We start from the raw sequence: 55,018 nt of genomic DNA on the forward strand, positions 1-55,018 counted from the left end.
TTCAGGCCGCCGCGGGCCATGGTCCACATGATGCCGAAGCTGCCGGCGTCGTCCTTCCACGGATCGCGGCCGATCAGCCCCGGCAGGATATACAGCAGGCCGAGTGCGAACAAGGCCCAGCGCGGCAGGGCCAGCGTGGCGGCGGCGGGGAGGCGGACTGGTTTCATCGATAAGTCTGATGTCTGGAATTAATGTCGCGCTAGTATAGCGAGGAATAAAAAGATGAAAAAAAAGAAGCCGAACGGCTTCTTTTTTTGAGACCCTGGCGGGCTTCGGGAAGCCCGCGTGGGGCTTCCTGAAATTAACCTTCGTTGTTCGCGACTGCGGTCTTCGAACCGACGGCGCCGAACTTCTGGCGGAACTTCTCGACGCGACCAGCGGTGTCGACGATCTTGTGCTTGCCGGTGAAGAACGGGTGCGATTCAGCCGAGACTTCGATCTTGATCAGTGGGTAGTCCTTGCCTTCGTGGTTGATCGTCTCGCGGGTAGCGATGGTCGAACGGGTCACGAATTTGAAGTCGCACGACACGTCGTGGAAGACGACTTCGCGGTAATCTGGATGGGTTTCGGTTTTCATGTTTCTGCCTTGGGTTTATTTGGTAGCCAAACAGCACTTCGTCGGTCGTCTTGCTTCGTGACCCGATTGCCGCTCACTTGCCAGTTGAACTGCTGAACCGACGATTATAAATCGGTTGGGCGGCCGTGGCAACCGCACGCAGGGTGGTCGCGGCGTTTACGCGTGGGCACCTGCGCAAACAAAAAAGGGCAGCCGCAGCTGCCCTTGTCGATGCTTTAACGGTAATTAGCCGCCGCGGCGCATCATGTCGAAGAACTCGATATTCGTCTTCGTCGCACGCATCTTGTCGAGGATGAACTCCATCGCTTCGATCTCGTCCATCGAGTACAGCAGCTTGCGCAGGATCCAGATCTTTTGCAGCTGGTCCGGCTTGATCAGCAGTTCTTCGCGGCGGGTACCCGATTTGTTCAGGTTGATCGCCGGGTAGACGCGCTTCTCGGCCAGGCGGCGCTCGAGGTGCACTTCCATGTTGCCGGTGCCCTTGAATTCTTCGTAGATGACGTCGTCCATGCGCGAGCCCGTTTCGATCAGGGCGGTCGCGACGATGGTCAGCGAGCCGCCTTCTTCGACGTTACGGGCGGCGCCGAAGAAACGCTTCGGACGCTGCAGCGCGTTGGCGTCGACACCGCCGGTCAGCACCTTGCCCGAAGCCGGGATCACGGTGTTGTAGGCACGCGCCAGGCGGGTGATCGAGTCGAGCAGGATCACGACGTCCTTCTTCATTTCGACCAGGCGCTTGGCCTTTTCCAGCACCATCTCGGCAACCTGCACGTGGCGCGTCGCCGGTTCGTCGAAGGTCGAGGCCACGACTTCGCCGCGCACCGAACGCTGCATCTCGGTCACTTCCTCAGGACGCTCGTCGATCAGCAGGACGATCAGGGTCACGTCAGGATGATTCGCGGTGATCGCGTGGGCGATGTGCTGCAGCATGACCGATTTGCCGGACTTCGGCGACGCGACCAGCAGGCCGCGCTGGCCCTTGCCGATCGGGGAAATCAGGTCGACGATGCGGCCGGTGATGTTTTCGGCGCCGTTCATGTCGCGCTCGAGGCGCAGCGGCTCGTTCGGGTGCAGCGGCGTCAGGTTTTCAAACAGGATGCGGTGCTTCGAGGCTTCCGGCGATTCGCCGTTGACCTTGTCCACCTTTACCAAAGCGAAATAACGTTCGCCGTCTTTCGGCGTGCGTACTTCGCCTTCGATCGAGTCACCCGTATGCAGGTTGAAGCGGCGGATCTGCGACGGCGAGATATAGATGTCGTCGGTCGAGGCCATGTAACTGGCATCGGGCGAACGCAGGAAGCCGAAGCCGTCCGGCAGGACTTCGAGGGCGCCGTCGCCGAAGATCTGCTCGCCGGACTTGGCGCGCTTCTTCAGGATCGCGAACATCAGTTCCTGCTTGCGCAGGCGGGCTGCGTTGTCGATGTCGAGGCCGATGGCCATCTCCAGCAGCGCGGAGACGTGCATTGCCTTCAGTTCAGATAAGTGCATGTTGTGTGGGTGTCCCGTGACGGGAAGGTAAAGGTAGGGGAGGGAACGACGTGGAATAAATAAACTGCGTTAAACAACGTCAGGTTGGGAAGCGGCCGGAGCCGACCGGATCCCGTCCGGACAATGGCGGCAGTGCGGGCGCGCTGCCGCCGCTATGCGTTTAGATGTTGCTGTCGATGAAGGCGGTCAATTGGCCTTTGGCCAGTGCGCCGACTTTTTGCGCCGCCACGGCGCCGTTCTTGAACAGGATCAGGGTCGGGATGCCACGGATGCCGAACTGGGCTGGAATAGCCTGGTTGGCGTCGACGTCCATCTTCGCGATCGTGATCTTGCCGTTGTAGTCTTTAGCGACTTCTTCGAGGATCGGGGCGATCATCTTGCACGGACCGCACCACTCGGCCCAGAAATCGACCAGTACCGGAAGCTCGGACTTGAGCACGTCGGTTTCGAAAGAAGCATCGCTGATGTGTTTAATGTTTTCGCTCATGTTTTCCTCAAAGAGAGGTAAGGATCAATGTACGCCTGGAGACGACCGTGTTAAGGCGCGTCCGGCTTCCGCTTGTTGATAAAACAGCTGCAGCACAATGGTGGAGGCAAAGTGCGCGAACTCAATGGGAAGGGCGTCGGGAGGACGTCAGGCGGGGGATTTAGGCCGAATCATACCTTATTTTCCCAAAAAGTGTTCGGGCCTTTGTACAAAATCTTAACATACCCTCAGCACATCACCGCCGAGCGCAACTGGTCCAGGCCAATGGGCTTGCGGAAGATACCCGCCACGCGTAATCCGAGCACCCGCGCCAGTTCGCCGGCGGCATCGCGCACGCCGGAATCCATGCCCGACAGCAGGATCACGCCGCCGCGAAAGCCGCGTTCGGCTGCTGCCTGCAGGAATTCGATGCCGTCCATGTCGGGCAGGGCGAGATCGCAGATGAGGACGTCCGGGCCTTGCTCGGCGAGCGTGGACAAGGCGTGGCGGGTGCTGGCTTCGGTATAGACTGCACTAACCCCGATGGTATGCAGCATGTCTTTCAGCATCTCGAGCATGAAAGGATCGTCGTCGAGCACCAGCACGCGCGGCGGCTGGCTTGATGCGGCGAGGTCATTCATACAGTTGGTTCCGGCAAATTATTGACTGGCAGGGATTATGTGCGAGAACGGCTGTCCATGGCACATGTTGTACAAAATATTCTGTCCAGTATTAAGGCATTGCCTTCAGCCCACGCTGCCGTTGAACTGTATCAGGTGGCCCGGATGCCACATCGTGACGACCGAGGCCACGGCGCCGTGCGAGGTCGTCCTGCGTTTCAGCACGAGGCAGGGAGAACGGGCGTCGATGCCGAGCAGTTCCGCCACGTCGCGCGGCGGGGCCAGCGCCTCGAGGCTGTAGGTCGCGCCTTGCAGCGGGGCGACCGCCATCAGGTGTTCGTTCGGGGTGATGCTGGCAAAATCCTGTTCCAGGTAGGCCGGGGCGCAGGCCGGATTGACCCAGCGGTCCTCGAGCTGGATCGGGACTTCGTTTTCGAAGTGCACGATCAGCGAGTGAAACAGCGGAGCGCCCGGCGCCAGGCCGAACTGCAGCGCCAGGGCCTCGGTCGCAGGCGCTTCTTCAAGCAGGTGCAGGCGGCTGGCATGGCGGTGTCCGCGGGCGCGCACTTCGTCGGCGATGTTGCGGATCTCGACCAGGGTCGCCTGGTATTTGCGCGGCGCGACATAGGTGCCCGAACCCTGGCGGCGCGTGAGCACCTGTTCGGCGGTCAGCTCGCGCACGGCGCGGTTGACCGTCATGCGCGAGACGCCGAACTGCCGTACCAGCGCCTGTTCCGACGGCACCAGGTCGCCTTCCTTCCAGCGTCCGGTGGCGATTTCGCCGACCAGGTAGTCCTTGATGCGCTGGAAGATGGGGGTGCTCGCTTGCGCGCTGGATTCGTCCAAACTGCTCTCCGGAAGAGGATAATGATGAGGGTTGACTGCCCCCGATTCTAGCATCGCGAATTCGAAAGCAAGCGGCGGGGTGCCGATATGGCCTCCTGCTGGCAGGATGAAGCCATTCACCCATTCCGGACAAGTGCCATGAAGATCGAGACCATCGCCGAACCTTATGCCAGCCTTGACGCGCGCTGGGCCGCCGTGCAAAGCCGCGACCGCGCCGCCGACGGCGTTTTTGTTTATTCGGTGCGTACGACCGGCGTCTACTGCCGGCCCTCCTGCGGCGCCCGGCCCGCGCTGCGCGCGAATGTCGCTTTCCACGCCAGCTGCGCGGAAGCGGAAGCGGCCGGCTTTCGTCCCTGCCTGCGCTGCAAACCGGGGCAGCCGCCTTTGAGCGAACGCCAGGCCCAGCTGGTCGCCGAAGCCTGCCGCCTGATCGACGCGCAGGACGAGGCGCCCGATCTCGATGCGGTAGCGCGCGCAGTCGGCATGAGCCGCTTCCACTTTCAACGCGTCTTCAAAACGCATGCCGGCGTGACGCCCAAGGCCTATGCAGCGGCACGCCGGGCCGCGCGCGTGCGCGACGCGCTGGCGCAGGAGGGCAGCGTCACCGATGCCCTGTATGCGGCCGGTTTCAATTCCAGTTCGCGTTTCTATGCCGGGAGCGAAGCGATGCTGGGGATGGCGCCTTCACGCTTCAAGGCCGGCGGCGCGGGAGAAGCGATCCGCTTCGCGGTAGGTGCCTGTTCGCTCGGCGCGATCCTGGTCGCTGCCACCGAACGCGGCATCTGCGCGGTGCTGATGGGCAACGATCCGGAGCCGCTGGTGCGCGATTTACAAGACCGTTTCCCGAAGGCGCAGCTGATCGGCGCCGATGCCGGTTTCGAGGCGACGGTGGCGCAGGTCATCGGCTTGGTGGAGGCGCCGCGCATCGGCCTCGATTTGCCGCTCGACGTGCGCGGCACCGCCTTCCAGCAGAGAGTATGGGCGGCGCTGCGCGCGATTCCGGCCGGCGAGACGGTGAGTTATACCGAGCTGGCGCAGCGCATCGGTGCGCCGGCGGCAGTGCGCGCGGTGGCCGGGGCCTGTGCCGCCAATCCCGTAGCGGTAGCGATTCCCTGCCACCGCGTCGTGCGCAACGATGGGGGCTTGTCGGGCTACCGGTGGGGGATCGAGAGAAAGGCGGCGCTGATCGCGCGCGAGAAGGACGATACGGGCCGCGCCTGACCGCGGGGCCGCCGCGGCCCCCTACGAATTACTGCTTCGCCGCTTCCTGCGCCAGCGTCTTCGCCAGCCGCTTGCGGCCCGTGTCGGCGTAGGCGACGCAGGCCCCGGGATTGACGAAGGCGAGGTTACCGAGCTGCTTCTGCTTCGCCTGCCGCTCCAGCAAATCGCTGGCGTCCGGATGCGCCGTCACCAGGATGTCGCAGGGCAGCGCCGCCACGCGCGCAATCGAGCGCTCGATGTCTGCCCTGGCGGTCGGGTAGACCGTATTTCCGCTGTAACGGAAGCTGCCGGCGCTGATCGCATTCAGGCTGTCCGCATACACCATGCTCATCCCCTTGCCGTGTTCGACGGCCGTCCAGGTCCAGCTGATGCCGCCTTGCGTGTGGCCGGGCGTGTAATGCGCCTTGATCGACAGCGGCCCCAGCTCGACGGACTCGCCGTCGCGCACGCTGCGCACCGGAGAAACAGGGGTCATGTCCGGCATGTCGTTGGCGAATTGCGGGTCGCCCTTGTCGGCCTTGCCCGATTCCAGCACCGGTTTCGCGGCCGGGCTGGTGAGCACGGTGGCGCCGCTCAGCCGTTGCAGTTCCGCGATGCCGCCGGCATGGTCGAGATGCTCGTGCGAGACGAGGATGTAGCGGATGTCTTCCAGCTTGAAGCCGAGTTGGCGGATGTGCGCGGCAATCGCCGGGCCTGCCTTCGGGCTGGCACCATCGATCAGGATGTGGCCGGCGGGTGAGGTGATCAGCACCGAGCTCAGGCCCTCGGTGCCGACATAGTAGCTGTTGCCGTAGAGCTGGAACGGGTCTTGCGGCCCTTCCCACTCGGCCGCTGCGGCGAAGGAGGAGGCGGCAAGGGCGCACACGCAGGAGAGGACGGAGGCGATTCGTTTCACAAGGATTCCCATGTTCGTTGATTGGCTATTGCTCATCTGAAATCATAACGAAAAAACAGGTGCGCAGGGTGGCCGCCAGTGTCCAAGCCGGGTGGACTTCGCTACACTCATGTTTTGCATTTTATAAATGTCCAGGAGAGTCCATGCAGCCCACCCTCAAGCAGTGTTCCGCGTTCGTCCTTGCCGCTCTCGCTGCCGCCTGCGCGCAGGCGGACACGGCGATCGTCAACGCCAACGGCTACACGCTGAACGCCAAGGGTGACCTGGTGCAGTTCGCCGCGCTCGCATTCGACGACGGGGGCAAGATCCTGGCCGTCGGAACGAACGCCGAGGTGGCGGCCAAGGCGCCCGGTGCGCGCCAGGTGGACTTGCAAGGCAAGACCGTACTGCCGGGCCTGATCGACGCCCACGGCCACGTGTTCGGCCTGGGCCAGATGCTGACCCAGCTCGATCTGTCGGCCACGACCTCGCTGCAGGACGCCTTGAGGGCCATCGGCGACTACGCACGCGCCAATCCAGGCGACGGTTGGCTGCGTGGCCGCGGCTGGAACCAGGAAAACTGGAAACTGGGCCGCTTCCCGACCGCCGCTGACGTCGACGCCGTCGTCAGCGACCGTCCGGTCTGGTTCGAGCGGGTCGACGGCCACGCCGGCTGGGCCAACAGCCGCGCGCTGGCGGCGGCCGGCATCACCGACAAGACGCCGGATCCGGCCGGCGGCAAGATCATGCGCGATGCTGCCGGCCGCGCCACCGGCGTGCTGGTCGACGCGGCGAAGGAACTGGTCGTGAAAGTTCTGCCGGCCCAGACCGAGGCGGAAGGACGCAAGGTCCTCGACCGCGCGCTCGCCGAGATGGCGCGGGTCGGCCTGACCGGCGTCCATGACGCCGGCCTGGGCGTGGCGGAAGACCGCCTGTACCGCGCCTATGCGGACCAGGGGAAACTGAGCGCACGCATCTACGGGATGATCGGCGGCACCCAGGGCGACTTCGATGTGCTGGCGAAGAACGGTCCTGTTAAAACCTATGGCAAGGACATGTACGCGCTGCGTGCCGTGAAACTGTATTCGGATGGGGCGCTCGGCAGCCGCGGTGCGGCCCTGATCGCGCCCTACAGCGACGAGCCGCATTCGCACGGCCTGCTGTTCCACAAGACGGCCCAGATGGACGCGATGATGAAGAAGGCGATGGCGCGCGGCTACCAGGTCAACGTGCATGCAATCGGCGACGCCGGCAACCACCAGATCCTCGACATCTACCAGAAGGAAGTGGGCGCAACGAAAAGCGCAGCCCAGCGCCACCGCATCGAGCACGCCCAGGTCGTGACGCAGGCCGACATCGTGCGCTTCAAAACGCTTGGCATCATTCCGTCGATGCAGCCGACCCACGCCACTTCGGATAAAAACATGGCGGAAAGCCGCGTCGGCCCCGAGCGCATCAAGGGCGCCTACGCCTGGCGCAGCTTCCTGCACCAGGGGTCGCGCATCGCCTGCGGTTCCGACTTCCCGGTCGAATCGCCGAATCCCTTCTTCGGCATCCACGCGGCCGTCACGCGCCAGGACGCGTCGGGCCAGCCGATTGCCGGCTGGTATCCGAACCAGGCGATGTCGCTAAAGGAAGCCTTCCGCTGCTTCACGCTTGACGCAGCCTATGCGGGCCATGCCGAAAACAGCTTAGGCTCGCTGGAGCCGGGAAAATGGGCCGATTTTATCGTCGTCGACCAGGACTTGTTCAAGGTCTCGCCCTACGACATTTATAAAACCGGCGTGTTGCAGACCTGGGTGGGCGGCAAGGCGGTGTATCAACGGTAAGGCATGACAAAATGGATTGACTGGCTTGTATAGACAACTTAGACTCCGAGCATGTCAGGGTGGACGGAAGGCCGTTCGCCCGTCCTTCTCTCCCAGGAGCTGCCATGACCCAAGAATCGCCCCGAGTTGATGTCGATCCCCGTTTCGATCCGACGCGCAGCATCCGCGCCCCGCGCGGCACCGAGCTCAACTGCAAGAGCTGGCTGACCGAAGCCGCCTACCGCATGCTGCAAAACAACCTCGACGCCGAGGTGGCCGAGGACCCGCAGCGCCTGGTCGTGTATGGCGGCATCGGCCGCGCCGCGCGCAACTGGGAGTGCTACGACCAGATCCTGGCGAGCTTGCGCACCCTGGAAGACGACCAGACCTTGTTGATCCAGTCCGGCAAGCCGGTCGGCGTGTTCCAGACCCACGAAAACGCCCCACGCGTGCTGCTGGCGAATTCGAACCTGGTGCCGAAATGGGCGAACTGGGAGCATTTCAACGAGCTCGACCGCAAAGGCCTGTTCATGTACGGCCAGATGACGGCCGGCAGCTGGATCTATATCGGTACCCAGGGCATCGTGCAGGGCACCTATGAAACCTTCGCCGAAGCGGGCCGCCAGCATTTCGAGGGCGACTGGGGCGGGCGCTGGATCCTGACCGCGGGCCTGGGCGGCATGGGCGGCGCGCAGCCGCTGGCGGCCAGCTTTGCCGGCGCTGTTTCGCTGAACGTCGAATGCCAGCAGAGCAGCATCGATTTCCGCCTGCGCACGCGCTACCTCGACAAGCAGGCGCGCGATATCGACGACGCCCTGGCTCTGATCAAGGAGCACACGCATAAACGCGAAGCGATTTCCATCGGCCTGCTCGGCAACGCCGCCGACGTGCTGCCGGAACTGGTGCGCCGCGCCCGCGCGGGCGGCCTGGTGCCGGACCTGGTGACCGACCAGACCTCGGCCCATGACCTGATCCACGGCTACCTGCCGCAGGGCTGGACGGTCGAAGAGTGGAAGGCGGCGCAGGCCGACCCGGCGCAGCATGCGCGTTTAAAAGCTGCCGCGGCGGCGTCGTGCGCGGTGCACGTGCAGGCCATCCTCGACTTCAAGGCGCTGGGCGCCTACGCGGTCGACTACGGCAACAACATCCGGCAAGTGGCGCTGGACGAAGGCGTCGAGAACGCCTTTGATTTTCCCGGCTTCGTGCCGGCTTACATCCGCCCGCAGTTCTGCGAAGGGCGCGGACCCTTCCGCTGGGTGGCCCTCTCGGGCGACCCGGAAGACATTTATAAGACGGACGCCAAGATCAAGGAGCTGTTCCCGCAGCACGCGCAGGTGCACCGCTGGCTCGACATGGCGCGCGAACGCATTGCCTTCCAGGGCCTGCCGGCGCGCATCTGCTGGCTGGGATTGGGCGAACGCCACCTGGCCGGCCTCGCTTTCAACGAGATGGTCCGCACAGGCGAACTGAAAGCGCCGATCGTGATCGGGCGCGACCACCTCGACACCGGTTCCGTCGCCAGCCCGAACCGGGAGACCGAGAGCATGCGCGACGGTACCGATGCCGTCTCCGACTGGCCGCTGCTGAACGCCATGCTGAATACCGCAGGCGGCGCGACCTGGGTCTCGCTGCACCACGGCGGCGGCGTCGGCATGGGTTATTCCCAGCATTCCGGCGTCGTCATCGTTGCCGACGGTACCGACGCCGCCGCGAAACGCCTGGCGCGCGTGCTGGTCAACGACAGCGGCTCGGGCGTCATGCGCCATGCCGATGCCGGCTACGAATCCGCGATCGCCTGTGCCAAGCGCACCGGCCTGAATCTCCCGATGATCAAGTAAAAGTAAAGTAAAAGGCAGTCAACATGAAACACGAAGCACACCATGGCTGGTCCCTGCAACCCGGCGCCCTGACGCTGTCCGACCTGCGCGCGGCCTGGGCCAGCCATTTCCCGATCGCCCTCTCGCCCGAGGCCGCGGCGCCGATCGCGGCGTCGGCCGCATTGGTAAAAACCATCGTCGACAAGGGCGATCCTGCCTACGGCATCAACACCGGTTTCGGCATCCTGGCCAAGGCCCACATCCCGAACGACCAGCTGGAGCAATTGCAGCGCAACCTGATCCTGTCGCACGCGGTCGGCACCGGCGAACTGATCTCGGATGCGGTCGTGCGGCTGATCCTGCTCACTAAAATCGGCAGCCTGGCGCGCGGCTATTCGGGCGTGCGCCCGGTCATCATCGACACCCTGATCGCGCTGTATAACGCCGGCGTGATGCCGGCCATCCCAAGCCAGGGTTCGGTCGGTGCCTCGGGCGACCTGGCGCCGCTGGCGCACATGACCCTCGCCATGCTCGGCGTCGGTCCGGTGCGCTATCGTGGCCAGGTCATGGAAGCAAGCGCAGCCCTGGCGGCGGCCGGCATCGAACCGGTGACGCTGGCCGCGAAAGAGGGCCTGGCCCTGATCAACGGCACGCAGGTCTCGACCGCACTGGCTTTGCATGGCCTGTTCATGGCCGAGCGCCTGGTGGAAGCGGCGATGGTGACCGGTGCGCTGTCGGTGGACGCCGCGCGCGGCAGCGACGCGCCCTTCGATGCCCGCATCCACGCGGTGCGCGGCCAGCCGGGGCAGATCGCCGCGGCTGCCATCTACCGCGAGCTGGTCGCGGGCAGCGCGATCCGCGCCTCGCACCTGGTCGGCGACGAGCGCGTGCAGGACCCGTACAGCCTGCGCTGCCAGCCGCAGGTGATGGGCGCGGTGATGGACCTGGTGGCCAATGCCAGCCGCACCCTGCTGATCGAGGCGAACGCCGTCACCGACAATCCCTTGTTATTCCCCGAGGATGGCGACATCCTCTCCGGCGGTAACTTCCATGCCGAGCCGGTCGCCTTTGCCGCCGACACGCTGGCGTTGGCCATTGCCGAAATCGGCGCCCTGGCCGAACGCCGCATCGCGCTGCTGATCGACGCGAATCTGTCCGGCCTGCCGGCCTTCCTGGTGCGCGAGCCGGGCCTGAATTCGGGCTTCATGATCGCCCACGTAACGGCGGCCGCGCTGGCCTCGGAAAACAAATCGCTGGCCCATCCGGCCAGCGTCGACAGCCTGCCGACCTCGGCCAACCAGGAAGACCATGTCAGCATGGCGACCTTCGCGGCGCGCCGTCTGGACCAGATGGCGCACAATACGGCGGTTATTGTCGGGATCGAACTGCTGGCGGCGGGGCAGGGGATCGAGTTCCACCGGCCCCTGGCCAGCTCGGAACACCTGGAGCACGTGCACGCGCAGCTGCGCAAGCGCGTCGCGCCTTTCGATGCCGACCGTTTCTTCGCACCCGACATCGAAGCGGCGCGCCAGATGGTGGTCGATGGCGAGCTGTCGGCGTCGTGCAAGGAGTTGTTCGCAGTACTGCACCCATAGGAACCTCGATAAACCTACTGCGCGTCGTAGGTTCGGTCTGCGATGCTCGCTGTACATTCGTACAGCTGTGCTTCTCGACCAAACCTACTTCCGCTCGCTACGGTTTCTCGAGGTCCCTGTAAACTAATTTCAACAGGAGTCGTAATGGATTTCCGGTTCAAGACAGGCGACGCGCCGATGCTGCTCTCGATGCCCCACGTGGGCACCGACATTCCCGACGAGGTGGCCGCGCACATGGCGCCGTGCGCGCTGGCGAAAGCGGACACCGACTGGCACCTGGCCGAACTCTACGCATTTGCGGACCGCCTCGGCATCTCGACCTTGAGTGCCCGCTGGTCGCGCTATGTCATCGACCTGAACCGGCCGCCCGAGAATACGAACTTGTATCCGGGCCTGGACACGACCGGTCTCTGCCCGGTCGATACCTTCGGGCGCGAAAGCCTGTATCAGGAGGGGCGCGTGCCGGATCAGGCCGAGGTGGCGCGGCGCCTGGAACGCTACTGGCGCCCGTATCACACCCAGCTGCGAGCGGAGCTGGCCCGTTTGCTGGCGCTGCACGGACGGGTGGTGCTGTGGGATGCGCATTCGATCGCCTCGCACGTGCCGCGCTTCTTCGAGGGCCGGCTGCCAGACCTGAATTTTGGGACTGCCGAGGGTAAATCCTGCGATTCGGGTCTGGAAAATGCCGTCCTCAAGGTGGCACGTGCCCAGGACCGCTTCAGCATCGCGGTGAACGGCCGTTTCAAGGGCGGCCACATCACCCGCTTCTACGGCCAGCCGAAGGAGGGCGTCCACGCGATCCAGCTCGAGATGTGCCAGTGTTTATATATGGACGAGGCGCCGCCCTTCGCCTACCGGCCTGAAGTCGCGGCCGAGGTCCAGCCGCTCCTGAAGGACATGATTGGCGCAGCGTTGGCCTGGGTGCACACATGAACGCCCTGTTTGCGCGCCACGCGCTGCTGCCGGATGGCTGGCAGGGCGACGTGCTGATCGAATGGGATGCGCGCGGCGACCTGACACGGGTGCAGCCCGGTGCCCGTCCGCCGATCGGCGTGCCGCGCGCCGATTACGTGGTGCCGGGCATGGTCAACCTGCATTCGCACGCGTTTCAACGGGCGCTGGGCGGCCTGACCGAAAAGGCCGGAGATGGACCCGACAGTTTCTGGACCTGGCGCGAGCTGATGTACCGCTTCGCCGCCCACATCACGCCCGAGCAGGTGGAAGCCATCGCGGCCCAGCTGTTCTCCGAATGCCTGCGCCATGGCTACACGGCGCTGTGCGAATTTCACTATATCCAGCGCGATCCGGCAGGAGACATGTACGCGCGGCCCGCCGAGATGGCCGAACGCGTCGCGGCCGCCGGCCAGCAGGCCGGCATCGGGCTGACCATGCTGCCGGTCCTGTACAGCCACAGCGGCTTCGGCGAACAGCCCCTGAAACCGGAGCAGAAGCGCTTTCAAACGGATGTCGAGACCGTGCTGCGCATCGTCGAAGCCCTGGAGCCGCTGCGCGGCGGCCAACTGGAAGTCGGCGCGGCGCCGCATTCGCTGCGCGCGGCCGGCATCGAACAAATCCGGGCGCTGGCGGCTGCGCTGCCGCGCGAACGCCCGCTGCACATCCACATCGCCGAGCAGCAGGCGGAAGTCCGGCAAAGCCTGGACTTCTGCAGGCAGCGTCCGGTCGAATACTTGTTCAACCAGCTCGCCGTCGACGCGCGCTGGTGCCTGGTGCATGCGACCCACCTGAACGAGGGGGAGCTGGCGCAGCTGGCCGCCAGCGGCGCCGTTGCCGGCCTGTGCCCGACGACCGAAGCCAACCTGGGCGATGGCTTGTTCCCGCTCGGCGAATACCTGGCGGCGGGCGGGCGCTGGGGTATCGGCAGCGACAGCCACGTGTCGCAGAGCCCGGTCGAAGAACTGCGCTGGCTCGAGTACGGCCAGCGCCTGGTGCACCAGCGCCGCAATGTCGCCGCCACGCCAGCGCGGCGCGACGTGGCATTGAACCTGTGGCAGGATGCACTCGGTGGCGGCGCCCAGGCGGCCGGGCGGCCGGTCGGGGCGTTGGCGCAGGGGCGGCGCGCCGACCTGCTGGTGCTCGATTGCTCCCATCCGAACCTGGATGGCGTGTGCGAGTCCGATGTGCTCGGCCGTCTGGTATTCTGCGGTAACGACAACCTGGTGCGCGACGTGCTGGCCGGCGGCCGCTGGGTGGTGCAGGGCGGGCGCCACATGGCGCAGGAAGCGATCGGGCGCCGCTACCGGCAAGCCATCCAACGATTGCGCGAAGTATAAGCATGAGCGAGGCATGAGCATGAATATCCTGATTCCGTTTGCCGGCCTGTCGGCAGTCCCGTGGAAGAACGGCGGCGGCAGCACCACCACGATCGCGATCGGCCCGCCCGAGGCCGGCTTCGACGACTTCGACTGGCGGGTCAGCCTCGCCACGATCGCGGAAGACGGTCCCTTTTCTCGCTTCCCCGGCGTCGACCGCACGCTAGCGCTGGTCGACGGCCACGGCATGACGCTCGATATCGACGGCAGCGAACGCGTGATCATCTGCGAGAGCGGCCCGGTGCTCGCCTTCGACGGCGATTCGGAAGTCAACGCCAAGCTCAATCGCGGCCCGACCACCGACTTCAACGTCATGACCCGCAGCGAGCGCTGCTATCACCAGTTCGGCCGCCGCCGCCTGGCCGGCAAATCGCGTTTCGTCGCGCGCGCCGACCTGACCCTGCTGTTCCTGGCCGAGGGCGATACCCTGGAAATCGCCAGCGACGCCGAGCGCATCAACATGGTGCGCTACGACGCCGTGCTGTTCGACCCCGGAACCATCTGGTCGATCGAGGCGAACCAGGCGGTGATCTTCATTGTCGACATTTTCTATTACAACGAGGACGAGGAATACGAAGATGAGTGAGCGCCACGGGCCGCGCTATGACGCGGTGTTTGCGAACGTGAACCTGGCCACGATGGTCGAGGGCTTCGGCGAAGTCAGGGATGGCGCGATCGCCGTGCACCACGGCCGCATCGCCTGGCTGGGCCCGCGCCGCGAGGCGCCCCGTGCCGCCGTCATCCACGACTGCGACGGCGCCTGGCTCACGCCCGGCCTGGTCGACTGCCACACCCACATCGTCCACGCCGGCAACCGCAGCGACGAGTGGGAGGCGCGCCTGGAAGGTGCCAGCTACGAAGACATCGCGAGAAATGGCGGCGGCATCATGTCGACCGTGCGCGCCACCCGTGCCGCGAGCGTGGTCGACCTGCTGCGCGAAAGCGCGCCGCGCGTCTCGCAACTGCTGGCCGAAGGCGTCACCACACTCGAAATCAAATCCGGCTACGGGCTGAACCTGCAGGGCGAAGCGAATCTGCTGCGCGCCGCGCGCCGTATCGGCGAACTGCTGCCGGTGAAGGTGCGCACCACCTTCCTCGGTGCGCATGCGCTGCCGCCGGAGTTTATTGACCGTCCCGACGACTACATCGCCGAAGTCACCGAACGCATGCTGCCGCTGCTGGTGAAAGAAAACCTGGTCGACGCCGTCGACGCCTTCTGCGAGCGCATCGGTTTCAGTTATGACCAGACCGAACGCGTGTTCGCCGCCGCTCGCAAGCTCGGGCTGCCGGTGAAACTCCACGCCGAACAGTTATCGGACCAGCGCGGCGCCGAACTGGTGGCGCGCTACCGCGGCCTGTCGGCCGATCACCTGGAACACGTGACGCCGGCCGGCGTCGCCGCCATGGCCGCTGCCGGCACCGTTGCCGTGCTGCTGCCCGGCGCCTGGTACTTCCTGCGCGAGACGCAGGCGCCGCCGATTGCCGCCCTGCGCGAAGCCGGCGTGCCGCTGGCGGTCGCCTCCGACTGCAACCCCGGCACCTCACCCTTGAGCTCGCTGCTGCTGGCGATGAACATGGCCTGCACCTTGTGGCGCCTGACGCCGCGCGAGGCCCTGCAAGGCGCCACGGTGAACGCGGCGCGTGCGCTGGGCCTGCAGGACCAGATCGGGACGCTGGAAGTGGGCAAGCGGGCCGATTTTGCGCTGTGGGACATCAAGCGGCCGGCCGAGCTGGCGTACGCGATCGGGTTCAATCCCTGCCAGGCGGTCGTGAATGGCGGCGTGATGCGGGCGCGGGATGTGGAATTGCCGGCGGGGTTTTAAGGCAGTTGCGCGGTAGCGGGCGGAACGAGCGGCCGTCCAGCTTGATAAAACCGTTCGGCGCGGGCGGATGCCTGTCGCCTGCGCGACATCGTCACAGCGACTGCAGCTTCGACAGCGTCGCCGACACAGCCCGGTGCAGTATCCGCTCCGCATGGAAATCGTTCTCGCGCTGGGCGGCGATGTGTTCCAGGCTGCGCTTGTAATTATCCAGGCGCGAGCGCAGCCAGGCCTTGTAGAGCCGCGCGGCAATCGGTTTCAGACTTGGTTTCATGAGCTCCCCTTGTGTGAAGACCACATTGTCGCGGACGCCCATTTGTTGCATTTGTGATCACTCAATCGTGCCACACCCCTGCGAGCGTCCAGCACAGGCCTCACGGCGGCGTTGCATCGTCTCGCCCTGAGGCCTGTGTCAGCCGCTCGAATCATTGAGCAGGGTCAATTCGCCCAACTCCAGCTCGGTAATTATAGGTACCAGACAATCCGTAAGAGAGGTAAGCAATTGTAAGAACAACGGCTCCCGGCGATCTCACGCGGCTATAGTGAAATCGTTGATTTCCAGTCTCCCCTCCCCATTGACTCAATGGGTTCGCCCACGGCACCTCCCGGTCCCGTGGGCTTTTTATTGCCGGGCGATTTGGTTGATCAATCCGCGCGGCGCGCCAGGTGATCGAGCGCCTCGCCGGTGACGCGGCAGATGCGCCATTCCGGCAGGATCTCGGCGCCCATGGTCTGGTAAAAGCCGATGGCCGGCTCGTTCCAGTCCAGCACCGACCACTCGAAGCGGCCGCAGTTGCGCTCCACGGCGAGCTGGGCCAGCTTCGACAGCAGTGCGGTGCCGTAACCCTTGCCGCGGTGCGATTGGCGCACGTACAGGTCTTCGAGGTACAGGCCCTTCTTGGTGAGGAAGGTCGAGAAGTTGTGGAAGAACAGGGCAAAGGCGACAACTTCGCCGTTTTCCTCGCCGACGATCGCTTCGCAGGCCGGACGGGAGCCGAACAGGCCGTCGTGCAGCAGCTCTTCGGTGGCGACGACCATGTGCTCGAGTTTCTCGAACACGGCCAGCTCGACGATCATCGAGTGGATATGGGTGACGTCGGCAGGTTCGGCGGGACGGACGGAAAAATGGGTGGAAGCGGTCATTGGATTTCGGTTGCGTTGTTCAAAGTAACGGTGTGCACGGGTTTGGCTGCGGGTGCGAGCAGGGCCCAGGCCACGCTGCCCAGGCACAGCAGCATGCCCAGGAATTCGACGGGACCGGGACGGTAATGTTCGAGTTGGATGGACAGCAGCACCGACAGCACCGGCGTGATGACGCCGATGTAGACGGCTTTCTGCGGCCCGATGCGGTTGATCAGGGTGAAATAGGCGAGGAAGGCGATCACCGAGCCGAAGATCGACAGGTATAACAGGCCCAGGGTATACGAGAGGGTCGGCGGCAACACGAAGCGCTGGCCGGTCAGCAGGACGTAGACGGCCACCAGCGCCGTTCCCCAGAACATCGACCAGGCGGTGGTCAGCATCACGTTGCCCGACTGTTCGCGCACCTTGCCGACGACGATGCTGCCGGCCGAGCTGGCAATCGTTGCGACCAGGGCCAGGATGACGCCCAGCAGGAAATGCCCGCTGCCGCCCGCCTGCACGTCGCGCCAGGCGGCCCCGATCGAATGATAAAAAAGCAGGGCCACGCCGCCGGTGGCGACCGCGCCCGCGCCCCAGGTGCGCGCCGCGATCGGGGTGCCGTAGAACACGCGGCCCAGCACCGGCGTCCAGAACACCATCAGCGCGAACAGCACGGCCACCAGGCCCGAGACCACGACTTCCTCGGCCTGGTAGGTGCAGATGTACGACAGGCCGAAGGTCGCCATGCCTTGCAGCATCAGCCACTTCTGGGTGCGCCAGGGCAGCTGCAGTTTGACACCGCGGCCGATGCAGATGGCGAACAGTACGCTCGATGCCAGCGCGAAGCGGTAGACCACGGACACCGCCGGCGGGACCTCGCCCAGCTGCAAGGTAATGGCAAAGAAGGTCGAGCCCCAGATGAGCGAGGCAATGGTAAACAGGGCGGAAGAAGGCATCGCGGAAGTATACGTGCTTTCCCCGTTTCCTGCCGTCTACGAATTGGAAAAACACGGGCGCACGGCGGGGCTGGCGCCCCCGTGTGGCGAGGCCGCATCAACCGGGAGGCGCGCTCAGTGCGTCACACGCGTCATGTAGCCATTGCTCAGCAGGCGCACCCGCTCGCCGGGGCGGAACAATTCGTCGGCGGCCTGGGTGACGGCGCGCAGCTCGCCGCTGTCGAGTTTGACGGTGATTTCGAAACCGGGACGGTTGTTGGCGCCCGCCTCGACCCGCTGGCCGATCAGTCCGCCTGCAATGGCCCCGACGATGCCCATCGCCGCCGAGCCATTGCCACGGCCGGCCTGGGAGCCGGCCAGACCGCCCAGCGCCGCGCCGCCCATCGTACCGACGCCAGACTCCGGATTGACGATGACGACATTGCGCACCGACTCGACCGTGCCGGTGCGCACGACTTGCTCGTTCTGGGTCTGGTAGGCGCGGTAGACATTGCCCGACTGCGGCGTGCTGGCGCAGCTGGCCAGCAGGGCCGCGATGATGACGAGGGAATCAGCTTTCATGACGGCCTCCGGGAAACGCACTGCGTTTTCGAAAGCTTACTACTGGAAGGCGGGCCGCGCCGCACACGTCGTTGCGGCGAACCGACTCAGTAGGCCAGATTCAATAGGCGAGATTCAGGCGCCGGTACAGGAAGCCCAGCACGAACAGCGGCCCGACCAGCAGGAAGCGCAGGTCCTCGAGAAACGACGGTTTCTTGCCCTCGATCTTGTGGCCGATGAACTGGCCGATCCAGGCGACGACGAAGACGGCGATCGACAGCGGCAGTACCGTCATCGGCGGCATCGCGGCCAGGATCGCCAGCATCAGGATAGACATCGCCAGCATGCCGACCGCGAACGGCTTCGACAGCTGCAGGTAATACCACATCGCGCCGGCCACGGCGGCCAGGGCGACGACCGGGTGCAGCGCCCACAGGATGCCGAGCAGAGAGAAGACGATCACCGGCACGCAGACGAAGTGAATCAGTTCGTTGGTCGGATTGCGATGGCTCTCGCTGTACTGGGCGAGCAGGGCGTCGATGTTGCGCGTGTTGTGCGACTGTGCGGTCTGGTCCATGGGCGTCTCCGGCCGAATTGTTATGCGAAGATTCTACACCCGTTACGGCCGCGAAATCAGGCGGTAAGGCTGGCCGCCGGCGCGACTGCCGGCTGCGCGCCGAGGCGCATCTGCGGGTGATTCGCGAACACCTCGGACACCCATTCCACGAACACGCGCACCTTGGCCGACATGTGGCGGTTCTGGGGGTAGACGATGTGCACCGGCAGCGCATCGCTGACCCAGTCCGGCAACACCTGCACCATGCGTCCTTCCTCGACGTGGCGCATCAGGAGGTAATCGGTCATCTGCACGATGCCCAGGCCCGCCAGGCCCGCCTGCACATAGGTGTTCGAATCGTTCAGGGCGATCACGCCCGGCATCGGCACCTCGATCCGCTCGCCGTCGCGGTTGAAATCCCAGTCGTAGACTTTACCCGTCTTGGCCGAAAAATAGTTGACGCAGCGGTGGCGGACGAGATCGTTCGGATGCTGCGGCATGCCGTAGCGCGCCAGGTAGGCGGGGGAGGCGGCGGTGACGAAGTTGATGATGCCGACCCGCCGCGCAATCAGGCTCGTGTCCAACAGGGGCCCGCCGCGCACGGCGCAGTCGACGCCTTCCTCGACCAGGTCGATCGGCCGGTCGGTGCTGCCCAGCTCCAGTGTGATGTCGGGGTAGCGCTCGAAAAACGAGGGGAGCGCAGGCACCAGAATCTCGCTCGACAGTCCGGTCGGCGTGTCCACGCGCAACCGGCCGCTCGGGTTGATACGCATGCGCGACAGCGACTCCTCGGCTTCGCGCACGTCCGACAGGATGCGCACGCAGCGTTCATAGTATGCGGCGCCGTCCGAGGTGACGGTGACCATGCGCGTCGTCCGGTGCAGCAGCTTGGCCGAGAGCGAGGCTTCGAGGGCCTGCACCAAGGTCGAGACGCTCGCCTTCGGCAGGTCGAGCACCTGCGCGGCGCGCGTAAAACTGCCGGTATCGACCACCTGGACGAACACTTCCATCGCCTGCAGCTTGTTCATATACCGCCTCTTTAATCCGTTCTTAAGCTTATTGTTCGGGAAATCCGAACAATGGATTCGCAAATGCCATCTTTATCAGATTGTAGATGATGTCTATAGTGTCCGTACTGGAGCATCAATGACGTGGCAAATCGGAGCAGCAGAATGAACATTCGGAACATTCGGGGAACGCGGGACAGCATCGTGGCAACGGTCGCACTGGCGATCAGCACCGTGGCGATGGCGAGTGTCGTCGGCAGCGGCGCTTATGCGCAGGCGGCCGGTGCCGAAGCGCGTGGCATGCATGCATTGTCGACCGTGATGTCGCATTCCCTCTGCAACGAGAACCCGACCCTGGCCGCCGTTTCGCCGGAGGTGACGCCATGAACGACCGTCTCGATGTGGCGAACGCCATCGCGGACGAGGTCCGGGTGCGCGAACTGGAAGTAAGCGGAGAACAAGGCTCTTTGAAGGCGCGCCTGTACGCCGCCGGCCCCGCCAAGACCAGGCGCGATACCCTGGTCGTCTTCTTCCACGGCGGCGGCTTCGTTGCCGGCGACCTCGATGATGCCGACGGCTTCCTGCGCCACCTGGCCGGCGTCAGCCATACCCCGGTCGTGCTCGCATCGAACTACACGCTGGCCACCGTGCGCCCCTTCCCGGCCGCGGTCGAGGATGCCCACGCCGTGCTGCTGTGGGCCAAAAAGAACAAGACCAAGCTTGGCTGGAACGGCAAGCATCTGCTGGTGGCCGGCATCGAGGCCGGCGCCAATCTCGCCGCCGTCTGCGCCCTGATGTCGCGCGACCGCGGCGCACCGAAACTGGCCGGCCAGATCCTGCTGATGCCGATGCTCGACCCGGGCCTGTCGACCTGCTCGATGCGCGAAATGCCGCAGTGTGCCGACAAAGCCAGGCTGGCCGACAGTTGCGCCGCCGCCTACCGCGGCTATCTGCCGAACGCGGCCGACCGTACCCACCCGTACGCGTCTCCGCTGCAATCGAGCCGCCTCAAGAATTTGCCGCCGGCCTTGATCCTCTCGGCCGACGACGACCCATTGCGCGACGAGGCCGAAGCTTACGGCGCAAAACTTGCCAGCTTCGGCGTGCCGACCACGGTGCGCCGCATGCTGCCCGCCCCGCAAATGGCGGACGACCGTAACGAATGCGCCTGCGAACAATCGGCGCTGGTCGAAATTGCCGACTTCATCGCAAGTCTCGAGGAGCAGGGGGCTCCTCCAGCCTGAGTCAGCACCTTTCCTGATTTTCCACATTCACTGAACTGGACAACCGCGCCACCCGGCGCGGCGGGGCCCGTTTTTTCCTGTGATTCGTCATGGGCGGGACGGGTGTCGCCATCTTTTTAACATTCTCACAAGAAAAAGGGGTCAACATGAGAAACCTGACACAACTTTCAAGCGCGGCCAAGCCGCTGATCGCTTCATTGGCAGCGGTCGGCCTGATCGGGCTCTCGCTCGCCGGCTGCGACAACGCGACCGGCAAGACTGCCGCGCCGGCGGCGCCAGGCGCGCCGCCGGTCTCGGCCGCCATCGTGCTGGAAAAGCCGATCGCCGAGACCCAGGAATTCTCCGGCCGCCTGGAAGCGATCGAACGGGTCGAGATCCGTCCGCGCGTCAGCGGTTTCATCACCGCTGTCAACTTCAAGCCGGGCAGCGAGGTGAAAAAGGGCGACGTGCTGTTCGTGGTCGACCCGCGTCCCTACCAGGCCGAAGCCACGCGTGCCCAGGCCGCCGCCGCATCGGCCCGTGCCAAGGCCGATCTCGCCAAACGTGAACTGGCGCGCGCCGAGAGCCTGATGGCCGATAAAGCCATCGCCCGCCGCGAGTTCGACGAAGCCGCCGCCAGCCAGAAGGAACTCGAAGCCAATGCCGGCGCCGCCCAGGCCCAGTACGAAGCGGCGCGCCTGAATCTCGCCTATACCCGCATCGTGTCGCCGATCGACGGCCGCGTCTCGAAAGCCGAGATCACGATCGGCAACCTGGTCGACGCCACCGCGGTGCTGACCTCGGTCGTCTCGCTCGAGCGCATCTACGCCAGCTTCGACGGCGACGAGGACACCTATCTGCGCGTCGGCGCCAAGGCGCGGGACGGCGCGCCGGTGGCGGTGCGCGTCGGTCTCGCCAACGAAGAGGGCTTCCCGCATGAAGGAAAACTCGAATTCGTCGACAACCAGCTCGATACCCGTACCGGCAGCGTGCGCATGCGCGCCGCCTTCGACAACAAGGATGGGGCGCTGGTGCCCGGCCTGTTCGCCCGCGTCCAGCTGGGGGCAGCAGACAGCCGCAAGGCGGTCGTCATCAACGAGCGGGCAGTGGGCACGGACCAGAGCCGCAAGTTCGTGTTCGTGGTCGGCGCCGACGGCAAGGCCGAATACCGTCCGGTGATCCTGGGCCCGGTGGTCGACGGCCTGCGCGTGGTGCGCAGCGGCGTGAAACCGGGCGAAAAAATCGTCGTCAACGGTCTCCAGCGCGTGCGTCCCGGCGCACCGGTGGCGCCGCAGATCGTCCCGATGGACAGCGCAGCGCCAGTGGCTTTGGCTGCTGCGAACGTGAAGGAATAAGCCATGAACTTCTCACGCTTCTTTGTCGACAAACCGATTTTTGCCGTCGTGCTGTCGGTGCTCGTCTTCGTGTCGGGCCTGATCGCAATTTTCCAATTGCCGGTTTCGGAATACCCGGACGTGGTCCCGCCCTCGATCGTGGTGCGCGCCCAGTACCCGGGCGCCAACCCGAAGGTGATCGCCGAAACCGTGGCCGCGCCGCTGGAAGAGCAGATCAACGGCGTCGAGAACATGCTCTACATGTCCTCGCAAAATACCTCGGACGGCGCGCTGATGCTGACGGTGACCTTCGCCATCGGTACCAACGTCGAGCAGGCCGAGACGCAAGTGCAGAACCGCGTCCAGCGCGCGCTGCCGCGCCTGCCGGAAGAGGTGCGCCAGATCGGCGTCACGACGGTGAAAAGCTCGCCGAACCTGACGATGGTGGTGCACCTGAATTCCCCGGACGGCCGCTATGACGACCTGTATCTGCGCAACTACGCGACCCTGAACATCAAGGACCGCCTGGCGCGCATCGAGGGCATGGGAGAGGTGCAGCTGTTCGGCTCCGGCGACTACGCGATGCGTGTCTGGCTCGACCCGCAAAAGGTGGCTGCGCGCGGCCTGGTCGCCGGCGACATCGTCGACGCGATCCGCGAACAGAACGTGCAGGTCGCGGCCGGCGTGATCGGCCAGGGACCGGCGAAGGACGCCGAGTTCCAGCTGACCGTGAATACGCAAGGCCGTCTGCAGACGGTCGAGGAATTCGGCAGCATCATCGTCAAGACCGGAGAAGACGGCTCGACGACCTTGCTGAAAGACGTGGCGCGCCTGGAAATGGGTTCGAATTCCTATGCCCTGCGCTCGCTCCTGAACAACAAGTCGGCGGTGGCCATCCCGATTTTCGAGGCGCCAAATGCGAATGCGCTGCAGCTGTCGAAAGACGTGCGCGCCACCATGGCCGAACTGTCGAAAGAGTTTCCGGAAGGTGTCGAATACAGCATTGTGTACGACCCGACCCAATTCGTGAGCGAGTCGATCGACTCGGTCATCCACACCCTGGTCGAAGCGATCGTGCTGGTGGCGATCGTCGTGATCGTGTTCCTGCAAAGCTGGCGCGCGTCCATCATCCCGCTGCTGGCCGTGCCGGTGTCGGTGGTCGGCACCTTTGCCGTGATGCTGATGTTCGGCTTTTCGATCAACACCTTGTCCCTGTTCGGGCTGGTGCTGGCGATCGGCATCGTGGTCGACGACGCGATCGTCGTGGTGGAAAACGTCGAGCGCAACATCACCAACGGCCTGAACCCGCATGACGCCACGATCCAGGCGATGCGGGAAGTGTCCGGCCCGATCATCGCCATCGCGCTGGTGCTGTGCGCCGTGTTCGTGCCGATCGCTTTCGTCTCCGGCCTGACCGGCCAGTTCTACCGCCAGTTCGCCCTGACGATCGCGATTTCGACCGTCATTTCGGCCTTTGCTTCGCTGACGCTGGCCCCGGCCCTGTCCGCCGCGCTCTTGAAAGCCCACGACGCGCCGAAGGACCGCCTGACGCGTGGCATCGACACGGTCTTCGGCCGCTTCTTTGCCGCCTTTAACCGCTTCTTCGGCCGTGCCTCGCACCGTTACGAAGGCGGCGTGCAGACGGTCCTGCGCCGCAAGACGATGTCGCTGGCCGTGTATGCGGTGCTGGGTGTGGCGGCGCTGTTCATGTTCAAGGCGGTGCCGCCGGGCTTCGTGCCGCAGCAGGACAAGGCCTATCTGATCGGTTTCGCCCAGCTGCCGGACGCCGCCTCGCTCGACCGTACCGACGCCGTGATCCGCCGCATGTCGGCCATCGCCAAGGAAATCCCGGGCGTCGATTCCTCGGTGGCCTTCCCTGGCCTGTCGATCAACGGTTTCACCAATGCGCCGAACGCCGGCATCGTGTTCACGACCTTGAAACCGTTCAGCGAGCGCCATGGCAAGGAGCAGTCCGCCGAAGCCATCGCCGCCGAAATCAACAAGCGCATGGGCGCCGTGGAAGACGCCTTCGTCATGGTGCTGCCGCCGCCGCCCGTCAGCGGCCTGGGGACCACCGGCGGTTTCAAAATGATGCTGGAAGACCGCGGCAACCTCGGCTACGACGCGCTGTACAAGGCGGCGCAGGCAATGCAGGCCAAGGCCTGGGCCGATCCCCGTTTGCAGGGCGTGTTCTCGAGCTACCAGATCAACGTGCCGCAGCTGTTCGCCGACATCGACCGGGTAAAAGCCAAGCAGCTCGGGGTGCCGCTGCAGACCATCTACCAGACCTTGCAGGTGAACCTCGGTTCGCTCTACGTGAACGATTTCAACCAGTTCGGCCGGACTTACCAGGTGCGGGTGCAGGCGGACGCCCAGTTCCGCTCGCAGCCGGAACAGATCGCGCAACTGAAGGTACGCAGCGTGAAGGGCGAGATGATCCCGCTGTCCTCGCTGATGCAGGTGAAGGACAGCTATGGCCCGGACCGCGTGCAGCGCTATAACGCCTATGTGACGGCCGACATGAACGGCGGCCCGGCGGCCGGCGTCTCCTCGGGCCAGGCGCAAGCCATCTTCGAGCAGATCGCGAAAGAGACGCTGCCGAAAGGGATCGCGTATGAATGGACGGATCTCACCTACCAGGACATCCTGTCGGGGAATACCATGGTCTTCGTCTTCCCGCTGTGCGTGCTGCTGGTGTTCCTGGTGCTGGCCGCCCAGTACGAAAGCTGGACGCTGCCGCTGGCCGTGATCCTGATCGTGCCGATGTCGATCTTGTGCGCCCTGGTCGGCGTCAAATTGACCGGCGGCGACAACAACGTGTTCACCCAGATCGCGCTGTTCGTGCTGGTGGGACTGGCCTCGAAGAACGCGATCCTGATCGTGGAATTCGCCAGGGAGCTGGAACACCATGGCCGCAGCGTGATCGACGCCGCACTGGAAGCGAGCCGCCTGCGCCTGCGTCCGATCCTGATGACCTCGATCGCCTTCATCATGGGTGTGGTGCCGCTCGTGTTCAGTAGCGGCGCCGGCGCCGAGATGCGCCATGCGATGGGCGTCGCCGTCTTTGCCGGCATGCTGGGCGTGACCTTTTTCGGCCTGTTCCTGACGCCGCTGTTCTACGTCCTGCTGCGCACCTTCGCCAAACGTTTCGAGAAGCCCGCCGCCGCGCCTGCGCTGGCGGCCGTGGAAGGAGTCGCACAATGAAATCGATGATTGCACGCGGTATTGCACCCCGCTTCATAGCCCCGCTATTGGCAGCACTGCTGCTGACCGCCTGCGCCGCGCCTGTCTTCAGGCAGCCCGCGCTCGATACGCCGCTGGCGTTCAAGGAAGCGGCCCCTGTTCTCACCGCTGCCGACGGCAGCCGCTGGGCGCCGGCGCGCCCGGCCGAGCAGCAGCCGCGCGGCGAATGGTGGCTCGCCTTCCAGGATCCGGGACTGACGGAACTGGTCGACGAGGCGAGCAAGAACAACGCCAGCCTCGCCGTGGCTGCGGCGCGCGTGAAACAGGCAAGGGCGATTGCCGGAATTGCGCAAGCGGAGCGCATGCCGCAGGTCGGCCTGGGTGTCGGTGCCCAGCGCGCCCGGCCATCGGCATTGGAATCGGGCCTGCCGCAGGGCAGTGCGCTTGCGCCGCACACCAGCTACAGCGCCAGCCTGAGTGCCAGCTACGAAGTCGACCTGTTCGGCCGTGTGAGTTCCAGCGTGGAAGCGGCGCGCCAGGATGCCGGCGCCAGCGAGGCCAGTTACCGCTCGGTGCTGCTGTCTCTGCAGGCGGACGTGGCGCAACAGTGGTTCCGCCTGCGCACCCTCGACGCCGAACTGGCGACCGTCGACGACGCGGTGCGCCTGCGCGAGGAAAGCGTGCGCGTCAACCAGCGCCGTTTCGACCTGGGAGATATCGGCGAATTCGACCTGACCCGCGCCAAGACCGAACTGTCGGCCACGCGGGCCGAGGCGATCGGCCTGCAGCGCCAGCGCACGAATGCCGAACACGCCCTCGCCGTGCTGCTGGGCCGTCCGGCCGCGCGCTTCACAGCGAGTACCAGTCCGCTGCCGGAGGGCGTCGCGCTGCCGGCGATTCCCGCCGGACTGCCCTCGACCCTGCTCGAGCGCCGGCCCGACATCGCCGCCGCCCAGCGCACGATGGAAGCGGCGAATGCCCGCATCGGCGTGGCGCGCGCCGCGATGTTCCCGGCGCTGAACATCCATGCCGCGGGCGGCGGCGTCGGCGGCACGATGGCCGAGGTGTTCAATTGGAGCAGCCGCTCCTGGGTGCTGGGCGCGCTGCTGTCGCTGCCGATCATCGACGGCGGCCGCAACAAGGCCAACGTGACGCGCAGCGAGGCGGCGCTGGAAGAGTCGGTCGCGGCGTACCGGCAAAGCGTGCTGGTCGCCTTTGCCGAGGTCGAGGACAACCTGGCCGGCGTGCGCATCCTGGCCGAGCAGGGTGTGGAGGTCGACGACGCCGTGCGCTCGGCACGCCGTTCGGCCGAACTGGCGCGCAAGCTCTACGATGCCGGCCGCTCGAGCTACCTCGACCTGCTCGACGCCCAGCGTAACCTGGCCTCCGTCGAGCGCAGCGCGGTCCAGCTACGCGGGAACCAGGTGCTGACGACGGTTGCCCTGATCCGGGCGCTGGGCGGCGGCTGGGATGCCCCGGCGCCGCAAACGACGCCGCTCGCCGCGCGCTGATTCGATCCCTGTTTTTTTTCGTGTGCCCCTTGCGGCGAACCCCTGGCGGGTTCGCCGTTTTTTTATGTGCGGCCCCGCCGAGCGGGCGAGGCTACAATCGGCGCATGACGACTTCGGCACCGATTGAATCCACCTTGCTGACCGGCCTGGCGCCGGTACTCGCCCCGGGCATCCGCATTCTCATCCTCGGCAGTTTTCCGGGCGCGCGGTCGCTTGCCGCCGCCCAGTACTACGCGCATCCGCGCAACCAGTTCTGGCGCCTGGTCTCCGCATTGGTCGACGAAGACCTCGCGGCGCTGCCTTACGAACAGCGCCTGCCGCGCCTGCTGGCGCACGGCATCGGCCTGTGGGACGTATTGGGTGCCTGCGAGCGCGAAGGCAGCCTCGATTCCGCCATCCGCAAACCGGCCGCCAACGATTTCGAGCGCCTGCACGCGCTTTGCCCGGAATTGAAAACGGTCGGCTTCAACGGCCAGGCGTCAGGAAAATTCGCGGGCCAGTTCGAACAGGCCGGCTACCGGACCGTCGTGCTGCCGTCCAGTTCACCGGCCCACATGGCGCTGAGCTTCGAACAGAAGCTCCAAATCTGGCGCCAGCTGGTCGCAAGCGACGCGCCCGATCTCCCTGCCCCGGCCCAGGGCTCCCTGCTGTGACCTTCCCGCCCGCTTACGCCAGGTGAATTGAAATCCCACGCTTGCGGTAGGGTGCGAGGATCTCTTCCGACACGCTTGCCATCGTCACCAGTCCCGAGAGCTCGTCCAGCGGGATGACCTGGTAAGGGGAAGCCGTCGCCAGCTTTTCGGGGGAGGCCAGTACGATCGTCTCCGCGGCCGCCGCACTGAGGGCGCGCTTCACGCAGGCTTCTTCGAAGTCGCCGGTCGACAGGCCGGCCTCCGGGTGCACGCTGCACACCCCCATAAAATACACGTCGGCGCGCACTTGCCGGATCGCCTCCACGGTCGCCGAACCGACGCCCACCACCGAATGCTTGAACAGGCGCCCGCCCAGCATGATCACCTCGACGCCCGGATGCGTGCTCAGCTCGACGGCGACCGAAGGGCTGTGCGTGATCACGGTCGCTTGCAAGTCCCAAGGCAGGTGCCGCACCAGTTGCGCTGAGGTGGTGCCGCCGTCGATGAAGACGACCTGTCCCGGCTGGATCAGTTGCGCGGCGACGCGGCCGATGGCGCTCTTGTCGTCGACGGCAATGTGCTGGCGCGCCGTGGCATGTGCTGAAAAAGACCACCTTCGACTATTGCCGGCGCGACGGCCGCTGGCAGACGCTGACCCGCGAGACCTACGACCGCGGCAATGGCGCCACCGCGCTGCTGTACAACCGCGCGCGGCGCACGGTGCTGCTGACGCGCCAGTTCCGTTTTCCCGCCTATGTCAATGGACATGACGGCTTCCTGATCGAGGCGGCCGCTGGCCTGCTCGACAAGGCCAGCCCGGAACAGCGCATCCGCGCCGAACTGGAAGAGGAAACCGGCCGCCGCATCGGGCACCTGGACAAGGTATTCGACGTCTTCATGAGTCCCGGATCGGTCACGGAAAGGCTCCACTTCTTCGTCGGCGAATACGACGCCCGCTCGCAAGTGGGCGAGGGCGGTGGCCTGGAAGCGGAAGGCGAGGACATCGAGGTGCTCGAGCTCGATGCCGACGAAGCCCTGGCGATGGTTGCACGCGGCGAAATCATGGACGGCAAGACCATCATGCTGCTGCAGTACCTGCATTTGAACCTGCTCGCACCGCGCAGCATGATGATCCTGATTGCCGGTCCTTACCGTTCCGGGACCGGCGACGATCCGGCGCGCCTGGCGGCGAATGTGGCTGCGATGGAGGCATGCGCCTTACCGCTGTACGAGCGTGGACACGTGCCCGTGCTGGGCGAATGGCTGGCGCTGCCCATCGTCCATGCGGCTGGATCGCAGGCCATTGGCGACAGCGTGTACGACGCCATCTTCCATGCGCATTGCGAACGTCTGCTCGCGCATTGCGACGCGGTCCTGCGTATCGGCGGCCCGTCGGCGGGTGTGGACCGGATGGTCGCGGCAGCCGAGCGGCGCAGGCTTCTCGTCTACCGCGACCTGACCGAGGTTCCCTGCGTGGCGTCCGCGGTATCGGCTGAACTGTTGCAGGCGAGCGGTGAATAAACCGCTCGTCCATACGTCGTTTGCCGATCCGTGTTACACTGGTTCCAGTCGTCGAGGCCTCAAGGCCTGGAAGACATCCCGCAGCAGCCCGCAACGCGATATGTGTAATGTCGCCAGCGACCAGCCGAGCGGGATTGTGATTCAAGATACGTTGGTCGACTTACACCGATGGAGGCACCACGCAGATAGCGCGGGCGTCCAGGGCTCCGCACCTTGCAGATAGCATCGGCTGGAGCAGCGATACAAGCATTGGCAAACCATTGAAACGAAGCCCGCAGCAAGCGGGCTTTTTTTTCTTCCCGCGCAGGTCGGCGTCCGGCTGCAGTCCCGGATCGAAGCCGCCGCCGTCAACTGTCCGCCAGATAGCGGCCCATTCACCTCTTATTCCGATCCAGTCAAGCTTCAGGCACTGGCATCGAGCAGCATCGTCGCGGCGCCGTCATCTTGCGCCAGCTTGAAACACCCATCTTTAAAGGAAAACACCATGGCAAAAGAAGAACTCATCGAAATGAATGGCCTCGTGACCGAAGTGCTGCCGGAACTGCGCTTCCGCGTCGATCTCGACAACGGCCACAAGCTGATCGCCTACACCTCGGGCCGGATGAAGAAAAACCACATCCGCATCCTGGCGGGCGACAAAGTGACGCTGGAATTGTCGCCTTATGACCTGAACAAGGGCCGCATCGTGTTCCGTCACATCGAAACGCGCGGCGCCCCGGCACCACGTACGGGCGGCTTCCAGCGCCGCCGCTGAGCGGGCGCCGTTAAGTCGTTGGTGGCTGGACCTCGATGCGCGCAACGCGCCCATCGGGATCCGCCATCATCGCAGCGGCGCGGCCATGTAATCGCGCCCCCAGGACGGCTCCTGCTGCTGGCGAGCCGTCCTTACTCCCTCCAGTTCTCCACCGCCTCAATTGCGGCGCGTTCCGGCTCCGATGCCGCGCAGGTGCGCCAGCTTCGCCGAATAGCGCTCGCGCGTTTCGCCACGCACGCTCGTATCGCGCGCCAGCGCCAGCTGCTTCTCCGCCGTTCCCAACTCTCCCAGCTGCATGTTTGCGATGCCGAGCCAGAAATGGAACTCGTCGTTGTAGGGCGCGCGCGCCACTTCGCGGGCGAACAGTGCGCGTGCTTCTGCGAACCTCCCCGCCGTATAGGCGCGCATCCCCTGGTCGAAGTAGTGATAAGGCGGCGCCGGATAGAGGCGCGCCAGCCGCTGTGCCAGCGCCGCGGACTCGGTGCCTTTGCCGTTGGCGGCCAGTACCGGGGCCAGGTTCTGCATCACGACCAGGCTGTCGGGTTCCTGGTCGAGGGCGGCGCGGTAGACCTGTTCGGCCAGCAGCGAGCGTCCGCTGCGCTCGTAGACGACGCCCAGGGTGTTGAGCGCGGCCGTCAAGGCCGGTTTTTTCAGGAGGGCGCCGCGCGCCCACCAGTAGGCGTCGGTGTAGCGCCCCTGCGCCAGTTCTTCCGCCGCGCGGTTGTTCATGTAGCGCGCGACGATATCGGCTTCGTCGAGAAAGCGCACGCGCTCGCTGGCCTGGGGCGGCAGCGGCACGAAATCGACGGTCAATATGGCCGAGGTGTCGTAATCGCCGCGCGGTCCGCCTGCGCCGAGCACCAGGTTCACGTGCGAACTGACGAGGTAGAGCGCACGGTCGCGGCTCCAGGTTTCCTCGACCTGCACCTCCTGGAAGCGCACGCTCATGCCCAGTTCGCGCGCGAAGGCGGCAGTCATGATCACCAGCGACAGGCAGTTACCCTTGCGCGCGGCATAGGTCTCGGCGGCCGTACCGGTGTAGGTGGAATCGTAGTCGAGCGCGAGTTCGTGGCGGTCGTAAAGGGCGCGCAACAGGCCTGATGCCTGACCGTTCTCGCGCAGGAGCGTGCGGAAGGCTGTGCTGTTGAGGTGATGCCGCATCGCGGGGCTGAGTGCGAACAGGCCGTCCGCATCGACCCGTGCCGCTGGCGGCGGAAAGGCGGCGTCGTCGAGGAGGGCGGCGATGCGGCTGGTGGAGACAGGGGGCTGGCCCACGTGGGCGCAGCCGGACAGCAACACGAGCAGCGACAAAATCCAGGTTCTCATCATGCCTCCCAGCCGGTAGCGACACTTCAGTATCGTCCTGGCGGGGCGGCCTGTCAAAGCCTAGTGGTCGTCGTGCAGCGCTTCCTCGAGTTCGTCCAGCAGTTCGGCTGTTTCGTCCTCGTCGAGCGAGAGATAGGCGCGCGCGCGCTCGCCGCCCTTGTCCCATTCCGGCGAGCCGGCGTGGCCCTGGTAGCGGCGGATTGCGCGCTCGGCCAGCAGCGACAGGGCGACCAGCGAGCGCACGACGTCGTCGGTGTGCTCGTCTTCCAGCACGGCGTAGTCGTGGTGGTGCAGGATGGCCCAGGACACCTCGCTCGACAAGCCCCAGTTACGCGCCAGCAGGGTGCCGACGGCCGCGTGGTTGGTGCTGTGGCGCTCGTCCTCGAGTGCCGTGAACGCCCGCACCGCTTCGGCGCCGGCGTCGAGGAACGTGGCTTCGTAGTCGGGAAAGCGATTTACCAGAAGCGGCATGCCGGTATCGCAGAACAGGCCGAAGGTATGGGCGATATCGGGCGCGCCGATGCGCAGGCGGCGCGACAGGAACACCATCGCGTGCGAGCGCTTGGTCGATACGTCCCAGAAGTTGGCGAGGGCCGCGCGCTCGACCGGAATCGCCTGGCGCGCCAGCAGGCCGGTCATCAGGGCCGCCACCTGGTTAATCCCGAGGAACAAGATCGCCTGCTCGATCGACTTCGCGCGGCGCCCGCCGAACAGCGACGAATTGGCGAGCTTCAGCAGGGCGCCGGCCATGCCGACGTCGCGCGCGACGATGCGGCCGATGCGTTCGGGAGAGGGATCGCTTGAGGCCAGTTCCGCCTGCAGGTCGGCCAGCAGGGTGGGACGCGGCGGGATGCGGATCGACTTGATCAGCTCGTCAACCGGGTCGGCCGGCGCGGCAGCGGGCATCGCGACGCGCGATGCTTCACGCGTTGGCATTGCTTTAGCGGCAACATTACTCATGGAAGAAAGGTGCTTAGGGGAAATAAAAGCGAAGACCGTCACTATAAACGATGCTGCATTTCCTTGCAGTAATAGGCCAGGTTATGTGGAAAATCGGACAGAACGGTGTTGTCGGAAGGCCTAAAATCGCTCGCATGAACACAGCGAACCTTGCAGGAATCGATTTTTATGCGCCCAGCGAGATCGTCGCGCGCCAGTTGATCGGGGTCGTGGTGCTGGTCGACGGCGTCGGCGGACGCATCGTCGAGACCGAGGCCTATGACCGCGAAGACCCGGCCTCGCACGCCTTTTCCGGTCCTACCGAGCGCAACATGGCGATGTTCGGCCCACCGGCGCATTGTTACGTCTATCGCTCCTACGGCATCCACTGGTGCCTGAATTTCGTCTGCCGCGAGGAGGGGCACGGCGCCGGGGTGCTGATCCGTGCGATCGAGCCGCTGGCGGGGATTGACGTGATGCGCGCGCGCCGCGATGCCGAGGACATCGCGTCGCTGTGCTCGGGGCCCGGAAAACTGTGCCAGGCACTGGAGGTGACGCGCGACTTCAACGGCCGCTCGCTGGCGCAGCCTCCGTTCGTGCTGGAGGCCGCGCCGGCCGGACTGGAGATCGTCAGCGGCCCCCGGATCGGCATCTCCAAGGCGATGGACGTGCCCTGGCGTTTCGGCCTGGCCGGCTCCCGCTTCGTCAGCCGCCCGTTCCGCTGATCCGCTCGCGGCGCGCGCTTTTGACGGCAGCGCCGGCATCCGGCAGGGCGCGCGGCGTGCCGCGCATCGCGCTGCCCGGCGCGCGCCGCTCCGCCGGATCCTGGAACTCGGCCATATCGCACGTTTGGGACGTTTCGGATGCCTCGGCCAGCGGCTCGATGCCCTCGATTTTGAACACCGAGACCGCGCGCGCCAGGTTCACCGTCTGCTCATGCAGACTTTCCGCGGCCGCCGCCGCTTCCTCGACCAGGGCCGCGTTCTGCTGGGTCATGTCGTCCATCTGACCCACCGCGCGATTGACCTCCGCAATGCCGTCGGCCTGCTCGGTGCTGGCCACGCTGATGCGCTCGATGATGTCGTTCACCTGTTTGACCGAGGCGACGATGTGGCCCATGCTGTTGCCCGCTTCGTTGACGGAAGCGGCGCCGCCGTCGATGATCGAGACCGAGTCCGCGATCAGCGACTTGATTTCCTTCGCCGCCGCCGCCGAACGCTGTGCCAGCGTGCGCACTTCGGAGGCGACCACGGCGAAGCCGCGTCCCTGTTCCCCGGCGCGCGCCGCTTCGACCGCCGCGTTCAGGGCCAGGATATTGGTCTGGAACGAGATGCCGTCGATGACGCCGATGATCTCGACGATCTTGCGCGAGCTGGCCCGGATCGATTCCATCGTCGTCACCGCGCGGTCGACCGCCTGGCCGCCGTGATCGGCCAGGCGCGCCGCTTCGGCCGCGAGGTCGGTCGCCAGGCGTGCGTTATTCGCGTTGTCCTTCACCGCCACCGTCAGCGTTTCCATCGCGCTGGCGGTCTGCTCGAGCGAGCCGGCCTGCATCTCGGTGCGGGTCGACAGGTCGAGGTTGCCGGTGGCGATCTCCTTCGAAGCGGTGTCGATCGAGCGCACCGAGGTCAGGATCGCGTGCAGCGTCGTGGTCAGGGTGCCGATCGTGTGGTCGAGCGCACGCGACGTGTCGGCGATCTCGTCTTTGCCATCGCTATCGGTGGCGCTGGCGAGGCGCCCTTCGGCCAGTTCGGACACCACGTCCGAAATCGCCCGGATGTCGGACAGCATGGCGCGCCGCACCAGCATCGTCACCGTGAGCGAGAGCGCGATCGACAGCACGACCAGCACCGCCATCGAGATGCCGAGCGTGCGGAACTCGGCGCCGGCGGCGGCATAGGCCTGCTCGCTCAGGTGCGTTTCCAGCGTCGCCAGCTGGGCCAGCTGGGTATTCAGTGTGACGAATTCCTTCTCCGCCTTTTGCATCGAATTGGTCGCGATCGACTGGTCGACCGAGGCCATCTCGATGGTGTCGAGGACCGCCTTGCGGTAAGCGGCGAGGGCGGTCCTGGAGGCCTCGATCAGCTTGCGCTCGGACGGCTCGGCGACTTTCGCCAGCGCGTCCAGGCGGGTCTTGATGTCCGCGTGCTTGTTGTTGATCTCCTTGACGAGGGCATCGAGCCGGTTCTTGGCGAAGCTGCCGCTGACCCAGGCCAGCAGCTGATAAATGTTCGCGTGCGCATACTTGGCGTCTCCGGCGACATCGGCCGCGTCCTGCAGGCGCGCCGCACGCACCTGCACCATGTTCTCGAGCGAGGCATGCTGGCGCACCATGCCGTAATAGGCGGCGCCGGAAAGCAGCGTCAGCAGCACGAGCACCAATCCCGGCGCCAGGAGCAGCTTCGGGCCAATCCGTAGTTTTTTCAGCATCCCGTTCTCCCGCAATGAAAAAAGGCGGCCGAAGCCGCCCCAGGTGAGACCACGTTTACTTCTTGTAGATACCGGCTTCCAGCACGACGCCGTCGACCAGCAGGATATAGGTCGTCTTCGGCTCGATCTTGCCGTTGGTAGGGTTCTTGTACTGGTAATCGACCCAGCCTTTACCCTTGGCGGCGGCCAGTTCGATGATTTCGCGGCGGTATTTCTTGCCGTTCGCGTCAGGCACGTCGGTCAGGTCCTTGCCGACGATCGACGGGTTGTACGGGTGCGCCAGCACGATGCCGGTCTTGACGTCGCGCAGGTCGACATACAGTTCGCCCTGGACGAAGTCCGGATCCTTGGCGTTGATGCGCTTCATCATTTCATCCTTGCCCTTGGCCTTGATCAGGGCGGCGCCGCGTTCGGCCATCGCGATCGCATCCTTTTCGGTCGGTTCGGCCAATGCACCCGAGCAGGCGAGTCCGAGGCACAGGGCGGTGGCAGTGGCGAGCAGCTTCATGAGAACGGTCCTTTCGGTTGAATCCAGCTGGAGGGAAACTTTCCTAAGTGCATTGAGGAATGTACGCCGCACTTTCGCTAGGCAATTTGCGCTATCGCAAATGGGTAAGGACGCTGCACACATGGCGCCACATGTCTTGCAGCAAACATTCAATTCCATGTGGAAATTTTGTGTGTATTTGATTGATTGTGTGCAATTGCGCGTGCCGTGCACGCTCTACGATGAGTTCCCGTCGGCAACTTCTTACTCAAGAATTCGTCCGTCGCCCCACCCCCATCTTTCCTTTCCAGGAGCATGCCCGTGACCACCACCGAATCGACGCCCGCCAAGTTCAAGCCGTATACACGCCAGACCATCGCGCTTGCCCGTCAGTGGCAATGGATGAGTCCAGAGTTGCAGGAAGCAACCCAGGTCGTCTCGCATGTGCTGCCGTTTCGCGTCAACGAATATGTGCTCGACCAACTGATCGACTGGGACCGGATTCCCGACGACCCGATTTTCCGGCTCACCTTCCCGCACCGCGACATGCTGCCAGCTCGCGAATACGAACAGCTGCGCGACCTGGTGCTGCATAAAAAGGACGATGCGGCGATCGCAAAGCTGGTGCACCAGATCCGCATGCGCATGAACCCGCACCCGGCCGGCCAGATGACCCATAACGTGCCGCGCGTGAACGATGCGCCCCTGAAGGGCTTGCAGCACAAATACAAGGAAACCGTGCTGTTCTTCCCGAGTTCGGGCCAGACCTGCCACGCCTACTGCACTTTCTGCTTCCGCTGGCCGCAGTTCGTCGGCATGGACGACATGAAGTTCGACGCCCGTGAATGCTCGGAGCTCGTCGCCTACCTCAAGACGCATCCGGACGTGACCGACGTCCTGATCACCGGCGGCGACCCGATGATCATGAATACCCGCTCGCTGACCGAATTCCTCGAGCCGCTGCTGGCGCCGGAGCTGGCGCATATCCAGAACATCCGCATCGGCACCAAGTCGGTCGCCTACTGGCCGCAGCGCTACGTCTCGGACAAGGATTCGGATGACCTGATGCGCCTGTTCGAGCGGGTGGTCAAAGCCGGCAAGAACCTCGCCATCATGGGCCACTACAACCATGCGGTGGAGCTGCGCCAGCCGATCGCGCAGCAGGCAGTCAAACGCATCGTCGGCACCGGCGCCACACTGCGCATGCAGGGTCCGCTGATCCGCCACATCAACGAAGACCCGAAGAGCTGGGCCGAGCTGTGGACGACCGGCGTGCGCCTGGGCGCCATCCCGTACTACATGTTCGTCGAGCGCGACACCGGTCCGAGCGAGTATTTTTCGCTGCCCCTGGCGCGCGCACACGAGATCTTCCAGCAGGCCTATTCGATGGTCTCGGGCCTGTCGCGCACCGTGCGTGGTCCTTCGATGAGCGCCTTCCCGGGCAAGGTCGTGATCGACGGCGTGGTGACGATCAACGGCGAAAAACTGTTCGCGCTGCAGTTCCTGCAGGCGCGCAATCCGGAATGGGTGCGTAAGCCCTTCTTCGCCAAATACGACTCGGAAGCCACCTGGCTCGACCACCTGAAACCGGCTTTTGGGCGCAAGAAGTTCTTCTTCGAAGACGAGGCCGGCGAAGGCGGCCACCACGGACCCGCCGGCCGCGTGATCCCGATCGTGCAGGCGTCGCAGAACGACCGCCGCGCCAGCGACAGCCAGCCCAGCGCTGCTTGAGCTGAACCCGGACCCGGACCCGCCATGGGCGACCAGAACGCGCCACGCCTGTCCGGCGTGGCGGTTTTCTTCTACGTGTTCCTGCCGTTCGCGCTGGGACACTACCTGTCCTCGCTGCTGCGCAACGTGAACGCCGTGCTGGCGCCCGACCTGGTCGGCTCGATCGCGCTCACGCCGGGGCAACTGGGCCTGCTCACCAGCGCCTTCTTCTTCGCCTTCGCGCTGGTGCAGCTGCCGGTCGGGATTGCGCTCGACCGCTACGGGCCGCGCAAGGTGCAACTGCTGCTGATGCTGGTGGCGGCCGTCGGGGCCCTGCTGTTCGCGCGCGGCCAGGGCTTCGGCCAGCTGGTGCTGGCGCGGGCGATCATGGGCCTGGGCCTGGGCGGCTGCTTCATGTCGGCCGTGAAAGCCATCTCGACCTGGATCGCACCGGGCAAGCTGCCTTCGGTGCACGGCTACCTGATCGCGGTCGGCGGCCTCGGTGCGGCATCGTCGACCATGCCGGTGCGCATGGCGCTCGAATACACGGACTGGCGCGGGCTGTTCGTGCTGCTGGCGGCATGCATCGCCGCCAGCGGTGCCCTGATCTGGCTGTTCGCGCCGCGCAGCGCGGCATCCACCGGCAACCGCCCGCCGATGCTGTCCTCGATCCTCAGCGTCTACCGCACGCCCGCGTTTCGCTCGACCATTTCCCTGGTCCTGCTGCCGCATGCGGTGTTCTTCGGGATCCAGGGCCTGTGGATCGGGCGCTGGCTGGCGGACGTGGCGCGCTTTCCGAACGATGCCGTGGCCTACCTGCTGTATCTCGGCATGGCGGCCGTCATCTTCGGGGCGATCGCGGTGGGCATGATCACCGAATGGGCGGGCCGGCGCGGCGTGACGCCGCTCGACGTCGCCGGCGCCGGGATTGCCCTGTTCGTGCTGGTGCAGGCGGCTTTCGTGTTCGGCTACAAGCCGAGCTTCCAGCTGCTGTCGGTGCTGTTCACGCTGGTGGGCACGATCACCGGCATCGAATACGCGATCGTTGCCCAGAGCATGCCGCGCGAGCTGACGGGCCGCGCCGCGACCTGCCTGAACCTCCTGATTTTTGTCGGCGCCTTCCTGATGCAGGCCGGGTTCGGGCTGGTGGTCGGGCTGTGGCATCCGGACGGCGGCGGGCATTATCCGGCCTTGGCGTACCAGGTGGCGTTCGGGGTGCTGGTGCTGCTGCAGCTGCCCGGACTGGTCGGCTACGCGCGGCGGCGATTTGCGTCTTGCCCAGCTCCCGACCCGGCCGCGCCGGCGGACATCGAGGAGGCGCGCACACCCGCCTGAGCGGCGCATGTGCCATGGACGGAATCGAGCGGAACGGTCTTGTCTTATTCGCTACAATGGGCCGACCCGTCCTTCGATTCCGTCCAGGAGACATCATGCGCTTTCGCTCGTCCTCCCTCGTGGCTGCCGCCGCGTTATTCACCCTCTCTGCATGCGGCGACAAATCCACGCTCCCGGTCGGCGCCGGTGTCGGGCCTTCGCCGACCCTGCCGGAGCCGAAGAAAAGCCTGATCCCGACGGTCGACATCGCGCCGGCCAAGGGCTGGAACGGCGCCAGGCCGCTTGCCGCCCAGGGCCTGGAAGTGAGCGCACTGGCGAGCGGCCTGGATCACCCGCGCTGGCTCCACGTGCTGCCCAACGGCGACGTGCTGGTGGCCGAGACCAACGCGCCGGAGCGTCCGGACGACAAGAAGGGGATTCGGGGCTACATCATGGGCAAGGTGATGGCGAAGGCCGGCGCCGCCGTCCCGAGCGCCAACCGCATCACCCTGCTGCGCGACACGGATGGCGACGGCGTGGCAGACGTGCGCAGCGTCTTCCTGAAGGGACTGTATTCGCCCTTCGGCATGGCGCTGGTGGGAGACATGCTGTACGTGGCGAACGCGGACGGCATCGTGCGCTTCCCGTACAAGGAAGGCGCGACCGAGATCACGGCCGCGCCGCAGAAGGTGGCGCCGCTGCCGGGCGGGTCGCTCAACCACCACTGGACCAAGAACATCATCGCCAGCAAAGACGGCAGCAAGCTGTACGCGACCGTCGGCTCGAACAGCAATGTGGCCGAAAACGGCATGGAGAACGAGGTCAATCGCGCGGCGATCCTCGAAGTGGACCTGAAGAGCGGCAGCACGCGCCTGTTCGCTTCGGGCCTGCGCAATCCGAACGGCATGGCCTGGGAACCGCAGACCGGTACCCTGTGGACGGTCGCCAACGAGCGCGACGAGATCGGAAGCGACCTGGTGCCCGACTATCTCACTTCGGTGAAGGAGGGCGCCTTCTACGGCTGGCCCTACAGTTACTATGGCCAGCACGTCGACGAACGGGTGAAACCGCCGCGTCCGGACCTGGTGGCGAAAGCGATCGCTCCCGACTACGCCCTCGGCGCCCACGTCGCCGCGCTGGGCCTTACGTTTGCCGAAGGCGCGAAGCTCGGTCCCGCCTATGGCAGCGGCGCCTTCATCGGCCAGCACGGCTCCTGGAACCGCACGCCGCTGTCGGGCTATAACGTCGTGTTCATCCCCTTCGCCGGCGGCAAACCGAACGGCAAGCCGGTCGAGGTGCTGACCGGATTCGTCGACAAGAACGGCGATGCGCGCGGGCGGCCTGTGGGTGTGGCGATCGACAAGGCAGGCGCGCTGCTGGTGGCCGACGATGTCGGCAATGTCATTTGGCGCGTGCGGCCGGCGGCGAGGTAGATTCTCGATCGTTCGCGAACGAATTACGAACAACTATCGACGAACCACAAGGGCACCGAGGTCCACGCAATCCCCGCGAACGCCAGCAGCGCCGTGAGCGCCGCCGCCCAGTCCAGCAGGGCCGTACCCTCGTCGCCGCCGCCAAGCGTGCGCCGGCCACGCCACGCCAGCGCCGCGCAGATCGCCAGCGCGACGATCGTCATCAGGGCCAGCGGCAGCCGGTGCGGACTGCCCGGGGCGAACCCGGCCGGGCTGCACTGGCCCGCCACCAGCACATAGCTGCCGGCGAAATGCGCGGCCCAGACCAGGAGCGGCAGGGTACCGCGAATGAGCTTCGTGAAGAACCGTTCGCGCATCGATCACTCCATCAGCAAGGGAACGCCATGCACCGCCAGCGCCAGGGCGATGCCCTGCAGCGTCGTGTAATGCCAGATCAGCGCCGTGTTGTCGAGCGTCGCACGGCTGGCCGGGGACAGGCGGCCGCTCCATGCGCGCGCCGCCAGATAGGGGCCGGCCAGTGCCAGCACGATCACGTGCAGGCCCTGGTAGCTTAGCAGCGCCGCGATCGTCGCGCTCCATGCCATCGTGCGCGGCGCCAGGCCTGCCAGTTGATAACCGTGCAGGTCGACCAGGAAGCTCGCCAGGACGCAGCCGGTCGCCGCGAGCGCCAGCCAGGGCAGGCGCCGTTTGCCGAGGCTGCGCCCGGCCCACAGCATCAATCCCGAGCCGGCAAGCAGCAGGGCGCCCGCGATCAGCGGCCAGCGCAGCGCCGGCAGGCTGGCCGAAGGCGGAGGACACACCTCGAGACGCATCGAGATGTGGATATAGGCGAAGACGAAGGAAGCGAAAATGGTCGCGTCCACCACCAGCATGATGATCGTCGCCCACCAGGAGTGCGAAGCCGTGCCGCGCGCGCCCACGGGCAGCACCAGCGTGTCCGAAACGCGCGCTTCGGTCATGGATGGCTTCCTGTCCGAACCCCACAGCCAGATCACGGTCGCGACGATCGCCGCGATGCCGCAGATCCAGGCCGTCACGTTCATCTTGACCGTCAGCAGCAGGAAGAAGCCCGCAGTGCCGGCCGCCGCGATGAAGGGCAGCCAGCTGTCGCCCGGCAGGATCAGCAGATACGTCGGCTTACCCGCGACCGGGCTGGTGGCGATCGTCTCGCGTCCGCCGCTCACCGTGCCGGGCAGGTAGTGCTGGCCTGCCTCCACCTGTTCGGCAAGGCCCGGCTGGTCCCATAAGGGATCGGCGGATCGTACTTCCGGGATGCTGCGCGTCGCGTAGTCTTCCGACGGCAGCCATTCGAGGGTCGAGGCATTCCAGGGATTGCCGACCGGCTGCCCGGGCCGGCGCAGCGTGCGCACGGTATCGACCAGGAACACGACAACCCCGAGCGCCAGCATGAAGGCGCCAATCGTGGATGCCATGTTCAAGCCGTCCCAGCCCATCCCGGCTGGATAGGTATACACCCGGCGCGGCATGCCCAGCAGCCCGGTGACGTGCATCGGGAAGAAGGCAATATTAAAACCGCCGAACATCAGCCAGAACGCCCATTTCGCCACCCGCTCCGACAGGCGCTGGCCCTTGATCAGCGGCAGCCAGTAGTACAGGGCCGCGAACACCGGGAATACCATCCCGCCGACCAGCACGTAATGCAGGTGGGCGACAATAAAATACGTGTCGTGCGCCTGCCAGTCGAAGGGCAGCAGCGCCACCATCACGCCCGTCAGGCCGCCGAGGACAAAGATGAACATGAAGCCGGCCAGGAACAGGGCCGGCGCCGTCATCGTGATCTTGCCGCGCCAGAGCGTGGCGATCCAGGCAAACACCTGGATCGCGGTCGGCACCGCGACCGCCATGCTGGCGGCCGAGACGAAACTCATCGTCATCACGCCCAGGCCGGCCGTGAACATGTGGTGCGCCCACAGCGCAAAGCTGAAGAAGCAGACGACCACCAGCGCCACGATGATCGCTTTTCTCCCGACCAGGGCGGTGCCGGCAATCGTCGGGATCATGGTCGAGACCATGCCGGCGGCGGGCAGGAAGATGATGTAGACCTCGGGGTGGCCGAAGAACCAGAACAGGTGCTGCCACAGGATCGGATCGCCCCCGCGCTCGCCGATGAAGAAGGGCCAGTCGAAGGCGCGCTCCATCTCCAGCAGGGCGGTGCCGGCGATGATGGCCGGGAAGGCGAACACGATCATCACGGCGACCACCAGCATGGCCCAGGCATATACCGGCATGCGAGAGAGCGTCATGCCCGGTGCGCGCGTAAACAGGATGCCGACGATCAGTTCGATGGCGCCGGCGATCGCCGAGATCTCGATGAAGCCGATCCCGAGCAGCCAGAAGTCGGCGTTCAGCCCCGGCGAATACTGTTTACCCGTCAGCGGCGGGTACATGAACCAGCCGCCGTCGGGCGCGAGGCCGAAGAACAGGGTACAGAAGAAGGCCAGGCCGCCAATCGCATACGCCCAATAGGCGTAGGCCGACAGGCGCGGGAAGGGCAGATCCCGCGCGCCCAGCATGTTCGGCAGCAGGTAGACGGCCAGCGCTTCGACGATGGGAATCGCGAACAGGAACATCATCACCGTGCCGTGCATGGTGAAGATCTGGTTGTAGCTGCCGGCCGCGAGCAGCGTGTTGTCGGGCACGGCCAGCTGGGTGCGCATCATCAGGCCGAGGATCCCGGCCAGCAGGAAGAACAGCAGGGCGGTGCCGATGTAGAGCAGGCCGATATTCGTGTTGTTGACGCTGGTGAGAAAGCGCAGGCCGGTCGGCGTGCGCCAGGTTTTCTCCAGCCGCGCCAGCTCGTCGGGAGGGCGGGGCAGGGAGCTCGGTAGTGTCGCTTTGCCGATAGTCGTCGTCATTTCAGCTGCTCCAGCCAGGCGGCCAGGGCGTGCAGCGCCTCGCCGTCGATGTCGAGGGCGGCCGGCATGCGCGCGCCCGGCTTGATCGCTTGCGGATTGGCGATCCAGCCGGCCAGCGTGCCGCGGTGATTCTGCAGGGTGCCGGCGGCAATATGCATGCGGCCGCCCACGTGGGTCAGGTCCGGGCCCAGGCGCGCGCCCTCGGCCACGCCGCGGACCGTATGGCAGCTCTGGCAGCGCTGCTCGAGAAAGGCGGCGCGGCCGCGTTCGATCAATGCCTTATCCGGCGCCCTGGCCGGCTGCGCCTCGCGCGCCAGCCAGGCGTCGAATTCGGCGGGCGCCATGGCGACCACGTGCAGCGCCATGCGCGCGTGCTGCTCGCCGCAGTATTCGGCGCACTGGCCGCGGTAGATCCCGGGTTTGTCGGCATGCAGGGTGAGGCCGGTGACGCGTCCCGGTACCGTATCCATCTTGCCGTTCAGGGACGGCACCCAGAGGCTGTGGATCACGTCCGTCGACGTCAGGCCCAGGTAGACCGGGCGTCCCGTGGGAATGCGGATCTCGTTGGCGCTGACGATGTCGCGCCCGCTGGCCGGATCGCGGTAACGCACCTCCCACCACCACATTTTCGCGGTGACGCCGATACTCATCGCCCCGCGCGAGGTTTGCGGCGACAGGTGCGCGCTGCGCCAGGTGCTCCAGACCAGCAGCGCGGTGAGCACCACGACCGGGAAGGCAATGCCGGCGCCGGCGATCCACCAGCGCGTCGAGGCGTGGCGCGCATCGCGTCGCAGGCTGAGTACCATCAGCGCCATGACGGCAACAAAAATGACCGCGCCGCCGCCGAACAGCACCCAGGCCAGATGCGCGATGATGGCCGCGTCGGGACTGGCCGGGTGCAGCACCGACTGCAGCGGAAGGTTCATCGTTCCCGTCATTGCAGCGTGAACAGGTAGGCCGCCATATGGCGCGCTTCCTGGGGCGAGACGCCCAGGTCGGGCATGCCGGTGCCGGGTTTCATGGCCGGCGGGTTGTCGAGCCAGCGGGTGAGATTGTCCGCCGTGTTCGGGATGCCCCCTGCGATATAGCTGCGCCGCCCGAACTGGGCCAGGGGCGGTCCGGCATCGCCGACTGCGCCCGGCACCTCGGGAATCGCGTGGCAGGCCGTGCACTGGTAGTGCGCCATCAGGCGCTGGCCTTGGGCCGGATCGCCGCCGCTCACCTTTTTCGGCACGTCGCGCTCGCCGCAGCCGGCCAGCAATGCCGCGCACATGCCGGCAAGGCAGAGCGCACGGGACAATGCGAGGAGGTGAAAGTGATTGCGCACAATTGAATCCGATGAAGCCGATGGCTCTATATAATACAAGAGAAACAATATCATTTTTTCAACAGTGCGCACCCCAGCCAGCCACGACCCATGCCTTCGAACCGGACTCGCCTGATCCTGAAAACCGCTGCCGCCACGCTGGTGCTGTCGGGCCTGGCCGCCGCCGTCGCCGGCACCGTCGTCATGCGCGCCGGCTGGTACGACATCGGGGCCACCGCCCAGCACCTGCAGCCCGTGTATTCGCTGCTCGAACTGGGCATGCGCTACTCGGTGCGCAATCATTCGAGTGAGGTCAAGGTGCCCCCGCTGGGTGCGCCGCAGCAGGTGCAGCGCGGGGCGCAGGTCTTCAACGCCCAGTGCGCCCAATGCCATGGCGGCCCCGGTTTTGCCCAGGCGAAGATCGGCCAGAGCATGCAGCCCCTGCCTGGCCCCCTGGTCGACGCCAGCGCGCGCTGGCAGCCGCGCGAGCTGTACTGGATCACCAAGCACGGCATCAAGATGAGCGGGATGCCGGCCTGGCAGTTCCACCTGAGCGAGGACGAGCTGTGGGCGGTGGTGGCCTTCATGGGCGTGCTGCCGACCCTGTCGGCGCGCGATTACGCGCAGGCGACGGGTGCGCCCGCGCCGGCGCCGGCGGGAGCATCGCGATGAGTGCGCGCGTGTTCGGCTGCAGTCTGCTGCAAGTGCTGGCGCTGGCGCTGCTGGCCGGCTGCCAGGACAAGCAACTGGCCGCCAGCGTGCAGGGCGATCCCGCGCGCGGACGCATCGCGCTGGCCCAGCATGCCTGCCGCGCCTGCCACATGATTCCCGGCGTGACCGGCTCCGAGACCTATGTCGGGCGGCCGCTGGAAGACCTGGCCGAACGCCGCTTCATCGCCGGGGTGCTGCCCAACACCCAGGCCAACCTGGTGCACTGGATCCGCGATCCGAAATCGGTCGACCCGCGCACCGCGATGCCGACGCTGGGCGTGAGCGAACGCGATGCGCTCGACATGAGCGCCTGGCTGCTGACCGCGAAAAAATAAGCGCAACTGGTATCATGCGGACCCGTCCGGGACGCCATGGTGGCGCCTGCGGACGAGCGAACGACAAGGGGAAAACATGAGATTGGTGCGCTATGGCCGCCCGGGCAAGGAAAAGCCGGGCCTGTTCGACGACGAAGGGCGCCTGCGCGACCTGTCCGGCGTCATCGCCGACATCGATGCCGCCGTGCTGAACGATCGCGCGCTGCGCAAACTGGCCAAGGTCGACACGAAGACGCTGCCGCTGGTGCGCGGCAATCCGCGCCTGGGCGTGCCGGTCAAGGGCGTCGGTAAATTCATCGGCATCGGCATGAACTACGCCGACCACGCCGCCGAGACGGGCGCCGCGGTGCCGACCGAGCCGGTCTTCTTCACCAAGGCGATCAGCTCCCTGAACGGCCCGGACGACCCGATCCAGCTGCCGAAAGGCTCGAAAAAAACCGACTGGGAAGTGGAGCTCGGCGTCGTCATCGGCACCCGCGCCCAGTACGTGAGCGAAGAGGAGGCCTTGAACTTCGTCGCCGGCTACTGCGTCGTGAACGACGTCTCCGAGCGCGCCTACCAGTTCGAAATGGGCTCACAGTGGGATAAGGGCAAAGGCTGCGATACCTTCGGCCCGGTCGGCCCCTTCCTGGTCACGCGCGACGACGTCTATGACGTGCAGGACCTCGACCTGTACCTGGAACTGAACGGCAAGCGCATGCAGACCGGGAATACCTCGAGCATGATTTTCACGGTGGCGCAGATCGTCAGCTACGTGTCGCGCTTCATGACGCTCGAGCCGGGCGACATCATCACCACCGGCACGCCGCCGGGCGTCGGCCTGGGGCGCAAGCCGCAGCGCTTCCTGAAAAAGGGCGACACGCTGAGATTGGGGATTGCCGGCTTGGGCGAGCAGCAGGCGGAAGTGGTGGCGTTTCCGAAATGAAGATGTCGGGTGGGCACATCGTGCCCACCCATCCGGTCATTTCACCAGCGCCGCGTCGACCGCTTCGGCCAGCCGCGCCACGATCTCCGACAACTCCGACGCACTCACGATGAACGGCGGCGCCAATAAAATGTGGTCGCCGCGCTGGCCATCGATCGTCCCGCCCATCGGATACACCATCAGCCCGCGCGCCATCGCCTCTGCCTTGATCGCCGCATGGAGTTTGCGCTCCGGCGCGAACGGCTCCTTGGTCGCCCGGTCCCGCACCAGTTCGATCCCGAGGAACAGCCCGCGCCCGCGGATGTCTCCCACGTGTTCGTGCTTCCCGAAGACGTCGCCCAGCATGCGTTTCAGGGTGGCGCCGCGCCGCTGCACCTGCTGCTGCAGGCCGTCGCGCTCGATCACCTGCTGTACGGCCAGCGCGGCCGCTGCCGCCACCGGATGGCCGATGTAGGTGTGGCCATGTAAAAAACTGCCGCTGCCCTGGCGCAGGCGCTCGACGATCGCGCCCTGGGCCAGCACCGCGCCGATCGGCTGGTAGCCGCCGCCCAGCCCCTTCGCCACCGTGATGATGTCAGGCGCCACGCCATCCTGTTCAATTGCGAACAGGGTGCCGGTGCGGCCCATCCCGCACATGACTTCGTCGGCGATGAACAGGATGCCGTGGCGGTCGCAGATCTCGCGCACGCCCTTGAAGTAGCCGGGCGTGGGCGGAATCGCGCCGCCGGTGGCGCCCACCACCGGTTCCGCGACAAAGCCGATCACCTTGTCCGGCCCGGCCTTGATGATGGCCGTCTCGAGTTCGTCGAGCAGAGCGGCCGTGTACTCGTCGACGCTCTGGTTGTCGCGGCGGTCGCGGTATTCGTAGCAGGGAGCCACGCGCGGCACCTCCATCAGCAGCGGCGCGAAGGGCTTGCGGCGCCACTCGTTGCCGCCGACCGCGAGCGCGCCCAGCGTGTTGCCGTGATAGCTCTGGCGCCGTGCGATGAAGAGCGAGCGTCCCTCTTCGCCGCCTTCGACGAAATACTGGCGCGCCAGCTTCAGCGCCGTCTCCATCGCCTCCGAGCCGCCCGAGACCAGGTAGACCGCCCCGATCCCGGCGGGCGCGCGCGCTACCAGCGTGTCGGCCAGCTCTTCGGCCACCTCGGTCGTGAAGAAGGCGGTGTGCGCGTAGGCGCAGCGGTCGATCTGGCGGTGCATCGCGGCGATCACGTCCGGGTGGCCATGCCCGAGCGAAGACACGGCCGCGCCGCCGCTGGCGTCGAGGTAGGCGTTTCCGGCGCTGTCGTAGACGGTGACACCCGAGGCGCCGACGGCAAACGGCGGCGTCTGGCGCAGGCTGCGGTGGATGATATGAGTCATGAGCACTCCCTCCGGCAAAAAGTTGACGGTTGACAATAAGCTTGCCGGGGCCGGATTCCTTTGATCTTTGCCGTAAGCTGTGCGAATATTTTCTGTAAAGACACTTCCGTGACGCCCACCATGACCGACCGCCTCCGTCCGATCCCACCCAGCGAGATGACCGAAGCCCAGCGCCGGGCTGCCCAGGCCGTCATCGAAGGGCCGCGCGGCGCCCTGTACGGGCCGTTTGTCCCGCTGCTGCGCAGTCCCGAGCTGCTGGAAAACGCGCAGCGCATGGGAGAGTACCTGCGCTACCGCAGCGCGATCGGGATCAGGTTATCGGAACTGGCGATCCTCGTCACCGCGCGCCAGTGGAACCAGGGCGTGGAGTGGGCGATTCACGCGCCGATCGCGGCGCAGGTCGGCGTGCCGCCTGAAGTGATCAATGCGATCGCGCGGCGCGAGCGGCCGGCAAGCATGCTGGTGGACGAATCGGTGGTGCATGACTTCTGCATCGAGCTGCACCAGACCAAGGAAGTATCGGACCGGACCTATGCCGATGCGGTGGCGCTGTTCGGCGAGCAGGGCGTGGTTGATTTGATGGGATTGAACGGCTATTACACGTTTCTGGCGATGGTCATGAACACGGCGCGCACCGAGATTCCCGTGTCGAGCGCGCCGCCGCTACCGAAGTAGCAGCGGCGCCGGGCATCAGGCCAACGCTTCCTTCGCCGCTTCTTCCGGGCTCAGGCCGTCATAAAACAGGTCCGTGAACCACTCGACCTGCTCCTCGATATGGTCCTGCGCTTCCTTCTGCGTGGCGCCGCCGGCGACCAGGTGTTTTTCGACTTCGATGCACCAGTTAATCAGTGCCATCGTTTCTTCGTCGAGCTGCTCTTCCTTCTTGGCCATGATGGGCTCCAATGTAAAACGGGAGCCGCAGCTCCCGTGGTTGAGGCTTCTTAAGCCAATACCTTCTTCAGCCAGGCCGAGATGTCCTGCACTTCCTCGAAGCAGAGCGAATGCTGCATCGGGTAGTCGTGCCACTCGATCGTATAACCGAGTTCCTTGAGGATGTCGCGCGACTGCTCGGCGCGGATGAAGGGCACCACGTGGTCCTGGCGGCCGTGCGCCATGAAGACCGGGGTGTCGATGCTTTCTTCGGTGCGCTCGTGGACGACCTTTTCGTTGAGCGGCAGGTAGCCCGACAGGCACAGCATGCCGGCCAGCTTTTCCGGGTGGCGCAGGCCGGTCTGCAGCGTCATCGCGCAGCCTTGCGAGAAGCCGGCCAGGATGATGCGCGAGGCCGGGATGCCGCGTGCCTTTTCGCGGGCGATCAGGGCCTCGACGTCGCGCTGCGAGTCGCGCAGGCCGGTTTCGTCTTCGCGGCGCGTCAGTTCGGCGCCGGTGATGTCGTACCAGGCGCGCATGATGTAGCCGCCGTTGATCGTCACCGGAATCGTCTTCGCATGCGGGAAGACGAAGCGGATGCCGCCCAGGCCTTTCAGGTCGAGCTCGCGCACCAGCGGCACGAAGTCGTTGCCGTCGGCGCCCAGGCCGTGCAGCCAGATGATCGCGGCCGTCGGGTTGGGCGCGGTTTCGATTTCGATGTTTTGCAGCAGATCGCTCATGCGTTGTCCTGGGTAGTGGCGGCGGGGCGCTGGGCCGTCTTTGGGCGCCATGCCTTGCTGACCGCCGGATTGGTTTCCATGTAGGGGCCGCCGATCAGGTCGATGCAGTAGGGGACGGCCGCGAAGATGCCGCCGGCGACGACATTCCCGTCGGCGTCTTTCAAGCCCTCCAGCGTTTCCTTGATCGCCTTCGGCTGGCCCGGCAAGTTCATGATCAGGGCCGCGTGGTCTTCCAGCTCGCGGATCACGGCGACCTGGCGCGACAGGATGGCGGTCGGCACGAAGCGCAGGCTGATCTGGCGCATCTGCTCGCCGAAACCCGGCATTTCCTTGGTGCCGACGGCGAGCGTGGCCTCGGGCGTGACGTCGCGCCGCGCCGGGCCGGTGCCGCCGGTGGTCAGCACCAGGTGGCAGCCGGTCACGTCGACCAGTTCGACCAGGGTCTTCTCGATCTGCGTGCGCTCGTCGGGAATCAGGCGCGGCTCGATGCGGTAGGGCGTCGTGATGGCCGAAGCGATCCAGTCCTGCAGCGCAGGAATGCCCTGGTCCTCGTACACGCCGCCGCTGGCGCGGTCCGAGACCGACACCAGGCCGATCACCAGCGGCACATCCTTACTCGTCTGCGGACTCATCGTCGTCGGATTCGCTTTCGTCGTCGGTCGGGGCGGCCTTCTTCTTGCTCAGGTCCTTCAGGATCTGGAACAGTTCGCGGTAGGCCTTCGGCGGCTTGTTCTCGGCCTGCTCCTTGCGCGCATTGCGGATCAGGGTGCGCAGGTGCTGCACGTCGAGTTCCGGATGCTCTTCCAGCAGCGTGGTGAGTGCCTTGTCGTCGGTCAGCAGCTTCTCGCGGCGGCGCTCGAGCGCGTGCAGCGCGGCCGTCTCGGCCTTCGAGGCGCCTTTCCAGCTGTCGATGGTGCGCTGGATGACGGCCACTTCCTCTTCGGTGAGCGTGCGCATCTTCTTGCCGACGAACTGCAGCTGGCGACGGCGGCCTTCGTGGTTCGTGATGGTCTGGCACATCAGGATGGCGTCCTTGACGTCTTCCGGCATCGGCACGCGCTTGACGCGGTCGCGCGGCTCGGCAACGAGCTGCGCGCCGAGTTTCTGCAACTCGTCCATCTGACGCTTGAGTTCAGATTTGGAAGGGCGTTCGTATTCTTGCTCGAACTCGTTGGACTGGAAGCCCACCGAGCCGCGGTTTGGATTTGGCATGGTATCGAATGATCCGATTGGCACGGAGCCGATCAGTAAAAACAGTAAACGGCTGCTATGATAACTGTTTTAGGGCTCGCGACGAAAAACACGATATGAACGACTCCGTTTTTACCCACACCCAGGACCAGCTGAAAGCGCTGGCGCAGAGCGTGCTCGCTTTCGCCAAAGAGCAGGGCGCGACCGATGCCTCGGTCGAGATCAGCGAGGGTAGCGGACTGTCGGTGTCGGTGCGTCGCGGCCAGATCGAAACCATTGAGCAGAACAAGGACAAGGGCATCGGCGTGACGGTGTATGCCGGCCAGCGCCGCGGCAACGCCAGCACCTCCGATTTTTCGGAGACCTCGTTGCGCGCCACGGTGGAGGCGGCCTGGAACATCGCCCGCTTCACGGCCGAAGACGATGCCGCCGGCCTGCCCGACGCCGACATGCTGGAGATGAACCCGCGCGACCTGCGCCTGTGCTACCCATGGCAGATCAGCACCGAGGAAGCCGTGGAACTGGCCCAGCGCTGCGAGAACGCCGCCTTCGAGGTCGACCGCCGCATCACCAACAGCGAAGGCGCCAGCGTCTACGTGCAGCAATCGCACTTCGTGGCCGCCAACACGCGCGGCTTCATGGGCGGCTATCCGTTCTCGCGCCACACGATGTCGGTCGCGCCGATCGCCGGCAAGGGTAATAAAATGCAGCGCGACGACTGGTACACCTCGGCGCGCGACCCGAAAAAGCTGGCCAAGCCGGAAGCGGTCGGCCGCTACGCCGCCGAACGCGCGCTGGCACGCCTGAACGCAAGAAAACTCGACACCCGCAGCTGCCCGGTGCTGTTCGAGGCGCCGCTGGCCGCCGGCCTGGTCGGCGCCTTTGTCCAGGCCGTTTCCGGCGGCTCGCTCTACCGCAAGTCGAGCTTCCTCCTCGATACCCTGGGCAAGCAGGTCTTCCCGAGCCACATCCAGATCATGGAAGACCCGCACGTGATCGGCGAAGTCGGTTCTTCGCCTTTTGACGAGGAAGGCGTGCGCACCGTGCGCCGCAAGGTCATCGACAGCGGCGTGCTGCAGGGGTACTTCCTGTCCTCGTATTCGGCCCGCAAGCTCGGCATGAAAACCACCGGCAATGCCGGCGGCGCGCACAATCTCACCATCACCTCGGACGAGACCAGGCTGGCCGACGATTTCGAAGGCATGCTGCGCAAGATGGGCACCGGCCTGCTCGTGACGGAACTGATGGGGCAGGGCGTGAACTACGTCACCGGCGACTATTCGCGCGGCGCCTCGGGCTACTGGGTCGAGAATGGCGTCATCCAGTATCCGGTCGAGGAAATCACGATCGCCGGCAATATGCGCGAGATGTTCCAGCAGATCGTCGGCGTCGGCAACGACGTGCTGTCGCGCGGGAATAAATCGACGGGCTCGATCCTGATCGAGAAGATGGTCGTCGCAGGTAATTGATTTATATAGGGAATAGCATGAGCCGATTCGTTCGTATCGACAAGGAAAACAACCCGAAGAAGGCGGTGCTGCTGAACCTCGACCTGGTGGCATCGGTCGAGCTCTCCCCCCAGTCCGACCTGCTCAGTTCAGCCGATGAAAAGCGGGTGTATGCCAGCTGCCTGGCGCACGACAAGACGGTGATCGCGACCGTGCACTTCGACACGGTCGAAGATGCGCATGCCTGGGTGGAGAAGCACCTGGGCGTGCAGCTCTGAGGCTGGGTCCTCAGCCCGCCGTTGCCTCGTCTCCCAGCTTGTGCAGCGCCTTCTCCACGGCCGTGGCCAGCTCCGCCAGCTGGAACGGCTTGCGTAGCAGCATATCGTTTCCGATCACCTGTTCGATCGCCTTCATGTCGGCATAACCGGTGGCGATGATCATCGGCACGCCCGGCAATTCGGCGCGGGCGCGCTGCACCAGTTCCGCCCCCGTCATCCCCGGCATCAGGTAGTCTGTAATGATCAGGTCGGGCCGCGCCCGCAGCAGTTCGCGCAAGCCGGCCTCGCCGTCGGCCGCCTGGGCCACCCTGTGGCCGAGCGCCTCGAGCGATTCGACCATCGACTCGCGCACGAAATCGTCGTCCTCGACCACCAGGATACGCGCCCCCGGACGCGGCGTGGCGGTGGCTGCGCGTTCCGGCAGGGCTGGCGCGCCTGCGCCGCTGGAGGCCACCGGCAGCCAGATCTCGACCGTCGTGCCGACCCCCTGTTCGCTCAGGATGCGCGCCGCGCCGCCCGATTGCTGGGCCATGCCGTAGACCTGGGACAGGCCCAGGCCCGTGCCCTTGCCGACGCCCTTGGTGGTGAAGAAGGGCTCGAATACGCGCGCAGCGACTTCAGGCGGCATGCCTTCGCCGCTATCGGTGACCGCGATGCGTACGTACTCGCCGGGCGGCAGCAAGCCCTCCGGCGGCGTGGCCGGGCCGGCGCTGAAGCGCAACTCTCCGCCGCCATCCATGGCGTCGCGCGCATTGATGGCCAGGTTCAGCAGCGCCATCTCCATCTGGTTGGTGTCGGCCATCACGCTGGCGCCGGGCGCCTCGACCTCGAACCGGAGGCGGATGCTGGAGCCGAGCGAGGTGGCGACCAGCTCGCGCACGCCTTCGAACAGGGTATGGACGTCGAGCGGGCGCAAATCCAGGCTCTGGTTGCGCGAGAAGGCGAGCAGCTGGCTGGTGAGTTTGCCGCCGCGCTGGCAGGCGCGGCGCGCCACTTCGGCGCGCTGCTTCGCCACTTCGTCCTTCGACATCAGCAGGATCAGGTCCATGCTGCCCTGGACCACGTTGAGCAGGTTATTGAAATCGTGCGCGATGCCGCCGGTGAGGCGGCCCACTGCTTCCATCTTCTGGAACTGGACCATGGCCTGCTGCACCCGCTCGCGCTCGATCACTTCGTTCATCAGGCGGTCGTTGGCCTGGGCCAGCGCGCGGGTGCGCTCCTCGATGCGCGCTTCGAGGGTTTCGTTCAGGTGCACCAGCGCTTCCTGGCTCTGGCGCAGGCTCTCGGCGGTGCGCTCGCGGTCGAGCAGCACGTCGCGCGCCTGGTACTGGCGGCGGCGTGCGCGCAGCACCGAGGTCGCGGCGCTGCGCAGCGTCTGCGCGTTCAGCGGGCGCTCGAGCAGGATCACGTTGCCCAGTTCGCCGAGACGGGCGCGGGCGCCGTCGGCCGGCACGCCGATGATGCGGGTCAGGAGCACGACGAAGGGGAAGTCGGACCAGTGTTCCTGGCGCTCGAGCCAGGCGAGCAGGGGAGCACTGTCTTCGCCCTGCAGCGCTTCCTCGGCGACGATGGCGGCGCCGGCGCCGGCCGCGATGTCGGCCATGAAACGGTCGAAGCTGTCGACGATCTCGCACACGAAGCCGTCGCGCGACAGTACCGAGCACATGACCTCGGCGTCGCGCCCGCGCGGCGCGAAGATCAGGATGCGCTCTTCGCGCGGGTCAGTCTTTTGCATGCGCAGTCGGCACCATCATCGGCGTCGACCCGTGATAGCTCGGCAAACCGGTGAGGACGCCTTCGAAGCCTTCGAGCGGCTCGCCGACGCGCACCCCGTCGCTGCCGAGCTGCAGCTCGTGGATGGTCAGCGCGTGGCTCGTGGTACGGCTCTTGATGACGGTGATGGCGCGGCGCAGGCGGCCGTTCGATTCGAAGAAGCGCAGCAGCACCGTGGTATCGGCCAGGTAGCTCAGGTCGACGTCGCTGTGCACTTCGCCGATCAGGCCGTGCTGGCCCAGCACCAGCACCGTCGTCACGCCCTGCTGGTTCAGGTAGGAGAGCAGTTCGTGCATCTGCAGCGTCAGGTACTGCTCGCCCGGCATCGCCTGCAGGTAGGCGTTCAGGCTGTCGATGGCGATGAAGCTCACGCCATGCTGCTCGACCGCATCGCGCAGCATCTGCGCGAACTGGCCCGGCGACAGCTCGGCCGGATCGATGTGGTGGATGCGCAGCTGGCCATTGTCGACGAAGGGCCGCAAGTCCATGCCGAGGGCCACGCAGCGGGCGAAGAAGGTGCCGAGGCCCTCGTCGAACAGGTAGAACGAGGCCGTTTCGCCGCGCTCGAGCGCCGACAACAGGCAGCGTGCCGACAGCGTGGTCTTGCCGATGCCGGAAGGGCCGACGATCAGGGTGTTCGTGCCGCGCACCATGCCGCCACCGAGCAGCTTGTCGAAACCGGACGACCCGGTCGAGCGGATCGCTGGCATGAAGTCGAGCATGTGCTCGGCCGCGACCAGGCGCGGATACATCGTGATGCCGCCGGTGTCGAGCGTGTAGTCGTGGAAGCCGCCACGGAAGCGGATGCCGCGCATCTTGATGATGTTGACGCGGCGCCGTTCCTTGCCGTATTCCTTGGCGATCTGCTCGAGGCTGATGACGCCGTGCGCAATGCTGTGCAGGTGCTGGTCGGGCTGGCTGGTTTTGTCGTCGAGCAGCAGCACGGTGCAGGCACGGGTGGTGAAGAACTGCTTCAGGGCCAGGATCTGGCGCCGGTAGCGCAGGGGGTTCTGCGCCAGCAGGCGCATCTCCGACAGGCTGTCGAAGACCACGCGCACCGGTTTCACGTGGTCGACCTCGGCCATCACGTTGCGCGTGGTTTCGCCCAGTTCGACCTCGGAAGGATGGAAGATCGACTGCTGGGCATCGATGTCGAGGGCCGTGTCGCTGGCCAGTTCGAACAGGGACAGGGCGTCGATCGACCAGCCATGGCTGGCGGCGACGGCTTTCAGTTCGTCGGTGGTTTCGGACAGGGTGATGTACAGGCCGTGTTCGCCGCGCGCTTCGCCGTCGAGCAGGAATTGCAGGCCGAGCGTGGTCTTGCCGGCGCCGGGCGAACCTTCCACCAGGTAGACGCGCTGCGGGGTCAGGCCGCCGCCGAGGATGTCGTCGAGGCCGGCGATGCCGGTCGAAATGCGCGGGGGAGGAGAGGGGTCTGCGGTGCGCAGCGAGGATGCGGAATTCATGAAGACGGCCTATCGAATGACCGGGGCGACTGCTGACTGCCGGCAGACGCCGTCGCAAGCCCGAGCGGGTGTGGGTGCACTGCCGTCCGATCCGGCATTGCTGATGCCGCGATTATAGAACGATTTGCTGCCGCGCCAAGCCCCGCACGTGCTCGTCAGGTGTTCTCGATACGGCTCAGGCGCTGGCCGTAAATACCCCAGGTGACGTCGACGCCGTCGACCTGGCCGCGCAGGACCCAGCCGGTGCCGAATTTCTCGACGGTGATCTCGGTTTCAAGCTCCCTGGCGACTTTTTCG

The 55,018-nt window shown here is 65.6% G+C and carries 55 protein-coding genes and 1 pseudogene (2 of these 56 only partly in view); 26 read left to right on the forward strand and 30 right to left on the reverse strand.

Going from position 1 to position 55,018, the window contains the following annotated elements:
- The 6 genes from LPB04_RS08355 to hutC form a co-directional block, all read right to left on the reverse strand.
- Nucleotides 1-167 carry the 5' portion of an ArnT family glycosyltransferase gene (locus LPB04_RS08355; protein ID WP_193688234.1) on the reverse strand. It extends 1,555 nt beyond the left edge of the window, so 167 of the gene's 1,722 nt are visible here — the first part of the coding sequence; the start codon lies at nt 165-167; its stop codon lies off the left edge, out of view.
- Between the two features lie 134 nt (nt 168-301).
- The gene (locus tag LPB04_RS08360; RefSeq protein ID WP_193688235.1) at nt 302-577 is read right to left on the reverse strand and encodes a type B 50S ribosomal protein L31; all 276 of its coding nucleotides are present in this window, start codon (nt 575-577) and stop codon (nt 302-304) included.
- A gap of 225 nt (nt 578-802) precedes the next feature.
- Complete coding sequence (rho, locus tag LPB04_RS08365; RefSeq protein WP_056343345.1) at nt 803-2,065, reverse strand: transcription termination factor Rho; 1,263 nt, start codon at nt 2,063-2,065, stop codon at nt 803-805.
- 160 nt (nt 2,066-2,225) lie between these two features.
- Complete coding sequence (trxA, locus tag LPB04_RS08370) at nt 2,226-2,552, reverse strand: thioredoxin TrxA (protein ID WP_193688236.1); 327 nt, start codon at nt 2,550-2,552, stop codon at nt 2,226-2,228.
- 227 nt (nt 2,553-2,779) lie between these two features.
- Nucleotides 2,780-3,172, reverse strand: coding sequence for a response regulator (locus LPB04_RS08375; protein WP_193688237.1), 393 nt, complete (start codon nt 3,170-3,172; stop codon nt 2,780-2,782).
- A gap of 105 nt (nt 3,173-3,277) precedes the next feature.
- Nucleotides 3,278-3,997, reverse strand: a complete 720-nt coding sequence (gene hutC, locus LPB04_RS08380; RefSeq protein ID WP_227496667.1) for a histidine utilization repressor — start codon at nt 3,995-3,997, stop codon at nt 3,278-3,280.
- 138 nt (nt 3,998-4,135) lie between these two features.
- Between hutC and ada the strand changes: the two genes are divergently transcribed.
- The gene (gene ada, locus LPB04_RS08385) at nt 4,136-5,218 is read left to right on the forward strand and encodes a bifunctional DNA-binding transcriptional regulator/O6-methylguanine-DNA methyltransferase Ada (protein ID WP_193688239.1); all 1,083 of its coding nucleotides are present in this window, start codon (nt 4,136-4,138) and stop codon (nt 5,216-5,218) included.
- 28 nt (nt 5,219-5,246) lie between these two features.
- On the opposite strand, the gene bla is transcribed toward ada, so the two are convergent.
- A complete protein-coding gene (bla, locus tag LPB04_RS08390; protein WP_193688240.1) occupies nt 5,247-6,113 on the reverse strand; it encodes a subclass B3 metallo-beta-lactamase in 867 nt (288 codons plus the stop codon).
- Nucleotides 6,114-6,256: 143 nt separating this feature from the next.
- On the opposite strand from bla, the gene LPB04_RS08395 reads away from it, so the two are divergent.
- The 7 genes from LPB04_RS08395 to hutI all read left to right on the forward strand — a co-directional run bounded on the left by LPB04_RS08395 (nt 6,257) and on the right by hutI (nt 15,465).
- On the forward strand, nt 6,257-7,921 hold the full coding sequence (locus tag LPB04_RS08395) for an amidohydrolase (RefSeq protein ID WP_193688241.1): 1,665 nt from the start codon (nt 6,257-6,259) through the stop codon (nt 7,919-7,921).
- 104 nt (nt 7,922-8,025) lie between these two features.
- Nucleotides 8,026-9,738, forward strand: coding sequence for a urocanate hydratase (gene hutU / locus LPB04_RS08400; protein ID WP_193688242.1), 1,713 nt, complete (start codon nt 8,026-8,028; stop codon nt 9,736-9,738).
- A 23-nt stretch (nt 9,739-9,761) separates the two neighbouring features.
- Nucleotides 9,762-11,312 carry a histidine ammonia-lyase gene (gene hutH / locus LPB04_RS08405; RefSeq protein WP_193688243.1) on the forward strand — a complete coding sequence of 517 codons (1,551 nt, stop codon included), beginning with the start codon at nt 9,762-9,764 and terminating at the stop codon, nt 11,310-11,312.
- Between the two features lie 144 nt (nt 11,313-11,456).
- Nucleotides 11,457-12,245 carry an N-formylglutamate deformylase gene (gene hutG / locus LPB04_RS08410; RefSeq protein ID WP_193688244.1) on the forward strand — a complete coding sequence of 263 codons (789 nt, stop codon included), beginning with the start codon at nt 11,457-11,459 and terminating at the stop codon, nt 12,243-12,245.
- On the forward strand, nt 12,242-13,603 hold the full coding sequence (locus LPB04_RS08415) for a formimidoylglutamate deiminase (protein ID WP_193688245.1): 1,362 nt from the start codon (nt 12,242-12,244) through the stop codon (nt 13,601-13,603). The genes hutG and LPB04_RS08415 overlap by 4 nt, the downstream gene beginning before the upstream one ends.
- A gap of 13 nt (nt 13,604-13,616) precedes the next feature.
- Entirely contained in the window at nt 13,617-14,228 is a 612-nt protein-coding gene (locus tag LPB04_RS08420) for a HutD/Ves family protein (protein ID WP_227496668.1), read from the forward strand.
- The gene (gene hutI / locus LPB04_RS08425) at nt 14,221-15,465 is read left to right on the forward strand and encodes an imidazolonepropionase (RefSeq protein WP_193688246.1); all 1,245 of its coding nucleotides are present in this window, start codon (nt 14,221-14,223) and stop codon (nt 15,463-15,465) included. Before LPB04_RS08420 ends, hutI begins: the two co-directional genes overlap by 8 nt.
- Before the next feature lie 91 nt (nt 15,466-15,556).
- Here hutI and LPB04_RS08430 read toward each other — a convergent pair whose 3' ends face one another.
- The 6 genes from LPB04_RS08430 to LPB04_RS08455 all read right to left on the reverse strand — a co-directional run bounded on the left by LPB04_RS08430 (nt 15,557) and on the right by LPB04_RS08455 (nt 19,664).
- Nucleotides 15,557-15,736 carry a hypothetical protein gene (locus LPB04_RS08430; RefSeq protein ID WP_193688247.1) on the reverse strand — a complete coding sequence of 60 codons (180 nt, stop codon included), beginning with the start codon at nt 15,734-15,736 and terminating at the stop codon, nt 15,557-15,559.
- 371 nt (nt 15,737-16,107) lie between these two features.
- Nucleotides 16,108-16,605, reverse strand: coding sequence for a GNAT family N-acetyltransferase (locus LPB04_RS08435; RefSeq protein ID WP_193688248.1), 498 nt, complete (start codon nt 16,603-16,605; stop codon nt 16,108-16,110).
- Nucleotides 16,602-17,540, reverse strand: coding sequence for a DMT family transporter (locus tag LPB04_RS08440; protein ID WP_193688249.1), 939 nt, complete (start codon nt 17,538-17,540; stop codon nt 16,602-16,604). Before LPB04_RS08440 ends, LPB04_RS08435 begins: the two co-directional genes overlap by 4 nt.
- A gap of 114 nt (nt 17,541-17,654) precedes the next feature.
- Nucleotides 17,655-18,101: an outer membrane lipoprotein gene (locus tag LPB04_RS08445; protein WP_193688250.1), complete on the reverse strand. Its 447-nt coding sequence runs from the start codon at nt 18,099-18,101 to the stop codon at nt 17,655-17,657.
- Nucleotides 18,102-18,201: 100 nt separating this feature from the next.
- Nucleotides 18,202-18,657 carry an Mpo1 family 2-hydroxy fatty acid dioxygenase gene (locus tag LPB04_RS08450; RefSeq protein ID WP_193688251.1) on the reverse strand — a complete coding sequence of 152 codons (456 nt, stop codon included), beginning with the start codon at nt 18,655-18,657 and terminating at the stop codon, nt 18,202-18,204.
- A gap of 56 nt (nt 18,658-18,713) precedes the next feature.
- The gene (locus LPB04_RS08455; protein WP_193688252.1) at nt 18,714-19,664 is read right to left on the reverse strand and encodes a LysR family transcriptional regulator; all 951 of its coding nucleotides are present in this window, start codon (nt 19,662-19,664) and stop codon (nt 18,714-18,716) included.
- Nucleotides 19,665-19,847: 183 nt separating this feature from the next.
- On the opposite strand from LPB04_RS08455, the gene LPB04_RS08460 reads away from it, so the two are divergent.
- From LPB04_RS08460 to LPB04_RS08485, 6 genes are all read left to right on the forward strand, one after another.
- The gene (locus LPB04_RS08460; RefSeq protein WP_193688253.1) at nt 19,848-20,030 is read left to right on the forward strand and encodes a hypothetical protein; all 183 of its coding nucleotides are present in this window, start codon (nt 19,848-19,850) and stop codon (nt 20,028-20,030) included.
- Nucleotides 20,027-20,887, forward strand: coding sequence for an alpha/beta hydrolase (locus LPB04_RS08465; RefSeq protein ID WP_193688254.1), 861 nt, complete (start codon nt 20,027-20,029; stop codon nt 20,885-20,887). The genes LPB04_RS08460 and LPB04_RS08465 overlap by 4 nt, the downstream gene beginning before the upstream one ends.
- Nucleotides 20,888-21,033: 146 nt before the next feature.
- Nucleotides 21,034-22,221 carry an efflux RND transporter periplasmic adaptor subunit gene (locus LPB04_RS08470; RefSeq protein ID WP_193688255.1) on the forward strand — a complete coding sequence of 396 codons (1,188 nt, stop codon included), beginning with the start codon at nt 21,034-21,036 and terminating at the stop codon, nt 22,219-22,221.
- Nucleotides 22,222-22,224: 3 nt separating this feature from the next.
- The gene (locus tag LPB04_RS08475) at nt 22,225-25,404 is read left to right on the forward strand and encodes an efflux RND transporter permease subunit (protein ID WP_193688256.1); all 3,180 of its coding nucleotides are present in this window, start codon (nt 22,225-22,227) and stop codon (nt 25,402-25,404) included.
- Nucleotides 25,401-26,894 (forward strand): efflux transporter outer membrane subunit, encoded by a 1,494-nt coding sequence (locus tag LPB04_RS08480; RefSeq protein WP_193688257.1) that lies wholly within the window; start codon nt 25,401-25,403, stop codon nt 26,892-26,894. The genes LPB04_RS08475 and LPB04_RS08480 overlap by 4 nt, the downstream gene beginning before the upstream one ends.
- Before the next feature lie 104 nt (nt 26,895-26,998).
- The gene (locus tag LPB04_RS08485; RefSeq protein WP_193688258.1) at nt 26,999-27,547 is read left to right on the forward strand and encodes a DNA-deoxyinosine glycosylase; all 549 of its coding nucleotides are present in this window, start codon (nt 26,999-27,001) and stop codon (nt 27,545-27,547) included.
- Nucleotides 27,548-27,560: 13 nt separating this feature from the next.
- On the opposite strand, the gene LPB04_RS08490 is transcribed toward LPB04_RS08485, so the two are convergent.
- Nucleotides 27,561-28,103: a DeoR/GlpR family DNA-binding transcription regulator gene (locus tag LPB04_RS08490; protein ID WP_193688908.1), complete on the reverse strand. Its 543-nt coding sequence runs from the start codon at nt 28,101-28,103 to the stop codon at nt 27,561-27,563.
- On the opposite strand from LPB04_RS08490, the pseudogene LPB04_RS24025 reads away from it, so the two are divergent.
- Nucleotides 28,059-28,633: pseudogene (locus tag LPB04_RS24025) on the forward strand (NUDIX domain-containing protein); the annotation flags it as partial. The gene LPB04_RS08490 and the pseudogene LPB04_RS24025 sit on opposite strands and share 45 nt — an antisense overlap.
- Before the next feature lie 898 nt (nt 28,634-29,531).
- Nucleotides 29,532-29,801 carry a translation initiation factor IF-1 gene (gene infA, locus LPB04_RS08500; protein WP_193688260.1) on the forward strand — a complete coding sequence of 90 codons (270 nt, stop codon included), beginning with the start codon at nt 29,532-29,534 and terminating at the stop codon, nt 29,799-29,801.
- A gap of 156 nt (nt 29,802-29,957) precedes the next feature.
- Here the strand turns inward: infA and LPB04_RS08505 are convergent, their stop codons facing one another.
- Nucleotides 29,958-31,130, reverse strand: coding sequence for a tetratricopeptide repeat protein (locus LPB04_RS08505; RefSeq protein ID WP_193688261.1), 1,173 nt, complete (start codon nt 31,128-31,130; stop codon nt 29,958-29,960).
- 57 nt (nt 31,131-31,187) lie between these two features.
- Complete coding sequence (locus LPB04_RS08510; RefSeq protein WP_227496669.1) at nt 31,188-32,063, reverse strand: HDOD domain-containing protein; 876 nt, start codon at nt 32,061-32,063, stop codon at nt 31,188-31,190.
- Nucleotides 32,064-32,221: 158 nt separating this feature from the next.
- Between LPB04_RS08510 and LPB04_RS08515 the strand changes: the two genes are divergently transcribed.
- Nucleotides 32,222-32,791, forward strand: coding sequence for a DNA-3-methyladenine glycosylase (locus LPB04_RS08515; protein ID WP_193688262.1), 570 nt, complete (start codon nt 32,222-32,224; stop codon nt 32,789-32,791).
- Here LPB04_RS08515 and LPB04_RS08520 read toward each other — a convergent pair.
- A complete protein-coding gene (locus LPB04_RS08520) occupies nt 32,772-34,496 on the reverse strand; it encodes a methyl-accepting chemotaxis protein (protein ID WP_193688263.1) in 1,725 nt (574 codons plus the stop codon). The genes LPB04_RS08515 and LPB04_RS08520 overlap by 20 nt on opposite strands.
- A gap of 55 nt (nt 34,497-34,551) precedes the next feature.
- Entirely contained in the window at nt 34,552-35,004 is a 453-nt protein-coding gene (locus tag LPB04_RS08525; protein WP_193688264.1) for a cache domain-containing protein, read from the reverse strand.
- Between the two features lie 294 nt (nt 35,005-35,298).
- Here LPB04_RS08525 and LPB04_RS08530 point away from each other — a divergent pair, with 294 nt between their 5' ends.
- The 3 genes from LPB04_RS08530 (at nt 35,299) to LPB04_RS08540 (ending at nt 39,440) form a co-directional block, all read left to right on the forward strand.
- On the forward strand, nt 35,299-36,714 hold the full coding sequence (locus LPB04_RS08530) for a KamA family radical SAM protein (RefSeq protein WP_193688265.1): 1,416 nt from the start codon (nt 35,299-35,301) through the stop codon (nt 36,712-36,714).
- Between the two features lie 24 nt (nt 36,715-36,738).
- Nucleotides 36,739-38,028, forward strand: coding sequence for an MFS transporter (locus LPB04_RS08535; RefSeq protein ID WP_193688266.1), 1,290 nt, complete (start codon nt 36,739-36,741; stop codon nt 38,026-38,028).
- 95 nt (nt 38,029-38,123) lie between these two features.
- Complete coding sequence (locus LPB04_RS08540; protein ID WP_193688267.1) at nt 38,124-39,440, forward strand: PQQ-dependent sugar dehydrogenase; 1,317 nt, start codon at nt 38,124-38,126, stop codon at nt 39,438-39,440.
- Between the two features lie 23 nt (nt 39,441-39,463).
- Here LPB04_RS08540 and LPB04_RS08545 read toward each other — a convergent pair whose 3' ends face one another.
- The 4 genes from LPB04_RS08545 to LPB04_RS08560 are packed head-to-tail and all read right to left on the reverse strand — an operon-like array spanning nt 39,464 to nt 43,643.
- Nucleotides 39,464-39,796 (reverse strand): hypothetical protein, encoded by a 333-nt coding sequence (locus tag LPB04_RS08545; protein WP_193688268.1) that lies wholly within the window; start codon nt 39,794-39,796, stop codon nt 39,464-39,466.
- A gap of 3 nt (nt 39,797-39,799) precedes the next feature.
- Nucleotides 39,800-42,316, reverse strand: a complete 2,517-nt coding sequence (gene ctaD / locus LPB04_RS08550) for a cytochrome c oxidase subunit I (RefSeq protein WP_193688269.1) — start codon at nt 42,314-42,316, stop codon at nt 39,800-39,802.
- Nucleotides 42,313-43,242, reverse strand: a complete 930-nt coding sequence (gene coxB / locus LPB04_RS08555; protein ID WP_193688270.1) for a cytochrome c oxidase subunit II — start codon at nt 43,240-43,242, stop codon at nt 42,313-42,315. Before coxB ends, ctaD begins: the two co-directional genes overlap by 4 nt.
- Nucleotides 43,243-43,250: 8 nt before the next feature.
- Nucleotides 43,251-43,643 carry a c-type cytochrome gene (locus tag LPB04_RS08560; protein WP_227496671.1) on the reverse strand — a complete coding sequence of 131 codons (393 nt, stop codon included), beginning with the start codon at nt 43,641-43,643 and terminating at the stop codon, nt 43,251-43,253.
- A gap of 90 nt (nt 43,644-43,733) precedes the next feature.
- Between LPB04_RS08560 and LPB04_RS08565 the strand changes: the two genes are divergently transcribed.
- The 3 genes from LPB04_RS08565 to LPB04_RS08575 all read left to right on the forward strand — a co-directional run bounded on the left by LPB04_RS08565 (nt 43,734) and on the right by LPB04_RS08575 (nt 45,593).
- Nucleotides 43,734-44,294, forward strand: a complete 561-nt coding sequence (locus tag LPB04_RS08565; protein ID WP_193688271.1) for a c-type cytochrome — start codon at nt 43,734-43,736, stop codon at nt 44,292-44,294.
- Nucleotides 44,291-44,668 (forward strand): c-type cytochrome, encoded by a 378-nt coding sequence (locus LPB04_RS08570; protein ID WP_193688272.1) that lies wholly within the window; start codon nt 44,291-44,293, stop codon nt 44,666-44,668. Before LPB04_RS08565 ends, LPB04_RS08570 begins: the two co-directional genes overlap by 4 nt.
- 76 nt (nt 44,669-44,744) lie before the next feature.
- Entirely contained in the window at nt 44,745-45,593 is an 849-nt protein-coding gene (locus LPB04_RS08575; protein WP_193688273.1) for a fumarylacetoacetate hydrolase family protein, read from the forward strand.
- Nucleotides 45,594-45,629: 36 nt separating this feature from the next.
- Here the strand turns inward: LPB04_RS08575 and LPB04_RS08580 are convergent, their stop codons facing one another.
- Entirely contained in the window at nt 45,630-46,961 is a 1,332-nt protein-coding gene (locus LPB04_RS08580) for an aspartate aminotransferase family protein (RefSeq protein ID WP_193688274.1), read from the reverse strand.
- 114 nt (nt 46,962-47,075) lie between these two features.
- Between LPB04_RS08580 and LPB04_RS08585 the strand changes: the two genes are divergently transcribed.
- A complete protein-coding gene (locus tag LPB04_RS08585; protein ID WP_193688275.1) occupies nt 47,076-47,630 on the forward strand; it encodes a carboxymuconolactone decarboxylase family protein in 555 nt (184 codons plus the stop codon).
- 15 nt (nt 47,631-47,645) lie between these two features.
- Here the strand turns inward: LPB04_RS08585 and LPB04_RS08590 are convergent, their stop codons facing one another.
- Genes LPB04_RS08590 through yjgA form a run of 4 tightly spaced genes read right to left on the reverse strand, consistent with a single transcriptional unit; the run spans nt 47,646 to nt 49,777 of the window.
- Entirely contained in the window at nt 47,646-47,846 is a 201-nt protein-coding gene (locus LPB04_RS08590) for a hypothetical protein (RefSeq protein WP_193688276.1), read from the reverse strand.
- Nucleotides 47,847-47,896: 50 nt separating this feature from the next.
- Nucleotides 47,897-48,565 carry an alpha/beta hydrolase gene (locus LPB04_RS08595; RefSeq protein ID WP_193688277.1) on the reverse strand — a complete coding sequence of 223 codons (669 nt, stop codon included), beginning with the start codon at nt 48,563-48,565 and terminating at the stop codon, nt 47,897-47,899.
- Nucleotides 48,562-49,197 carry a molybdopterin adenylyltransferase gene (mog, locus tag LPB04_RS08600; RefSeq protein WP_193688278.1) on the reverse strand — a complete coding sequence of 212 codons (636 nt, stop codon included), beginning with the start codon at nt 49,195-49,197 and terminating at the stop codon, nt 48,562-48,564. Before mog ends, LPB04_RS08595 begins: the two co-directional genes overlap by 4 nt.
- A complete protein-coding gene (gene yjgA, locus LPB04_RS08605) occupies nt 49,178-49,777 on the reverse strand; it encodes a ribosome biogenesis factor YjgA (RefSeq protein ID WP_193688279.1) in 600 nt (199 codons plus the stop codon). Before yjgA ends, mog begins: the two co-directional genes overlap by 20 nt.
- 95 nt (nt 49,778-49,872) lie before the next feature.
- On the opposite strand from yjgA, the gene pmbA reads away from it, so the two are divergent.
- Together pmbA and LPB04_RS08615 are read left to right on the forward strand one after the other, a co-directional pair.
- Nucleotides 49,873-51,225: a metalloprotease PmbA gene (gene pmbA / locus LPB04_RS08610; RefSeq protein ID WP_193688280.1), complete on the forward strand. Its 1,353-nt coding sequence runs from the start codon at nt 49,873-49,875 to the stop codon at nt 51,223-51,225.
- Nucleotides 51,226-51,242: 17 nt separating this feature from the next.
- Nucleotides 51,243-51,482, forward strand: coding sequence for a hypothetical protein (locus LPB04_RS08615; protein WP_193688281.1), 240 nt, complete (start codon nt 51,243-51,245; stop codon nt 51,480-51,482).
- Nucleotides 51,483-51,492: 10 nt separating this feature from the next.
- Here LPB04_RS08615 and LPB04_RS08620 read toward each other — a convergent pair whose 3' ends face one another.
- The 3 genes from LPB04_RS08620 to LPB04_RS08630 form a co-directional block, all read right to left on the reverse strand.
- A complete protein-coding gene (locus LPB04_RS08620) occupies nt 51,493-53,217 on the reverse strand; it encodes a response regulator (RefSeq protein WP_193688282.1) in 1,725 nt (574 codons plus the stop codon).
- Nucleotides 53,204-54,721, reverse strand: a complete 1,518-nt coding sequence (locus tag LPB04_RS08625; protein ID WP_193688283.1) for an ATPase domain-containing protein — start codon at nt 54,719-54,721, stop codon at nt 53,204-53,206. Before LPB04_RS08625 ends, LPB04_RS08620 begins: the two co-directional genes overlap by 14 nt.
- Nucleotides 54,722-54,876: 155 nt before the next feature.
- On the reverse strand, nt 54,877-55,018 hold the 3' portion of the coding sequence (locus LPB04_RS08630) for a hypothetical protein (protein WP_193688284.1). The gene runs 92 nt beyond the window's last position; 142 of the gene's 234 nt are visible here — the last part of the coding sequence; its start codon lies off the right edge, out of view; it ends in the stop codon at nt 54,877-54,879.

Source organism: Massilia litorea, from assembly GCF_015101885.1.
GTDB lineage: Bacteria > Pseudomonadota > Gammaproteobacteria > Burkholderiales > Burkholderiaceae_D > Telluria > Telluria litorea.

Excerpts from the sequence above, each read along its gene's own strand:
- LPB04_RS08520 (WP_193688263.1), bottom strand. The coding sequence starts at position 34,496 with ATGCTGAAAAAACTACGGATTGGCCCGAAGCTGCTCCTGGCGCCGGGA.
- ctaD (WP_193688269.1), bottom strand. The coding sequence starts at position 42,316 with ATGACGACGACTATCGGCAAAGCGACACTACCGAGCTCCCTGCCCCGC.
- LPB04_RS08615 (WP_193688281.1), top strand. The coding sequence starts at position 51,243 with ATGAGCCGATTCGTTCGTATCGACAAGGAAAACAACCCGAAGAAGGCG.
- LPB04_RS08450 (WP_193688251.1), bottom strand. The coding sequence starts at position 18,657 with ATGGACCAGACCGCACAGTCGCACAACACGCGCAACATCGACGCCCTG.
- yjgA (WP_193688279.1), bottom strand. The coding sequence starts at position 49,777 with ATGCCAAATCCAAACCGCGGCTCGGTGGGCTTCCAGTCCAACGAGTTC.
- LPB04_RS08360 (WP_193688235.1), bottom strand. The coding sequence starts at position 577 with ATGAAAACCGAAACCCATCCAGATTACCGCGAAGTCGTCTTCCACGAC.
- LPB04_RS08540 (WP_193688267.1), top strand. The coding sequence starts at position 38,124 with ATGCGCTTTCGCTCGTCCTCCCTCGTGGCTGCCGCCGCGTTATTCACC.
- LPB04_RS08440 (WP_193688249.1), bottom strand. The coding sequence starts at position 17,540 with ATGCCTTCTTCCGCCCTGTTTACCATTGCCTCGCTCATCTGGGGCTCG.
- LPB04_RS08570 (WP_193688272.1), top strand. The coding sequence starts at position 44,291 with ATGAGTGCGCGCGTGTTCGGCTGCAGTCTGCTGCAAGTGCTGGCGCTG.
- LPB04_RS08470 (WP_193688255.1), top strand. The coding sequence starts at position 21,034 with ATGAGAAACCTGACACAACTTTCAAGCGCGGCCAAGCCGCTGATCGCT.
- LPB04_RS08545 (WP_193688268.1), bottom strand. The coding sequence starts at position 39,796 with ATGCGCGAACGGTTCTTCACGAAGCTCATTCGCGGTACCCTGCCGCTC.
- hutH (WP_193688243.1), top strand. The coding sequence starts at position 9,762 with ATGAAACACGAAGCACACCATGGCTGGTCCCTGCAACCCGGCGCCCTG.
- LPB04_RS08420 (WP_227496668.1), top strand. The coding sequence starts at position 13,617 with ATGAGCATGAATATCCTGATTCCGTTTGCCGGCCTGTCGGCAGTCCCG.
- LPB04_RS08485 (WP_193688258.1), top strand. The coding sequence starts at position 26,999 with ATGACGACTTCGGCACCGATTGAATCCACCTTGCTGACCGGCCTGGCG.
- LPB04_RS08415 (WP_193688245.1), top strand. The coding sequence starts at position 12,242 with ATGAACGCCCTGTTTGCGCGCCACGCGCTGCTGCCGGATGGCTGGCAG.
- LPB04_RS08515 (WP_193688262.1), top strand. The coding sequence starts at position 32,222 with ATGAACACAGCGAACCTTGCAGGAATCGATTTTTATGCGCCCAGCGAG.
- LPB04_RS08625 (WP_193688283.1), bottom strand. The coding sequence starts at position 54,721 with ATGAATTCCGCATCCTCGCTGCGCACCGCAGACCCCTCTCCTCCCCCG.
- LPB04_RS08565 (WP_193688271.1), top strand. The coding sequence starts at position 43,734 with ATGCCTTCGAACCGGACTCGCCTGATCCTGAAAACCGCTGCCGCCACG.
- LPB04_RS08590 (WP_193688276.1), bottom strand. The coding sequence starts at position 47,846 with ATGGCCAAGAAGGAAGAGCAGCTCGACGAAGAAACGATGGCACTGATT.
- trxA (WP_193688236.1), bottom strand. The coding sequence starts at position 2,552 with ATGAGCGAAAACATTAAACACATCAGCGATGCTTCTTTCGAAACCGAC.
- LPB04_RS08510 (WP_227496669.1), bottom strand. The coding sequence starts at position 32,063 with ATGCCAACGCGTGAAGCATCGCGCGTCGCGATGCCCGCTGCCGCGCCG.
- hutG (WP_193688244.1), top strand. The coding sequence starts at position 11,457 with ATGGATTTCCGGTTCAAGACAGGCGACGCGCCGATGCTGCTCTCGATG.
- ada (WP_193688239.1), top strand. The coding sequence starts at position 4,136 with ATGAAGATCGAGACCATCGCCGAACCTTATGCCAGCCTTGACGCGCGC.
- hutI (WP_193688246.1), top strand. The coding sequence starts at position 14,221 with ATGAGTGAGCGCCACGGGCCGCGCTATGACGCGGTGTTTGCGAACGTG.
- LPB04_RS08575 (WP_193688273.1), top strand. The coding sequence starts at position 44,745 with ATGAGATTGGTGCGCTATGGCCGCCCGGGCAAGGAAAAGCCGGGCCTG.
- infA (WP_193688260.1), top strand. The coding sequence starts at position 29,532 with ATGGCAAAAGAAGAACTCATCGAAATGAATGGCCTCGTGACCGAAGTG.
- LPB04_RS08435 (WP_193688248.1), bottom strand. The coding sequence starts at position 16,605 with ATGACCGCTTCCACCCATTTTTCCGTCCGTCCCGCCGAACCTGCCGAC.
- LPB04_RS08505 (WP_193688261.1), bottom strand. The coding sequence starts at position 31,130 with ATGATGAGAACCTGGATTTTGTCGCTGCTCGTGTTGCTGTCCGGCTGC.
- hutU (WP_193688242.1), top strand. The coding sequence starts at position 8,026 with ATGACCCAAGAATCGCCCCGAGTTGATGTCGATCCCCGTTTCGATCCG.
- LPB04_RS08445 (WP_193688250.1), bottom strand. The coding sequence starts at position 18,101 with ATGAAAGCTGATTCCCTCGTCATCATCGCGGCCCTGCTGGCCAGCTGC.
- LPB04_RS08585 (WP_193688275.1), top strand. The coding sequence starts at position 47,076 with ATGACCGACCGCCTCCGTCCGATCCCACCCAGCGAGATGACCGAAGCC.
- LPB04_RS08475 (WP_193688256.1), top strand. The coding sequence starts at position 22,225 with ATGAACTTCTCACGCTTCTTTGTCGACAAACCGATTTTTGCCGTCGTG.
- LPB04_RS08455 (WP_193688252.1), bottom strand. The coding sequence starts at position 19,664 with ATGAACAAGCTGCAGGCGATGGAAGTGTTCGTCCAGGTGGTCGATACC.
- LPB04_RS08375 (WP_193688237.1), bottom strand. The coding sequence starts at position 3,172 with ATGAATGACCTCGCCGCATCAAGCCAGCCGCCGCGCGTGCTGGTGCTC.
- pmbA (WP_193688280.1), top strand. The coding sequence starts at position 49,873 with ATGAACGACTCCGTTTTTACCCACACCCAGGACCAGCTGAAAGCGCTG.
- LPB04_RS08595 (WP_193688277.1), bottom strand. The coding sequence starts at position 48,565 with ATGAGCGATCTGCTGCAAAACATCGAAATCGAAACCGCGCCCAACCCG.
- LPB04_RS08535 (WP_193688266.1), top strand. The coding sequence starts at position 36,739 with ATGGGCGACCAGAACGCGCCACGCCTGTCCGGCGTGGCGGTTTTCTTC.
- mog (WP_193688278.1), bottom strand. The coding sequence starts at position 49,197 with ATGAGTCCGCAGACGAGTAAGGATGTGCCGCTGGTGATCGGCCTGGTG.
- LPB04_RS08395 (WP_193688241.1), top strand. The coding sequence starts at position 6,257 with ATGCAGCCCACCCTCAAGCAGTGTTCCGCGTTCGTCCTTGCCGCTCTC.
- LPB04_RS08465 (WP_193688254.1), top strand. The coding sequence starts at position 20,027 with ATGAACGACCGTCTCGATGTGGCGAACGCCATCGCGGACGAGGTCCGG.
- coxB (WP_193688270.1), bottom strand. The coding sequence starts at position 43,242 with ATGAACCTTCCGCTGCAGTCGGTGCTGCACCCGGCCAGTCCCGACGCG.
- LPB04_RS08525 (WP_193688264.1), bottom strand. The coding sequence starts at position 35,004 with ATGAAGCTGCTCGCCACTGCCACCGCCCTGTGCCTCGGACTCGCCTGC.
- LPB04_RS08430 (WP_193688247.1), bottom strand. The coding sequence starts at position 15,736 with ATGAAACCAAGTCTGAAACCGATTGCCGCGCGGCTCTACAAGGCCTGG.
- LPB04_RS08530 (WP_193688265.1), top strand. The coding sequence starts at position 35,299 with ATGCCCGTGACCACCACCGAATCGACGCCCGCCAAGTTCAAGCCGTAT.
- rho (WP_056343345.1), bottom strand. The coding sequence starts at position 2,065 with ATGCACTTATCTGAACTGAAGGCAATGCACGTCTCCGCGCTGCTGGAG.
- LPB04_RS08480 (WP_193688257.1), top strand. The coding sequence starts at position 25,401 with ATGAAATCGATGATTGCACGCGGTATTGCACCCCGCTTCATAGCCCCG.
- LPB04_RS08620 (WP_193688282.1), bottom strand. The coding sequence starts at position 53,217 with ATGCAAAAGACTGACCCGCGCGAAGAGCGCATCCTGATCTTCGCGCCG.